At 40.2% G+C, this 43,074-nt stretch carries 37 protein-coding genes; 26 read left to right on the top strand and 11 right to left on the bottom strand.

Annotated features, from left to right (window positions below):
* Positions 1 to 107: 107 nt before the first annotated feature.
* Positions 108 to 347 carry a sulfurtransferase TusA gene (gene tusA, locus H5158_RS16455; protein ID WP_182718508.1) on the top strand — a complete coding sequence of 80 codons (240 nt, stop codon included), beginning with the start codon at positions 108 to 110 and terminating at the stop codon, positions 345 to 347.
* 30 nt (positions 348 to 377) lie between these two features.
* Here tusA and H5158_RS16450 read toward each other — a convergent pair whose 3' ends face one another.
* The 9 genes from H5158_RS16450 to dnaA all read right to left on the bottom strand — a co-directional run bounded on the left by H5158_RS16450 (position 378) and on the right by dnaA (position 12,574).
* Positions 378 to 2,189: a DUF4105 domain-containing protein gene (locus H5158_RS16450; RefSeq protein WP_182718509.1), complete on the bottom strand. Its 1,812-nt coding sequence runs from the start codon at positions 2,187 to 2,189 to the stop codon at positions 378 to 380.
* Positions 2,190 to 2,226: 37 nt separating this feature from the next.
* Positions 2,227 to 2,694 (bottom strand): DUF3015 family protein, encoded by a 468-nt coding sequence (locus tag H5158_RS16445; protein ID WP_149983174.1) that lies wholly within the window; start codon positions 2,692 to 2,694, stop codon positions 2,227 to 2,229.
* A 202-nt stretch (positions 2,695 to 2,896) separates the two neighbouring features.
* Positions 2,897 to 3,346: a hypothetical protein gene (locus tag H5158_RS16440; protein ID WP_182740443.1), complete on the bottom strand. Its 450-nt coding sequence runs from the start codon at positions 3,344 to 3,346 to the stop codon at positions 2,897 to 2,899.
* Positions 3,347 to 3,407: 61 nt separating this feature from the next.
* Complete coding sequence (glyS, locus tag H5158_RS16435; protein WP_182740442.1) at positions 3,408 to 5,477, bottom strand: glycine--tRNA ligase subunit beta; 2,070 nt, start codon at positions 5,475 to 5,477, stop codon at positions 3,408 to 3,410.
* Positions 5,478 to 5,479: 2 nt separating this feature from the next.
* The gene (gene glyQ / locus H5158_RS16430; RefSeq protein ID WP_182718512.1) at positions 5,480 to 6,382 is read right to left on the bottom strand and encodes a glycine--tRNA ligase subunit alpha; all 903 of its coding nucleotides are present in this window, start codon (positions 6,380 to 6,382) and stop codon (positions 5,480 to 5,482) included.
* A gap of 143 nt (positions 6,383 to 6,525) precedes the next feature.
* Entirely contained in the window at positions 6,526 to 8,952 is a 2,427-nt protein-coding gene (gene gyrB / locus H5158_RS16425) for a DNA topoisomerase (ATP-hydrolyzing) subunit B (protein ID WP_149983171.1), read from the bottom strand.
* A gap of 12 nt (positions 8,953 to 8,964) precedes the next feature.
* Positions 8,965 to 10,059, bottom strand: coding sequence for a DNA replication/repair protein RecF (recF, locus tag H5158_RS16420; protein WP_145241717.1), 1,095 nt, complete (start codon positions 10,057 to 10,059; stop codon positions 8,965 to 8,967).
* 6 nt (positions 10,060 to 10,065) lie between these two features.
* Positions 10,066 to 11,169 carry a DNA polymerase III subunit beta gene (gene dnaN / locus H5158_RS16415; protein ID WP_149983170.1) on the bottom strand — a complete coding sequence of 368 codons (1,104 nt, stop codon included), beginning with the start codon at positions 11,167 to 11,169 and terminating at the stop codon, positions 10,066 to 10,068.
* A 13-nt stretch (positions 11,170 to 11,182) separates the two neighbouring features.
* A complete protein-coding gene (gene dnaA, locus H5158_RS16410; protein WP_145241713.1) occupies positions 11,183 to 12,574 on the bottom strand; it encodes a chromosomal replication initiator protein DnaA in 1,392 nt (463 codons plus the stop codon).
* 507 nt (positions 12,575 to 13,081) lie between these two features.
* On the opposite strand from dnaA, the gene rpmH reads away from it, so the two are divergent.
* The 21 genes from rpmH to glmU all read left to right on the top strand — a co-directional run bounded on the left by rpmH (position 13,082) and on the right by glmU (position 32,916).
* Entirely contained in the window at positions 13,082 to 13,216 is a 135-nt protein-coding gene (rpmH, locus tag H5158_RS16405; RefSeq protein ID WP_004335215.1) for a 50S ribosomal protein L34, read from the top strand.
* Positions 13,217 to 13,223: 7 nt separating this feature from the next.
* Positions 13,224 to 13,649, top strand: a complete 426-nt coding sequence (gene rnpA, locus H5158_RS16400) for a ribonuclease P protein component (protein ID WP_145241711.1) — start codon at positions 13,224 to 13,226, stop codon at positions 13,647 to 13,649.
* Positions 13,650 to 13,775: 126 nt separating this feature from the next.
* Entirely contained in the window at positions 13,776 to 14,051 is a 276-nt protein-coding gene (gene yidD, locus H5158_RS16395; protein WP_064668255.1) for a membrane protein insertion efficiency factor YidD, read from the top strand.
* Positions 14,052 to 14,059: 8 nt separating this feature from the next.
* Positions 14,060 to 15,694, top strand: a complete 1,635-nt coding sequence (gene yidC / locus H5158_RS16390) for a membrane protein insertase YidC (protein WP_182740441.1) — start codon at positions 14,060 to 14,062, stop codon at positions 15,692 to 15,694.
* 126 nt (positions 15,695 to 15,820) lie between these two features.
* The gene (gene mnmE / locus H5158_RS16385) at positions 15,821 to 17,185 is read left to right on the top strand and encodes a tRNA uridine-5-carboxymethylaminomethyl(34) synthesis GTPase MnmE (protein WP_145241707.1); all 1,365 of its coding nucleotides are present in this window, start codon (positions 15,821 to 15,823) and stop codon (positions 17,183 to 17,185) included.
* A 403-nt stretch (positions 17,186 to 17,588) separates the two neighbouring features.
* On the top strand, positions 17,589 to 18,377 hold the full coding sequence (locus H5158_RS16380; protein ID WP_182740440.1) for an isocitrate lyase/phosphoenolpyruvate mutase family protein: 789 nt from the start codon (positions 17,589 to 17,591) through the stop codon (positions 18,375 to 18,377).
* A 637-nt stretch (positions 18,378 to 19,014) separates the two neighbouring features.
* On the top strand, positions 19,015 to 19,464 hold the full coding sequence (locus H5158_RS16375) for a flavodoxin domain-containing protein (protein WP_145241703.1): 450 nt from the start codon (positions 19,015 to 19,017) through the stop codon (positions 19,462 to 19,464).
* A gap of 428 nt (positions 19,465 to 19,892) precedes the next feature.
* Positions 19,893 to 21,782 carry a tRNA uridine-5-carboxymethylaminomethyl(34) synthesis enzyme MnmG gene (mnmG, locus tag H5158_RS16370; RefSeq protein WP_182740439.1) on the top strand — a complete coding sequence of 630 codons (1,890 nt, stop codon included), beginning with the start codon at positions 19,893 to 19,895 and terminating at the stop codon, positions 21,780 to 21,782.
* Between the two features lie 15 nt (positions 21,783 to 21,797).
* Positions 21,798 to 22,418: a 16S rRNA (guanine(527)-N(7))-methyltransferase RsmG gene (gene rsmG, locus H5158_RS16365; protein WP_149983167.1), complete on the top strand. Its 621-nt coding sequence runs from the start codon at positions 21,798 to 21,800 to the stop codon at positions 22,416 to 22,418.
* Positions 22,419 to 22,432: 14 nt separating this feature from the next.
* Positions 22,433 to 23,218, top strand: coding sequence for a ParA family protein (locus tag H5158_RS16360; RefSeq protein ID WP_145241697.1), 786 nt, complete (start codon positions 22,433 to 22,435; stop codon positions 23,216 to 23,218).
* A 17-nt stretch (positions 23,219 to 23,235) separates the two neighbouring features.
* The gene (locus H5158_RS16355) at positions 23,236 to 24,153 is read left to right on the top strand and encodes a ParB/RepB/Spo0J family partition protein (RefSeq protein ID WP_145241695.1); all 918 of its coding nucleotides are present in this window, start codon (positions 23,236 to 23,238) and stop codon (positions 24,151 to 24,153) included.
* Positions 24,154 to 24,295: 142 nt separating this feature from the next.
* Entirely contained in the window at positions 24,296 to 24,676 is a 381-nt protein-coding gene (locus H5158_RS16350; RefSeq protein WP_145241693.1) for an ATP synthase subunit I, read from the top strand.
* A gap of 15 nt (positions 24,677 to 24,691) precedes the next feature.
* Positions 24,692 to 25,534: a F0F1 ATP synthase subunit A gene (gene atpB, locus H5158_RS16345; RefSeq protein ID WP_145241691.1), complete on the top strand. Its 843-nt coding sequence runs from the start codon at positions 24,692 to 24,694 to the stop codon at positions 25,532 to 25,534.
* Between the two features lie 68 nt (positions 25,535 to 25,602).
* Positions 25,603 to 25,836 carry a F0F1 ATP synthase subunit C gene (atpE, locus tag H5158_RS16340; protein ID WP_009838908.1) on the top strand — a complete coding sequence of 78 codons (234 nt, stop codon included), beginning with the start codon at positions 25,603 to 25,605 and terminating at the stop codon, positions 25,834 to 25,836.
* Between the two features lie 52 nt (positions 25,837 to 25,888).
* A complete protein-coding gene (atpF, locus tag H5158_RS16335) occupies positions 25,889 to 26,359 on the top strand; it encodes a F0F1 ATP synthase subunit B (RefSeq protein WP_145241689.1) in 471 nt (156 codons plus the stop codon).
* Between the two features lie 15 nt (positions 26,360 to 26,374).
* Entirely contained in the window at positions 26,375 to 26,908 is a 534-nt protein-coding gene (atpH, locus tag H5158_RS16330) for a F0F1 ATP synthase subunit delta (RefSeq protein WP_145241687.1), read from the top strand.
* Between the two features lie 14 nt (positions 26,909 to 26,922).
* Positions 26,923 to 28,464: a F0F1 ATP synthase subunit alpha gene (atpA, locus tag H5158_RS16325; protein ID WP_145241685.1), complete on the top strand. Its 1,542-nt coding sequence runs from the start codon at positions 26,923 to 26,925 to the stop codon at positions 28,462 to 28,464.
* Between the two features lie 60 nt (positions 28,465 to 28,524).
* Positions 28,525 to 29,385 carry a F0F1 ATP synthase subunit gamma gene (gene atpG, locus H5158_RS16320; protein WP_145241683.1) on the top strand — a complete coding sequence of 287 codons (861 nt, stop codon included), beginning with the start codon at positions 28,525 to 28,527 and terminating at the stop codon, positions 29,383 to 29,385.
* Between the two features lie 33 nt (positions 29,386 to 29,418).
* Complete coding sequence (gene atpD, locus H5158_RS16315) at positions 29,419 to 30,804, top strand: F0F1 ATP synthase subunit beta (RefSeq protein ID WP_145241681.1); 1,386 nt, start codon at positions 29,419 to 29,421, stop codon at positions 30,802 to 30,804.
* A 13-nt stretch (positions 30,805 to 30,817) separates the two neighbouring features.
* Positions 30,818 to 31,240: a F0F1 ATP synthase subunit epsilon gene (locus H5158_RS16310; protein ID WP_145241679.1), complete on the top strand. Its 423-nt coding sequence runs from the start codon at positions 30,818 to 30,820 to the stop codon at positions 31,238 to 31,240.
* A 317-nt stretch (positions 31,241 to 31,557) separates the two neighbouring features.
* Entirely contained in the window at positions 31,558 to 32,916 is a 1,359-nt protein-coding gene (gene glmU / locus H5158_RS16305) for a bifunctional UDP-N-acetylglucosamine diphosphorylase/glucosamine-1-phosphate N-acetyltransferase GlmU (RefSeq protein WP_182740438.1), read from the top strand.
* A 59-nt stretch (positions 32,917 to 32,975) separates the two neighbouring features.
* On the opposite strand, the gene H5158_RS16300 is transcribed toward glmU, so the two are convergent.
* Both H5158_RS16300 and H5158_RS16295 read right to left on the bottom strand, forming a co-directional pair.
* Complete coding sequence (locus tag H5158_RS16300; RefSeq protein ID WP_182740437.1) at positions 32,976 to 33,719, bottom strand: siderophore ferric iron reductase; 744 nt, start codon at positions 33,717 to 33,719, stop codon at positions 32,976 to 32,978.
* Positions 33,720 to 33,734: 15 nt separating this feature from the next.
* Positions 33,735 to 35,822 (bottom strand): TonB-dependent siderophore receptor, encoded by a 2,088-nt coding sequence (locus tag H5158_RS16295; RefSeq protein WP_182740445.1) that lies wholly within the window; start codon positions 35,820 to 35,822, stop codon positions 33,735 to 33,737.
* Positions 35,823 to 35,951: 129 nt separating this feature from the next.
* On the opposite strand from H5158_RS16295, the gene H5158_RS16290 reads away from it, so the two are divergent.
* The 4 genes from H5158_RS16290 to H5158_RS16275 are packed head-to-tail and all read left to right on the top strand — an operon-like array spanning position 35,952 to position 42,445.
* Complete coding sequence (locus tag H5158_RS16290) at positions 35,952 to 37,538, top strand: aspartate aminotransferase family protein (protein ID WP_259398814.1); 1,587 nt, start codon at positions 35,952 to 35,954, stop codon at positions 37,536 to 37,538.
* A complete protein-coding gene (locus tag H5158_RS16285) occupies positions 37,531 to 38,847 on the top strand; it encodes a lysine N(6)-hydroxylase/L-ornithine N(5)-oxygenase family protein (protein ID WP_145241673.1) in 1,317 nt (438 codons plus the stop codon). The genes H5158_RS16290 and H5158_RS16285 overlap by 8 nt, the downstream gene beginning before the upstream one ends.
* A complete protein-coding gene (locus tag H5158_RS16280; protein WP_182740436.1) occupies positions 38,844 to 40,043 on the top strand; it encodes an MFS transporter in 1,200 nt (399 codons plus the stop codon). Before H5158_RS16285 ends, H5158_RS16280 begins: the two co-directional genes overlap by 4 nt.
* Entirely contained in the window at positions 40,043 to 42,445 is a 2,403-nt protein-coding gene (locus tag H5158_RS16275) for a GNAT family N-acetyltransferase (RefSeq protein ID WP_182740435.1), read from the top strand. The genes H5158_RS16280 and H5158_RS16275 overlap by 1 nt, the downstream gene beginning before the upstream one ends.
* The last annotated feature ends 629 nt before the right edge of the window (positions 42,446 to 43,074 follow it).

Genomic DNA, 43,074 nt, shown 5'->3' with positions numbered 1-43,074 from the left:
TCGCTTTATAAGCACAAGTGAAGTGACTTTATTTATCAGGCTGAGGTCGTTAAACTAGCAGCCTTAAACTAATCGTTAAGCGCTAAATAAACAGTAAAGGTTATGCAATGAGTTTTGAGAATCCCGATCACCAATTAGATGCCATTGGCCTACGCTGTCCGGAGCCTGTAATGATGATCAGAAGCGCGGTACGTAAAATGGAAAATGGCGAAACTTTATTAATTATTGCCGACGACCCATCCACCACCCGTGATATCCCCAGTTTCTGCCGCTTTATGGATCACACATTGTTAGAAAAGGAAGTGGATGCAGTACCGTATCGATATTTAGTGAAAAAAGGGCTATAAATCAATAATTAACCATAATTAAAACATTCATTAATCCCAGTAAAAGTTTATTTTCAGCTGCCACTGAAACTCTGTTGCATGTTTATAACCAAATCGTATATCGAAATCTTGATTGATAGGCACTGATAGCTCGATGTTAGTTGCAATACCGCTTAACTGTTGGTGATAAAACTTCTCAATTGATGTTCTTAGTTTTAAATTAGAAGTTACAGTCGTTAAAAATCCTAGCTCTATTGAAGTATCCAGCCATTGTTGGGTGCTTTGTAATTCACCAGCATAACCATTAATCATACCGTACACTAGCGACTGATTAGCATTTAATAACCATGACTTTCCAACTCCTGCCATGGCAAATGTACTTGAGCAACTAAAGCACTGGCTGCGATTTCTTTCATAACCTACATTTATCTGCCATGCCCAACCGCCTTCATTTGGCCACTGGCTATAGGCTGGGTTAAATGATTCTAGATCTAAAAGATGTAATTTTTCTAGATATAACTGCGAATCAAATAAAGCAACTTCAACATCCAACATCTCTAAATTAGAGTAAGGAACTCTGGCAATATCAGAAGCTAATGAATCAAAATAACTTAATCTGAAACCTAAATTTAGACTTTGTTCATTTTTATACACAGTCGAAGAAATAGATATATTTGAGGGTTTCTGAGCTGAATGCGGTGCATGTTTATCATAATTAATAAAAGAGGTTTCTTTACCTGGAGGTAGGACTAAACGAGCTTTAATAAGAGCTTTTTTTAACTTTTCAATGTGTTCAACATCATATTTTTTTATTTGTTGCAACTGAACAAACTCAAAAAGAGTTTCAATAATTCGTTTTTTAGTTACCACATCTAGATTTGTAAATGTCGGCTCAAAAAGTATATTTTGCGAATGATAAATAGCTAAAGCCAGCTTGGAGTCTTTCGCTGAAAGATTGTTTTCATATTGATGAAAAACACTACTTCTTGAAGGAGTAAACTCAATCTGTTTTACTAGCTTTTCGTTATTATATTGAGCACTATTTAAGCGAGAAAAAATAGTCGCAGGAATAACCCAAGGCGAAAGCTCATTCGTTAACTGCTCCCCTATAATTAATTCAACAACCCTTGCGATATGAAATGCACAGTTTTCATCCGCAAAATAGTAAGAATACTTAGCCCCCATAATTTCCCATAAATGATTAGTTAAAAAGAGGACGTCTTCTTGGCTAAAGTTAAGCTTATATTCCCATATATCTCTCAGCTCTATTTCACCATAGTTATGTTGATGACGGTAAAATAGTTGATCAGAAAAACCGGCCTCGTAACCGCCAAATAGCCCTTTCGTAATATAGACCAAACCGTTTTCATTATCAGGAACTAGTGCGCCATAATTTAAGCTATAATCTAGTAACTTATTGTGCTCTGGCGTTGATCTATTTAGCTTTAAAAGCATATGACCATAAAGCGAAGCCGGATTACTCATATACCCTGAAGCAAAGACTAAACTTACAGAGTGAATCGGTTGTTTATCTCTCCACTCTATAAGTTCGATGCATTCAACCTTTGGCTCTGAGAATTCAAGCCCTTGTGATAGTAACCACTGATATCTAGCAGGATATTTGCATTGCATTTGTGCGTCTTTATTAAATGCATCAATCGTTGCTTTTAACTCGGATGAAGGGTTATTTTTGCCATTTTTTGAGATAAAAAATGAATCACTCTCAATATAACTTTGAGGAGCTGATGCGTTTTTATAATGCCCTAATTTCAACCAGGTTGGATGCTCGGAAAGTGAGCTAGATGAATAAGATGAAAACGTAGCAAACAGTGCTAGTGCTGGTAAGTATTTGATTGTAGTCATAAGTATGAGTAGGTGCTGACACCTACTCTATTAACAGTTAAATAACTGGGCAAGTAGCTGCAAACTGTGTTGTCACTTTGCTTTCAACAATTGCATATAATGCTTGAGGGTCTTGAGCAGGTTTAGTCGCAAAATCGCTACGGATAGCATTTACAATTTGACCATGAGAACTAGCGTCACAACCACGCACATTTAACATTGCAGTAACATACTCACCTTCACCTTCAGCAATTTCTTGCTCAAGTACAGGGAATGTTTGTTGAATAAATAGAGCTGTTTTTGCACCTGCGCCTTCACAGCTACCTACAGATGATATATTTGAAGATACTGCTGTAGTACCTAAATCCCAAATAATATTTGAAATTGCTGCTGCGGTTCCATTCTCTGGGAATATCATTGCGCCGATACCACAATCCTGCCAAGGGTTAACGCCCTCTTTAGCCTGTAATGGAGCAGCTATAAAAGCCCCCGCTAAAACAACTGCTGTTACTGTAGTTTTTAACATCTGTAATCCTATTTTAATTTTTTTTATTCATATAAACGAGCAGAGTATAGTGATATCGAGCTCTTTATAGATTTAAAAGAAGTTTTGATATAATACTCAAAAATGATTGACTACGATTAACGCAAAAAATCAATAACAATATTAACAGGATGTAATTACTTTTGTAAATATAATCAGTGTACTCAAACCTAAATCTCTACTCTCACTTCTTTGTTATTGTTACTTTTGGCTGATCGTTATTATGATAATCGATACTAACGATGTAGCTGCCTTTAATTGCTGGTGTGAAGCTAAAGTAATTATAGGTAGTATTGCAATCTGCTTTGACGCTTTGCCCTAACGTCAGTGATTGACCGGTTGGATCTTGTTCACTGAATCCGCAATTATAACCTGCGCTCCAATCCATATCGGCAATTTTAAATTCATACACTTTACCCGGTGTTGAAAACTTTACTTGTGCTTGATAAAGCGCAGGCGCGACTTGAGTAAATTCATATTGCGTTTCTGCATCCCATAAATTGAAGTCACCGCGGAGGTACATTGTACGGTCAAGTTCTTGGCCTGGCAGTACATCGCTAAGATCTGGCATTTGTATTTGGCTCGAACAAGCACTCAATAAAGTAACTAGAGCCACTGTTAATATACGTTTCATAGGTATTCCCTCTAATACTAAAAAGCCAGCATAGCTGCTGGCTTTTTAAGCGAAGCTGAATTTATTTCTGTAATACAGAAATATCAGCAATATCTAAAAATAGACCACTCAGTTGACTTAGTAATGCTAAACGGTTTTGCTTAACGGCTTCATCGTCTGCCATTACCATCACGTTGTCGAAGAAGTTATCAACACTTTCACGAATACCAGCAAGCTGGGCAAGCGCTTCTTGATAGTCGCCAGCGGCGTATAACGGCGCTAATTCAGTGGCAAACTTAGCAACTTGTGCCGCTAATGCCTTTTCGGCATCATCGTTTAATAAGCTCTCGTCAACAGTGCCTTGCGTTGTAATATCATTTTTAGCCAGAATATTACTTACCCGTTTATTAGCTGCTGCAAGCGCTTCTGCGGCGTCTAATGTACGGAAGTGACTAACCGCTTTAACACGACGGTCAAAATCAACAGGCTTAGTTGGGCGACGCACTAGTACTGCTTGAATAACGTCTACTTCAATGCCTTCGTCTTGATACCAAGCGCGGAAACGCCCTAGCATAAATTCAAATACATCGGCTGATACATTTAAGTTAGTTAGCTTATCGCCAAACAGGGTTTGTGATTTTGCGACTAGATCTAAAATATCAAGTGGTAGTTCTTTTTCTACCATGATACGCAGCGCACCAATGGCAGCACGACGAAGCGCAAATGGATCTTTATCACCCTTTGGTGCTTGGCCAATACCAAAAATACCTACCAGTGTATCGAACTTATCGGCAATCGCTACTGCGCAGCTAATTAAGTTTGTAGGTAAATTATCACCGGCAAAACGCGGCATGTATTGCTCGTTTTGGGCAATGGCAACATCTTCGGCTTCACCGTCATGGCGTGCATAGTGCATCCCCATCACACCTTGTACGTCAGTAAACTCCATCACCATTTCGGTCATTAGATCGGTTTTACTTAATAAACCAGCACGCTTAGCAAGTGTTTTATCGGCACCTAATTGCTCAGCAATGTAACCAGCAAGTTCACTAATACGCTCTGACTTATCTTTAAGCGTACCTAATTGCTGTTGGAACAATACGCTATTAAGTGACTCTAACCGGCTTTCAAGAGTTTTCTTTTTATCTGTTTCAAAGAAGAACTGCGCGTCAGCTAAACGCGGGCGCACTACTTTCTCGTTACCAGCAATAACTACGCTTGGGTTTTTACTTTCGATGTTTGAAACAAACAAAAACTTATTAAGTAGCTTGCCGTCTTGATCAAGTAATGGGAAGTATTTTTGATCGTCTTTCATAGTGTAGATCAGCGCTTCGGCTGGTACATCTAAAAACGCTTCTTCAAATGTTGCAGTAAGAGTTACTGGCCATTCAACCAATGAAGTTACTTCTTCAAGTAAATCTTCATCCATAGCTACTACTGCATTAACGGCTGTTGCTGCAGCTTCGATTTGGCTACGAATTTGTGCTTTACGCTGCTGGTAATCAGCAACAACATGTGCTGACTTAAGCACCTCAAAAACATCATCAGCGTGTTTGATTGTGATTTTTTCTGGATGATGAAAACGATGGCCTTGCAGTTGGTTACCCACTGCTTTACCAAGGACTTCGCCTTCAATTAGCTGATTGCCAAACAAAATAGTTGCGGTATGAACAGGACGAATAAATTGTGTTTTATTCGCCCCCCAACGCATTGGTTTAGGAATAGGAAGTTTAGCTAACGCTTTATTTACCGCATCAGCCATCAAGGCTGTGGTTTCTTTGCCTGCTACTTTAGCAATGTGTAACAACCATGCACCTTTATCGGTCTCGAGTGTTTGCGCTTCACTTACTTCAATACCACAACCACGAGCCCAACCCATTGCAGCTTTGGTCGGCTTGCCATCGGCATCAAATGCAGCCTTCGTTGCTGGACCACGTTTTTCTACTTCTTTGTCTTGTTGCTGAGCTTCAAGTGCTGTTACTTGTAAACCTAAGCGACGAGGAGATGCATACCAGCTTACGCCTTGGTGATTAAGCTCTAGGCTCTCAAGCTCTGCTGTCAGATTTGCAGCAAATGCTTCGGCAAGTTTACGCAATGATTTTGGTGGCAACTCTTCGGTGCCAATTTCTACTAATAAATTTTGTGCTGACATGCTTACTTATCCTTACACAACGGGAAACCAAGCGCTTCGCGTTTGTCATAATAACTTTGTGCACACGCTTTAGATAATGCACGAACGCGCAAGATATAACGTTGGCGCTCTGTCACCGAAATAGCGTGACGTGCATCCAATAAGTTAAATGCGTGTGATGCTTTCATTACTTGCTCATAAGCAGGTAATGGTAAGCTTGCTTCAATTAGCTTTTGGCTCTCAGCTTCGCATTTATCAAACTGGGCAAATAAATCTTCAACATTTGCATGCTCAAAGTTATAAGTTGATTGCTCAACTTCGTTCTGATGGAATACATCACCGTAAGTAACACGGCCCATTGGGCCATCAGCCCATACTAGATCGTAGATGCTATCTACGCCTTGAATGTACATAGCTAAACGCTCAAGACCATAAGTGATCTCACCAGTAACAGGAGAGCACTCTAAGCCCCCTACTTGTTGGAAGTAGGTAAACTGGGTTACTTCCATACCGTTTAACCAGATCTCCCAACCAAGACCCCATGCGCCTAGCGTAGGTGATTCCCAGTTGTCTTCAACGAAGCGTACTTCGTCAGTAAGGGTATCAATGCCAACAGCCGCTAATGAGCCTAAATATAGCTCCTGGATGTTATCTGGTGATGGTTTTAATACGACTTGGAACTGGTAGTAATGTTGCAGGCGATTTGGATTCTCACCATAACGGCCATCGGTAGGACGACGACACGGTTGCACATACGCGCTCGACATTGGCTCAGGACCAATAGACTTTAAAAATGTTTGCGGATGAAATGTGCCTGCACCAACTTCCATATCAAGTGGCTGAATAATGACACAGCCTTGCTGTGCCCAGTAATCCTGTAAAGCCAGGATCAAACCTTGAAAGGTTTTAACGTCATATTTTTGCATATTTGGCTTTTAGTATCTGCTGTGATGTAGCGTGAAAATTACCTTCAGTATACCTTGTGCGTAGTCATGTTTTAAGCAGTTTGTGCAATTGAGAAAATAAAAAAGGAGCCTAAGGCTCCTTTTTTGTAATTACTATAATTTAATTATACGTCTAAGTTAACTACACGTAGTGCATTCGTTTCTATGAACTCACGACGCGGCTCAACTTGGTCACCCATCAAGGTTGCGAATAATTGGTCTGCACCAACAGCATCTTCAATGGTTACTTGTAACATGCGACGCGCTGAAGGATCCATGGTAGTTTCCCACAGCTGACTTGGATTCATCTCACCTAGCCCTTTATAGCGCTGGATATATAGCCCACGCTTAGATTCTGCGATCAACCATTCCAATGCATCCACAAAGTTATCAACAGCTAGTGTCTTCTCACCACGTTGAATATAAGCACCTTCACTTAAGATATTGGCAATGTTAGTACCAGTTACTGCGATGCGTTTATAATCACGTGAAGAGATAAAATCATGGCTCAGTACGTGTGCCTTATCAACACCGTGTTGGCGAATATTGATAACTGGGTAATATAAGTTACGCTCAGTATCATGCTCTGTTGCAGCAGCGAAGATAGTTGCATCTTCATCACGTGCGACTAAGTCATCGACTAACGTTTTGGTCCACTCGATTACTTTAGCTTCATCGGCTAAATCAGTTTCGTTTAGCTCTGTTTGATAGATCAAACGTTCCATCACCGTATTCGGGTATTTACGTTTTAAGCGTTCAATAACTTTAACGGTGTTTTGATAATCATGAACGATAGCCTCTAAAGCTTCACCTTCAAGTGCAGATGCATCAGCACCGGTATAAAGTGCGGCACCATTTAATGCTAATGAAGTTAGGTATTCGACAAGTGCTGGATCATCTTTAATATAGCGCTCTTGTTTACCTTTTTTCACTTTATAAAGTGGTGGTTGAGCAATATAGATATAACCACGTTCAACTATTTCTGGCATTTGACGGTAGAAAAAGGTCAATAGTAACGTACGAATGTGCGAACCATCGACGTCAGCATCGGTCATGATAATGATGCGGTGATAGCGTAATTTTTCAGGGTTATACTCATCGCGACCAATACCACAACCAAGGGCTGTAATTAACGTGGCAACTTCTTGTGAAGATAACATCTTATCAAAACGCGCTTTCTCTACGTTTAGTATTTTACCTTTAAGCGGAAGAATCGCTTGATTCTTACGGTTACGACCCTGCTTAGCTGATCCGCCAGCAGAGTCCCCTTCCACTATATATAGTTCAGACAGGGCTGGATCTTTTTCTTGGCAATCCGCTAACTTACCAGGTAAACCTGCTAAGTCCATTGCGCCTTTACGACGAGTCATTTCACGGGCTTTACGCGCCGCTTCACGAGCACGAGAAGCATCAATGATTTTACCAACAACTATTTTTGCGTCTACTGGATTTTCTAATAAGAATTCAGTGAATTTCTCAGCCATTGCCTGTTCTACAGCTGATTTAACTTCGCTTGAAACTAGCTTATCTTTGGTTTGTGATGAGAACTTAGGATCAGGAACTTTAACACTAACAACTGCAGTTAAGCCTTCACGGGCATCATCGCCTGTTGCATTACTGGTTGTTTTAGCTTTTTTGTTAAAGCCTTCTTTTTCCATATAGTTGTTAAGTGTACGAGTTAGCGCAGATCTAAAACCGGCTAAGTGAGTACCACCATCACGTTGTGGAATGTTGTTTGTAAAACAGTAAATGTTTTCTTGGTAAGCATCATTCCACTGCATTGATACTTCAACGCTAATACCATCTTCTTCACGTTCATGAGTAAAGTGGAATACACCTTTATGAATAGGTGTTTTATTACGGTTTAAATACTCAACGAAGGCACGAATACCCCCTTCATATTTAAAGTGGTCAGTTTTATTTTCTTCGCGTTCATCATTTAAAATAATACTCACACCTGAATTCAGGAATGATAACTCGCGTAAGCGCTTAGCTAAAATATCGTAATGGAAATCTAAGTTTGTGAAAGTCTCACCACTTGGCCAAAAACGAAGTTCAGTACCTGTGGTTTCTGATTCGCCAATTACAGCTAGTGGCGCATCAGGAACACCCATAGTGTAAAATTGCTCATGTAGCTTGCCTTCACGACGAACCGTTAGCTTTAATTTTTCTGAAAGCGCATTTACTACTGAAACACCAACACCGTGTAAGCCGCCTGATACTTTATATGAGTTATCATCAAACTTACCACCAGCATGTAGTACAGTCATAATTACTTCAGCAGCTGACACGCCTTCTTCTTCATGAATTGAAGTTGGAATACCACGGCCGTTATCTCGAACAGAGACAGAACCATCTAAATGAATTGTGACATAGATGTCATCACAGTGACCTGCTAAGGCTTCATCGATAGAGTTATCAACGACCTCAAACACCATATGGTGTAAGCCTGTGCCATCATCGGTGTCCCCTATATACATTCCAGGACGCTTTCTTACTGCGTCTAATCCTTTTAGTACTTTAATACTCGACGAATCGTAATTCTCAGACATGGTTAATCCCACTTATCTTGTTATTAGGTTGCCATGTTTCACGTGGAACATTTGTAGTTCTCGTTGCATGGGTTCCACCACAGCAGAAATACTTTCAGATTGAATTGTAGAGATAAATATTTGAGAGCTACAGTGCGACAATAACTGTCCTACTTTCTCTTTCGTATCTTCCCCTAACTCTGAAGGTAGATCATCTATTAGCAATATTGATTGCTTTTCTGTCTCTGACTCAATCAAACTATTTTGCGTTACTTTTAACGCATAAAGCAATAGCTTCAATTGACCGCGTGAAAAGGTGTTTTCCACACTATTGCCAGCGACACTAAAACTGAAATCAGCTTTATGCGGCCCTTTATTTGTAAAACCTTGGCGACTATCACGCTCAAAGCTTTGTTCGAGAGCGTCGGCTAGAGATTCATTTTCTTTCCAACCAGCATAAAAACTTATTTCTAAATCGCGTATAAGCGTTAATTCTGCACACATTTTATCAAAAAATTGCTGCTTAAACCTACTTATATACGCAATTCGTAAATTATTTATTTGGTCAGCCAGTCTAACAAATTCTTTATCCCAAAACTTGATTTGATCAAAATAATTCTTAGGCTTACTTTTCAATAATGCATTACGTTGCTTTAATACTTTATTGAAAGATTGCCACAAATAAAAAAAGTCTTGTTCCACGTGGAACAATCCTAAATCTAAAAATTTTCGGCGTTCTTTTGGACCTCCAAAAAACAACGAATAGCTTTCAGGGGTGATCACTTGTACTGGCATTAACTGGGCAAGTTCAGACACTCGACGACTAGACTTACCCTGTATTTTTAATTCTGTCTCACCACTTAAAGTCTTACTAATACCGATTGGAATTGATAAGTTATAAAGTGATTTACGACCATGAATGGTGAATTTTTCTTTATGGTGCGTAATGATACTTTTGTGTTTTGGGGTGCGGAAAGACTTGCCATGAGAAAGGTAATAAATAGCCTCAAGAAGGCTGGTTTTGCCACTGCCATTTTCACCATAAATTATGTTAATACCATTCACTGGCTCTACAGTGAGTGCCTCAATATTCCGAAAATTATTGAGGCTCAAATGACTTAAACTCATAGTGCCTTATAAGCGCATTGGCATAACAACGTACATGGCTTCTTCATCGCCAGCACCTTCTATCAATGCACTACTATTTGAATCAGCAAGCGTAAATAAAACGTCTTCTGTTTTTAATGTATTTAATACATCTAAAACATACGATACGTTAAAGCCAATTTCTAAGTCATCACCTTGATAGCTCACTTCAACCACTTCCTCAGCTTGCTCTTGCTCTGGGTTGTTGGCGGTAATTTTTAATAGTCCGTTCGATAAGTTTAACCGTACACCTCTAAACTTCTCGTTCGATAAAATAGATACCCGTTGAAACGCACTGCGTAACCATTCACGATTTGCGGTAATCACTTTATCACCACCACGTGGCAATACTCGGCGGTAATCAGGAAAACGTCCATCAACTAATTTACTCGTAAAAGTAAACTCTGTATCTAAAATACGAATATGATTTGCACCAAATTGAATTGTAACCAACTCATCATCAGCAACCATTAGACGCATAATTTCTTGTACGCCTTTACGCGGAATTATTAGCTGACGTTGAGTATTTAACGATTGCGTTAATTGTTTTTGCGCAATTGCTAAACGGTGACCATCAGTAGCCACTGTTTTTATATCAGTATTATCTACTTCAAACGACATACCATTTAAGTAATAGCGTACGTCTTGATTGGCCATCGAAAAGTGGGTGCTTTCAAGTAACTTTCGCAGTTCTAAGCGCGTTAGTTGAAATTCAACTTCACCATCCCACTGCTCAAGATTAGGAAAGTCTTCCGCAGCGAGTGTAGTTAATGAAAAGCGGCTTTTTCCACTGGTCAGTAATAGTTGGTGATCTTGACTGCTCAACGTTAAATCTGAACCGTCTGGCAGACTTTTACAAATATCGAGTAATTTTTTAGCTGGCAAAGTCAATTTTGCATCAGCGGTATCATCGCCAACAAAAACCTTTGCGACAAGTTCAATTTCAAGGTCTGTGCCTGTCATTGAAAGTTCGCCATTTTCAACCTCTAACAAAACGTTAGATAAGATAGGCAAGGTATGCTTGCGCTCAATTGCGCCAGATACTTGCACCAAAGGTTTTAAAAATTGTTCTCTTGATATAGTTATTTGCATAATAAAGTCAGCCCTAAGATGACAATGTTCTTATTAGGTTTTGATAATCTTCTTTCACTTCGTGGCTTTCATCACGTAGTGATTTAATCTTTCTGCACGCATGCAATACTGTAGTGTGGTCGCGGCCACCAAAGGCATCACCAATTTCAGGTAAGCTGTGATTGGTAAGTTCTTTAGACAATGCCATAGCAACTTGACGAGGTCTTGCGATAGAGCGGCTGCGGCGCTTAGATAGCAGGTCTGAGACGCGAATACGATAATATTCAGCAACCGTACGTTGAATATTGTCTATCGTGACCAGTTTGTCCTGCAAAGCGAGTAAGTCACGTAATGCTTCTTTTACAAAGTCGATCGAAATTGGTCGACCAGTAAAGTTTGCATTAGCAATCACACGATTAAGCGCGCCCTCTAACTCACGCACATTTGAACGTAATTTTTTAGCGATAAAAAAGGCCACTTCGTGAGGTAAATTAATTTTACTCTGCTGGGCTTTTTTCATCAAAATAGCCACTCGCGTTTCAAGCTCTGGCGGCTCAATCGCGATGGTTAAACCCCAACCAAAACGTGATTTAAGGCGATCTTCAACCCCTTCAATCTCTTTTGGATAACGATCTGAGGTTAAAATAATTTGTTGGTTACCTTCAAGTAATGCATTGAAAGTATGAAAGAATTCTTCTTGAGAGCGTTCTTTGTTAGCAAAAAACTGAATATCATCGATCATTAAAGCATCAACACTGCGGTAATAACGCTTAAATTCTTCAATAGCATTATTTTGCAGGGCTTTAACCATATCTTGCACAAAGCGTTCGGAGTGCATATAAACAATTTTTGCATCTGGCTTATTTGCCATAATACCATTGCCAACCGCATGTAATAAATGCGTTTTACCTAAACCCGTTCCACCATATATAAATACCGGGTTAAAGGCTGCACCAGGATTATCCGCAACTTGCGTCGCAGCAGCTTTTGCTAACTGGTTAGATTTACCTTCAACAAAACTATCAAAGGTGTAGTTTTCTTTAATGTTTGATTTGTAACCAGACTTAGGAGCAGGCTCAACCACAGCTTTAGCTGCTTTTGGTTGCTGCTTTGCCGCCGGCTGATTCATCGGGGTCGCAGAGCCAGTTGTTGCAGGCGCGATCACTTGCGCATTGTGGATTGGCTTACTACCTACATCAAAGCGTAACTCTGGCGCTTCATCCTTACAAATCTCAACAAGTAATTCATTAATTCGGTTTAAGTACTTTTCTCTTACCCAATCAAGCACAAAGCGATTAGGTGCATAAATCGTCAGGGTATCTTCGGTACTTTCTGCTTGTAGTGGTCTTACCCACATACTGAACTGCTGCGAAGGCAGTTCATCTTGCAATACATATAAACAACTTTGCCAAACCGACAGATACACAGTTAAACTCCCAAAGACTTAGTATTTATTCCCGGTCATCTTTAGTGGCCGGAAATCATACATTTATTACTATTATTTAGGCAATTTATTAACCCAAGACCGAGTATTATGAATGCACTTTATCCACAAGTACAAGATTGATTTTTTTGAAAAATATGATCTGGCTAAAAAAAACAAGCAAGACGTTGATTTTTAATAGCAATTATTTTTAACTTCAAAGTATGATCATAGCAAAAAAGGGCTTGGATCGCGATCAAATTATGTGATCTATTTTACTTACCCCAAGCTTTTATGCACTTTTTATACAGAGCCTGTGGAAAACTTCTTTAATATAAGGATCCTAGCAGATCCTGCCAACAGATCTATTATCACCCCTCTATTATAAATGCGATTATGGTTGACTTTAAGGCACTTCATCGATAATATCTCGCGCTCGCAATGGCACCTGTGCCAGGATCGCGACCTGCATAGGATGTTTTAACCTTTAACCGATCGGATGGAATTGTTATGAAAAGAACTTTTCAACCTAGCGTTTTAAAACGCAAACGTGCACACGGTTTCCGTGCTCGCATGGCAACTGTAAATGGCCGTAAAGTATTAGCTCGTCGCCGCGCTAAAGGCCGCAAAGTTCTTTCTGCTTAATATATAAGTGGAAGACTTTAACTTTGGCAGGGAGTTACGTCTGTTAACTCCCTCGCATTACTCTCGCATCTTTAATGAACCCGCTCGGGCCGCAACTCCTTTCTTTACCTTATTAGCAAAACCCAATGACCAAGCAAAACCTCGCTTAGGACTCACTGTCGCTAAAAAACGGGTTAAAAAAGCTTGCCAACGAAACCGTATTAAACGTCTTGCTCGCGAAAGTTTTCGTTTAAACCAACACACTATTGATAATGTCGATATTGTGCTGATGGTTAAAAGTGGTATTGATGAACAGTCAAATGAAGAGCTAACTAAACAACTCACTAAATTATGGCGCAAGATTAACGAACGCTGTAAACCTGGTGCACCAAAACCACCGCCGTTTAAAAAACGCCCCAACAAATCGGCTAAATCCAATAAACAGAGCCAATAGCAATAGAATTACATGGTTAATTAAGGTATCTTTAGCTCACCTTTTAATCATGCATTTAAAATTCCATTTTGGGCGTTTAAATTCATGGTATCCATTCACTAAATATTACGCAGAGGCTTGAACATCATGAGGTTACTAAAACCACTTGTTGCTTTTCCTAAGCGCTGTTTAGTGTTATTAATTCGTGGTTATCAAAAGTGGATTAGTCCGCTGTTAGGTCCGCATTGTCGCTTTAATCCAACCTGCTCTAGTTATGCTATTCAAGCAATTAATTTGCATGGATCTGTAAAAGGGAGTTGGTTAGCGGTTAAACGCATATTAAAATGTCATCCTTTACATTCAGGTGGGGATGATCCCGTACCTGAAAAATTAACCCATATTAACCACCAACACGAGAAATAAGAGCTGTTATGGAATCGCAACGCACGTTTTTATTCATCGGCCTGATGCTTGTATCGTTTTTATTGTTCCAAGAGTGGAATAAAGACTACAACGCACCAAAAGTCGATCCTAGTGCCAACACACAAACACTACAAACTAATTCCCCTGACTCTGATGATTATGTTCCATCATCAACCGATGGTGAATTACCTACTGCAGCAACAACCGCGAAACGTTCAGTTATTGAAATTACGACTGACGTATTCAAAGTTAAAATTGACACCCGTGGTGGTGATATTGTTGAAGCTGACTTACTGCAATACGAAGAAACAAAAGGTAGCGAAACGCCTTATATGTTACTTGGTGAGTTTGATGGTAAACAATACTTCTCTCAGAGTGGTTTAATAGGCTTAAATGGCCCAGATGCATCTGCAGAAGGTCGCCCGGTTTATCACACGGAGCAAAAAACATTTGCTTTAACAGGTGACGAACTTCGCGTACCACTTACATTTACTGATAGCAAAGGTGTTAGTTTTACTAAAACGTATGTATTCAAAAAAGGTCAATACGATGTTGCTTTAGAATACTCAGTAAATAACACCACCGCAGAGCCAATTCAAGTACAGCTGTATACGCAAGTAAAACGCACAGTACAAGATAAAGGCAGCTTAGTTGACCAAAACTACTTAGGTGCTGCCTATGGTTCAGCTGAGGAAAAGTACGAGAAATATAGCTTTTCTGATATGGCCGACAAAAACCTTAGCATAAATACCCAAGGTGGTTATATTGCTTTTATTCAGCACTACTTTGTAAGTGCGTGGGTTCCTTCGCAAGAACAGCAAAATACCCTTTACAGCTTAATTGCTAAAGGCAACGCAGCAATTATTGGTGCTAAAGGTGAGCCGATAAATGTACAAGCAAACCAACAAGCAACTCTTGGTGCAACTTACTATATGGGCCCGAAAGAGTCGGATATACTTGAAGCTATTCATCCGAACTTAGATTTAACTGTCGATTACGGTTGGTTATGGTTTATCTCACAGCCGTTATTTATACTATTAAAATGGCTACATAGCATACTAGGTAACTGGGGTGTGGCAATTATCGCCATTACTGTGATTGTTAAATCAGCAATGTACCCACTTACCAAAGCGCAATATACGTCAATGGCTAAGATGCGTGCCCTACAGCCTAAAATGGCTGCATTAAAAGAAAAGTTTGGTGATGACCGTCAAAAATTCGGCCAAGCAACCATGGAAATGTACCGCAAAGAGAAAGTAAACCCTATGGGTGGCTGTTTCCCTATTTTGCTGCAAATGCCAATTTTCTTAGCGCTATTTTATGTATTCTTAGAATCAACAGAACTGCGTCATGCTGAGTTTATTTTTTGGTTAACTGACTTATCTGCGAAAGACCCATACTACGTACTACCAATCTTATTTGGTGCCAGTATGTTTATTACTCAGAAGCTACAACCAATGACGGTAACTGATCCGATGCAACAAAAGATGATGACCTTTATGCCGGTTATCTTCTCAGTGTTCTTCCTTTGGTTCCCATCTGGTCTAGTACTTTACTGGTTAGTATCAAACCTTATCTCTATCGCACAGATGCTGATCATCTATCGCGGTATGGAAAAGCAAGGAATAAAAGTCAGGGGCTAATTTGCTCAGTTACTTAAATTAAGGCGACCATTGGTCGCCTTTTTTATTGCCCGCTATTCGCCAGTCATAACTGCATAGGTTACAATACGCCCATACCATTACTCTTTAAGTTGGCAAACTATTAGCATGATCAATCAAGACACAATTGCAGCACAAGCAACCGCACCTGGTCGTGGTGGCGTTGGTATTATTCGCGTTTCTGGCAGTTTAGTAAAAACCGTCGCCGAACAGATTATTGGTCGTTGCCCTAAGGTGCGTTACGCCGATTACGTGCCATTTAACAGTCTTGCTGGCGAGCAACTTGATCAAGGTATTGCTATTTATTTTGCCGGGCCAAACTCTTTCACTGGCGAAGATGTACTTGAACTACAAGGCCATGGCGGTCCTGTAGTACTGGATATGCTACTTAAAGAAATTAGCCAAATTGAAGGTGTACGATTAGCAAAGCCAGGCGAGTTTTCTGAGCGCGCCTTTATGAACGACAAAATGGACTTAACCCAAGCAGAAGCAATTGCTGACTTAATTAATGCCACTTCAGAACAAGCAGCCAAAAGCGCCTTACAATCACTCCAGGGCGAGTTCTCTAAGCACATTGATACCTTAGTTGAAAAAGTCATTCACTTGCGTATGTACGTTGAAGCGGCCATTGATTTTCCCGATGAGGAAATAGACTTTTTATCTGACGGTAAAGTCTCTGGTGATCTAAATGCCATTATCACCCAGCTAAGCAATGTGACCAATCAAGCAAAACAAGGCAGCATTATGCGTGAAGGTATGCGCGTGGTGATTGCTGGGCGCCCTAACGCAGGCAAATCTAGTTTACTAAATGCACTTGCAGGGCGTGAAGCCGCTATTGTTACTGAAATTGCCGGCACCACCCGTGACGTACTACGAGAACACATTCACATTGATGGCATGCCGCTACATATTATAGATACTGCAGGCCTGCGCGAAAGCCCAGACCGCGTTGAGCAAATAGGCATTGAACGCGCATGGGATGAAATAAAACAAGCCGACCGCGTGTTGTTTATGCTTGATGGCACTGATACCAAAGACACTGACCCACATGCTATTTGGCCAGAGTTTATGGCCAAACTACCTGCCGGTATGGGCGTAACCGTGATCCGAAATAAAGCCGATTTATCGGGTGACGAAGTCGGTATGAGCGAAAACCAGCAATATCCAGTGATCAGCTTAAGTGCTAAAAATGCTGATGGTATAGAGTTAGTTCGTACTCACTTAAAGGCATGTATAGGTTTTCAGGGAGCTACCGAAGGCGGCTTTATGGCCCGTCGTCGTCACTTGGATGCACTCGATAGCGCAGCTCATCATTTACAAACTGGCAAAGACCAATTAGAGATGCATATTGCCGGTGAGATCCTAGCTGAAGAACTACGTTTAACACAAAACTACTTAAACGAGATCACCGGTGAATTTACCTCTGACGATCTACTTGGCAAAATTTTCAGCTCATTTTGTATCGGTAAATAATTAAAAACTAAGGGTGCTTATATAAGCACTCTTAATCCCCTTCAAAAACCAGTATATTATTATACCAATCGACTTAAATATTTAACCATTCTAGCGAGCTACATAAAGCGCTAACTGCGTTATAATTTTTTCAATTAGAACAACTACATGTCAAAATTTACGCCTTGTTATCACTGTATTTATCTGTCGCTATAAATGGTCAGTAACTTTACACGATTGGTATTAGCTGTATTCAATAAAAAATACAAGTCGTTATTTAACCAACCGCTCTAAATTATCCGTCGCTATCACTGCCTTTTAGGTTTTTACAACGAGCTTAAAATTTACGTTCAGTGCCGAACTTGGCCAGCGTAGTCACCGTAATCTTTTTATAGTCATAATGAAATTCACTTTTGAGATCATTATGAATAAATACCAAACCTTTCATCAATTACATAAACAAGAGCAATTATTTTTATTACCAAATGCGTGGGATCCATTAAGCGCTCGTATATTAGCTGATGCTGGTTTTGCTGCTATCGCCACAACAAGTTGGGGGATGGCCCAATCTAGAGGTCAAGAAGATGGCGAACAATGCTCATTTGAGGAGTTTATAAGTCAGCTAAAACCAATAATCGATGCTGTTAATATTGCTGTTTCCGTGGATATTGAATCAGGTTACAGTAATGACGTAAACACTATTTGTCAGCATGTTTTGGCCGTAGCCAAATTAGGTGCTGTCGGTATTAATATTGAGGATTCAGATAAAAAAACAGCTCAGTTACGCTCCCTAGAACACCAAGTAGAGATCCTTAAAGCGATTAAAAACACTCTTAAAAAGTATGGTTTTTCACAGCTATTTATCAATGCTAGAACTGATTGCTACAGCCAAAATATGGCTTCTCTTGAACATGTAATAACTCGATCTTTGGCTTATCAAGACGCTGGCGTTGATGGTATTTTTATCCCTGGATTATCCGATTTAACAGCAATAAAGCAAATAACAACGACACTTAAGGTGCCACTTAACGTGATGGCACAGCCATTAAAAAGTGATTTTCTTTGCGATAATAGTAGTAATAGCAGCTCATTATTTGCACATGGCGTACAAAGATATACGCTTGGCAATGCACTATTTGATGCCACAAAAGCCTATATTTTTACCGCTAGCAGTACTTTAAATAGCACAAAAAGTAGCGATCATTTATTCTAATCGGAGTTTTAAAAGCTATTTATACAAAATTAAAATCATAATTAGTGATAAAAATAGCAACTAATTTAGAAATTGATCAGCACAAGCTCAAATTGTTATCCACAATTTGGGCTTTTTTGATCATTTTTAACTTAGAGGCATATAAAAAGTACTCAATTTATTAGCTCAAACAGTATAAATCGAGCAATAAACCCACTAAATCAACTTTAATTGCCATTAATTACTTATTTAGCACCCTACTTGAAATATTTTTTGGCATTTCATAAATTAATTTATAGCCAAAACGATCGTTATCAACAGGCGATCTATCCACATTCTGATCACTCGTTTTAAAACTCTTAATGAAACGAAAATTCACCACTCATAAAACATAAAATCAATAGCTTAGTAAAATAAAAATAAGATCTTATGTTTTTACTACCCAGCTTTCCCACTTTTTATCAACAGCTTGATCAGAAGATTACATATTGGAATAATTTATTTTATTTATACATATCAAATGATTACGAATTTAAAATAAAAAACATCAAAAATTGTACCTTAAATACTTATACAAACTTCCATTCAAGGCTTTACTGCTGAGTAAACTCAGTTATCATAAGCCTATAAGTAAGCCGTTGTGTGATCAAATAGAATTATGAACTCCGTTAATATCATTATAGGCAGCCAAATGGGATCTGCTGAGTATGTAGGTGAGCAACTAGCAGAGCAGTTAGTTACTCAAGGGATCACTACAGAAGTTCATGATCAACCTAACTTTTCACAGATAAACCAAGAAAATACTATCTGGTTATTGTGTACTTCTACTTATGGTGCTGGTGATTATCCTGAGAACCTTTTATCCTTTGTTGAAGATATTAATCAAGTTAATGATTTAAAAGGATTAAAGTTTAGTGTTATTGGTTTAGGTGACACCAGTTATGATACCTATAACCTCGCTGGCCGTAATCTAGAACAACTTTTAGTAAGTAAAGGCGCGCACTGTATAGCAGAGCGCTTAGAGTTGAATATTCTTGATGAAGAACTACCAGAAGACACCGCATTAGCTTGGTTACCAAGCTGGATCGAGCAAATAAACCGTATTTAATTAAGATCACAGTTTAGATCCAAATTTAAAGTTACCCACAATTTACTGAGTATTTAGATCAGATTGTGGATAAGCTATGATCTAACTGCGTTTTAAGACTATGTTATCCATTGGATAAGATCTGATCCAATACCCCCTGTGCATAAAGAGCCTTTTTGATCAGAGCTTATAATCAGTTAGATCCGATCATATTAACACCTTTAGATCCGATCTAACTTTATGTTTTAATAAGTAAACTAAACCTTATCAACAGAAATCATGCTCAGTAGTAGTAACAGTAATAAAAGATCTCTTTAAAAGATCCTTTATATTATTAGAGATCATTTACTTAGATCTTGGCCACAGTTTAATCATTTATCTTCTGTAAATTTATAGGTAGAATACGCTCCCCCTTGAAAGTTTGCTGGTTGATTAAGTAGGATCCCGAAATGATTTTTCACGAAAATTTTGATGTTATTGTTGTTGGTGGTGGACATGCAGGTACAGAAGCTGCGTTAGCTGCTGCACGTATGGGTATGAATACCCTACTGCTGACTCATAATATGGATACCCTTGGTCAGATGTCATGTAATCCAGCAATTGGTGGTATTGGCAAAGGTCATTTGGTTAAAGAAATTGATGCACTAGGTGGTGCAATGGCCCAAGCAATTGATAAAGGCGGTATCCAATTCCGTACTTTAAATTCTTCAAAGGGACCTGCAGTAAGAGCTACTCGTGCACAAGCAGATCGCGCTTTATATAAAGCTGCTATTCAAGATATTTTACAACACCAAGATAACCTGAAGATCTTTCAGCAATCATGTGATGATCTGATTGTTGAAAATAATAAAGTAACAGGTGTTGTTACTCAAATGGGACTGCGTTTTAGCGCACCTTCTGTGGTATTAACCGTAGGCACTTTCCTTGGTGGCCAAATTCACATAGGCTTAGAAAACTTCAAAGGTGGTCGCGCTGGTGATCCACCTTCAATTGCATTAGCAAATCGTTTACGTGAATTACCATTTCGTGTTGATCGCTTAAAAACTGGAACGCCACCACGTATTGATGCCCGTACAGTTGATTTTAGTAAAATGGAACAACAACCTGGTGATGCTATAACACCGGTGTTTTCATTTATGGGTAAGCAATTAGATCATCCACAACAAATTTCTTGCTTCATCACATACACCAATGAAAAAACTCATGATGTGATCCGCAATAATTTACATCGTTCACCTATGTACTCAGGTGTTATTGAAGGGATTGGTCCACGTTACTGTCCTTCTATTGAAGATAAAATTGTTCGTTTTGCAGATAAAGACAAACATCAAATTTTTGTTGAGCCTGAAGGCCTAACATCTTATGAGCTTTATCCAAATGGTATTTCAACTAGTTTGCCATTTGATGTGCAATTAGAGATTGTGCAATCAATCACTGGCTTTGAAAATGCACATATTTGCCGTCCAGGCTATGCTATCGAGTACGACTTTTTTGATCCACGCGATTTAAAGAAATCATTAGAGACCAAATTTATTGATGGTTTGTTCTTTGCTGGACAGATCAATGGCACTACAGGCTATGAAGAAGCCGGTGCACAAGGCTTAATTGCCGGTATGAATGCAGCATTGCAAGTACAAGGTAAAGAGCCTTGGACACCGCGCCGTGATGAAGCTTATGTCGGTGTATTAATCGACGATTTAACTACACTAGGTACCAAAGAACCGTACCGTATGTTTACTAGTCGTGCTGAATACCGTTTGTTACTACGTGAAGACAACGCTGATATTCGTTTAACAGCAAAAGGTCGTGAACTTGGTTTAGTTAACGATGAACGCTGGCAAGCATTTAATGAAAAAATGGATATCATTGCAAAAGAATCTCAACGGATCAAAGAAACTTGGATCCATAAAGATCACGCTGTAATTGATCAAGTTAATGGCTTACTTAAAACACCATTAACCCGAGAAGCAAGTTTAGAAGAATTATTACGTCGCCCTGAGATCCGTTATAACGATCTAATGGCGATCGAAGGGTTAGGATCTGAGTTTGATCATGCAACAGCGTTAGAGCAAGTTGAGATCCACACTAAGTACGCAGGTTATATTGCTCGTCAGCAAGAAGAGATCAATAAGCAACTTCGTCATGAGTTAACTATTTTGCCTAAAGATTATGATTACTCGATCGTATCGGGTCTATCAAATGAAGTGGTTGCTAAATTAACTGAGGCGCGTCCTGATACAATCGGTCAAGCATCACGTATTTCAGGTATCACGCCTGCTGCTATTTCGCTATTATTAGTTTATCTGAAGAAGCAAGGCTTACTACGTAAAATTTCGTAGTCATTAAGGAATACTGTGTTACAGCAACAATTAACTACTTTGTTAGCGCAAACTGATATTGCGCTAACTGAAAAACAGCAGCAACAATTGGTTCAATATGTTGAGTTACTCAACAAATGGAACAAAGCTTATAATTTAACCTCAGTGCGTTTACCTGAGGATATGATGATTAAGCATATTATGGATAGCTTAGTTGTTGCACCTCACCTACCCGGTCATCATTATATTGATGTTGGTACGGGTCCTGGCCTTCCGGGTATCGTATTAGCTATTGCATTACCTGAGACACAATTTATTTTATTAGATAGTTTAGGTAAACGCGTGCGTTTTTTAATGCAGGTAAAACATGAGCTAGGTCTGAAAAATGTAACCCCGGTGCAGTCTAGAGTTGAAGATTATCAACCAAGTGTTAAATTAGATGGTGTATTGAGTCGTGCTTTTGCATCTTTACAAGATATGGTTGACTGGTGTTCGCACTTGATTGATCATTCAGGTAAGTTTATTGCCTTAAAAGGCGTATTTCCAAGTGAAGAGCTAGAATCTTTACCAGCAGGTGTTAAGTTCGAGCAAAAAATCACCTTGGAAGTACCAAAATTAGATGCGCAAAGACATTTAATTATTCTTTCTAAAGACTAGGGATCAGAGATACTGTGGCAAAAGTCATCGCAATAGCAAACCAAAAAGGTGGTGTGGGTAAAACCACCACAGCAGTTAATCTCGCGGCATCAATGGCTGCAACTAAACGTAAAGTGTTGCTTATTGATCTCGATCCGCAAGGCAATGCAACCATGGGTAGCGGCGTAGACAAATACGGCGATGTGGCAACAATTTATGATTTATTAATCGAAGATAAACCAATTGAAGAAGTTGTTACTAAAGAAACCTCTGGTGAATATCATTTAATTGCTGCCAATGGTGATGTTACCGCCGCCGAAGTTAAACTGATGGAGCTTTATGCTCGAGAAGTACGACTACGCAATGCGCTTGAAAAAATATCTGATCAATATGAATTTATTTTTATCGACTGCCCACCATCACTGAACATGCTTACGGTGAATGCAATGGCGGCCGCGGATTCAATTTTAGTGCCTATGCAATGTGAATATTATGCGCTTGAAGGTTTAACCGCATTAATGGACACAATTACGCAATTAGCCAAGTTAGTTAATCCAAAACTACAGATTGAAGGGATTTTACGTACTATGTACGATCCGCGTAATCGTTTGGCCAATGATGTATCTGAGCAGCTTAAACAACATTTTGGCGATAAAGTATACCGCACCGTGATCCCACGTAATGTACGTTTAGCTGAAGCGCCGAGTTTTGGTGCACCCGCAATGTATTATGATCGGGCATCAAGTGGTGCTAAAGCGTATTTAGCACTTGCCGGTGAAATGTTACGCAGAAAAGAAAAAATATCCCCAATCGTCGCCTAACTTGAGGTAAAAAGAACATGTCTGCTAAAAAACGCGGTTTAGGCCGAGGACTCGATGCTTTATTAAGCTCGTCAAAACCAGCACCGAGTGCCCGCACTGAACAACCCAACGTGAGTGAGCAGGATGTAATTGTTCAGCCAACCAGTAGTGAACTGCAAAAGCTACCGATTGAGTTTTTACACTCAGGTAAATATCAGCCACGTAAAGACATGTCCGAAGAAGCGCTTGAAGAGCTAGCAAGCTCAATTCGATCGCAAGGGATTATTCAGCCAATTGTAGTTCGTCCAGTAGCAGAAAACAGTTATGAGATAATTGCTGGTGAACGTCGCTGGCGTGCTGCACAAATAGCTAAGCTAGACGTAGTACCATGTATCATTAAAGATGTGCCTGATGAAGCTGCGGTGGCCATCGCATTGATTGAAAATATTCAACGCGAAGATCTAAATGCCATGGAAGAAGCGGTTGCATTGCACCGTTTGTTAACTGAGTTTGAATTAACTCACCAACAAGTGGCAGATGCCGTAGGCAAATCACGCACGACAGTAACTAATTTATTACGACTGAATAACCTTAATGATGATGTTAAAATATTGTTGGAACATGGCGATATTGAAATGGGTCATGCGCGTTGTTTATTAGCCCTTGAAGGTGAAGCACAATCTGATGCTGCTCGACTGGCTGTAGCAAAGGCTTTAACTGTACGCGAAACAGAAAAATTAGTTCGTTCAATTATTGAACCTGCCCCTAAAAAAGAAACTTTCGAAAAAGATCCAGATGTCAAACAGTTAGAACAACAATTAGCCGAAAACTTGGGTGCTAAAGTTGAAATTAACTACAACAAAAAAGGCAAAGGAAACTTAGTTATTTCGTATACTAACTTAGAAGAGTTAGATGGAATTTTAAGCCGTATAAATGCAGAGAATTCCGAGCATTAATAAATATCATGTCCAAAAAGAGACATTCGTCGCAAATTTGCACCACAATACACCGACTCAAGTTGCAAAACTGGTAGGAATCAGTATAATTTCGCCAGTTTTCATGCCCTGACAATTAGATTGCCACTAAGGTTAACTAAACGTGACAAATAAGTTAGCGAGGCCATATCGGCTTGCCGCATTAAAATTAATATGTCTTCAGGGTGTTGTAGCATTAGTTGCTGCTGTAATCATTTTTGTTGGTTGGGGAGTAGATGCCGGCCTTTCAGCTATCGCTGGAGGCACTGTAGCGGTGCTCCCTAATTTTGTATTTGTTATCTATGCATTCCGTTATATGGGTGCTAGTAAAGCAAAACAAGTGTTTGCCTCGTTTAAACGCGGCAACGGATTAAAATTTTTGCTAACAATCTTTTTGTTTGCGCTGATATTTAAACTGTATCCGGTAATCTTTTTGCCATTTTTTTGTAGTTTTATATTAGTGATGTTCGTTGGATTGTTCGCGCCAGTTTTTTTTAATCATTAACTTTTGGGATATAACATGGCTGCAGGTGAAGAGCTAACTCTAACGGGTTACATCAAGCACCACCTAACCAACGGTCAGGTGCGTCTATCCGACGACCCTAACAATTGGTGGATGGTACTTAATGTCGATACCCTCGCATGGTCTATCGGTTTAGGATTGATCTTTCTATGGATCTTCAAGCGCGCTGCGAATAAAGCAACGCTTGGTGTTCCTGGTAAATTTCAGTGCTTTATCGAGATGGTCGTAGAATTCGTTGACTCTAACGTGAAAGATACCTTTCACGGTAAAAGTAAACTAATTGCCCCTCTTGCTCTGACAATTTTTGTCTGGGTATTCTTGATGAACTTAATGGATTTAATACCTGTTGACTTCCTACCAACTGCTGCGGCATTGATTAGTGGTGAGTCTTGGGATGTTATTTCAAGCGGTCAATCGCATACTTATATGAAAGTGGTACCTACAACCGATCTTAACTTAACGTTAGCAATGGGTTTAGGTGTATTCGCACTTATCATCTTTTATTCGATTCGCGTTAAAGGCGTTATGGGTTTTGTTAAAGAACTTACATTACAACCGTTTAACGTTAAGAACCCAGTGGTTCAAGCACTATTTATTCCAGTAAACTTGTTACTAGAGCTAGTAACCTTGTTTGCTAAGCCAATCTCATTGGCACTACGTTTATTTGGTAACTTATACGCAGGTGAATTGATCTTCATTCTGATTGCAGCGATTGGCTTATTCCAATTACCACTGCATTTCGTATGGGCTGTGTTCCACATTCTCGTAATCGTATTGCAAGCATTCATTTTCATGATGCTAACAATTGTATACCTGAGCATGGCGTCAACTGATCATTAATCAGACGTCAGTTCAATAAAGATTTTTTTACTTAAACTTTAAACTTTGAAAATTAATCGGAGAAAACAATGGAAATCGTACTAGGTCTTAAATATATCGCTGTAGCGTTACTTATCGGTTTTGGTGCTTTAGGTACTGCTATCGGTTTTGGTAACTTAGGTGGTAAATTCCTTGAGTCTGCTGCTCGTCAACCTGAGCTTGCACCACAACTACAAGTTAAAATGTTCATCGTAGCGGGTCTTATCGATGCTATCGCGATGATCGGTGTAGGTATTGGTCTATACATGTTGTTCGCACTTTAATATTGAAAAAATACTTTATCCGCGATCAACTATTGACTAAGGAGGAGTGGTTGTGAGTTTAAACCTTACTCTACTCGGCGAATTAATAGCATTTATCGTTTTTGTTTGGTTCTGCATGAAGTTTGTGTGGCCACCACTTAACGGTGCTATTGAAGCTCGCCAGAAAAAAATTGAAGATGGTTTAGCGGCCTCTGATAAAGCTGAAAAAGATCTTGAACTTGCTCGTAAAAAAGCAACTGCAGAACTTAAAGAAGCTAAATCACAAGCTGCTGAAATCATCGAGCAAGCTAAGAAGCGTGCAACGCAAATCGTAGACGAAGAGACATCTCGTGGTCACGACGAGCGCGAAAACATCATTGCTCAAGGTCATTCTGAAATTGAAGCCGAGCGTAACCGTGTTAAAGAAGAACTGCGTAAGCAAGTTGCTACTTTAGCGGTTATCGGCGCACAGAAGATTCTAGAGCGCGAAATCAATGAAGCCGCGCACAGCGACATTGTTGAAAAACTTGTAGCTGAGCTTTAATAGGAGGGTCTGAGCATGTCTGAATTGACTACAATCGCTCGCCCATACGCTAAAGCGGCCTTTGAATTTGCCGTTGAAAAAGGCGTAGTTGAGAGTTGGAATGATATGTTGTTTTTTGCTTCAGAAGTGGCGAAAAATGAACAAGTCGCTCAATTCCTAACTGGAAGCGCCTCTGCTGATAAGCAATCAGAAATTGTTATTTCTGTTTGTGCAGAGCAACTCAACGAATACGGTCAAAACCTTGTAAAGGTTATGGCTGAAAATGGACGTTTGACCGCCCTACCAGCTGTTGCACAATTGTTCTCTGCTTTTAAAGCAGATTACGATAAAGAGATTGATGTTGACATCACCTCTGCAACAACCCTTGCTGCAACGCAGCAAGAAACACTGGTAGCGGCACTTGAAAAACGTTTCGCACGCAAAGTTAAGCTGAATTGTAGTGTTGACGAATCACTTGTTGGTGGCCTTATGATTAAGGCTGGAGACACAGTAATCGACGGCACTGTTCGCGGTAAATTAAACCGTTTAGCCACTACACTACAATCGTAATTGGGAAGAAGAGCATGCAACTTAATTCCACTGAAATTTCTGATCTGATCAAACAACGTATTGAGAAGTTCGAAGTTGTAAGTGAAGCTCGTAACGAAGGTACAATTGTATCTGTTACTGACGGTATCATTCGCATCCACGGTCTTGCTGACTGTATGCAAGGTGAAATGATTGAGCTTCCAGGCAACCGTTATGCTATCGCACTAAACCTTGAGCGTGACTCAATTGGTGCAGTAGTAATGGGTCCATACGCTGACCTTACAGAAGGCGTAAAAGTATACACAACTGGTCGTATCTTAGAAGTTCCTGTTGGTGCTGGTTTACTTGGTCGTGTTGTAAACACACTAGGTGCACCTATCGACGGTAAAGGCGCTTTAGATAACGACGGTTTTGAACCTGTAGAAAAAATTGCACCGGGTGTAATCGAACGTAAATCAGTAGATGAGCCAGTACAAACTGGTTATAAATCTATCGATGCGATGATCCCAGTGGGTCGTGGTCAACGTGAACTTGTGATCGGTGACCGCCAAACAGGTAAAACTGCACTAGCAATCGATGCAATCATCAATCAAAAAGACACAGGCGTTAAGTGTGTGTACGTAGCGATTGGTCAAAAAGCATCTACTATTGCTAACGTAGTACGTAAATTAGAAGAGCACGGTGCACTTGCAAATACTATCGTAGTTGTTGCATCTGCTTCTGAGTCTGCGGCACTTCAGTACTTAGCACCGTTCGCGGGCTGTACTATGGGTGAATACTTCCGTGACCGTGGTGAAAACGCATTAATCGTATATGATGATTTATCTAAGCAAGCAGTTGCTTACCGTCAAATCTCATTGCTACTTAAGCGTCCACCAGGTCGTGAAGCATACCCAGGTGACGTATTCTATCTTCACTCTCGTCTTCTTGAGCGTGCATCGCGTGTAAACGCTGAGTACGTTGAAAAGTTCACCAATGGTGAAGTGAAAGGTAAAACAGGTTCATTGACGGCATTGCCAATCATTGAAACTCAAGGCGGCGACGTTTCTGCGTTCGTACCGACTAACGTTATCTCTATCACCGATGGTCAGATCTTCTTAGAAACTGACTTATTCAACTCAGGTATCCGTCCGGCAGTAAATGCTGGTATCTCGGTATCGCGTGTTGGTGGTGCTGCACAAACTAAAATCGTTAAGAAACTAGGTGGCGGTATTCGTCTAGCCCTAGCTCAGTATCGTGAATTAGCTGCGTTCTCGCAGTTCGCGTCTGACCTTGATGATGCAACTCGTGCTCAACTTGAGCATGGTGAGCGTGTAACAGAGCTAATGAAGCAGAAACAGTACGCGCCAATGTCTGTTGCTGAAATGTCTTTGTCGTTATTTGCAGCAGAGAAAGGTTACCTTCAAGATATCGAAATCGTTAAAATCATGGATTTCGAAGCTGGGTTACTTTCTTATGCAAACAGCACATACGCAGAGCTTATGGCTCAAATCAATGAAACTGGTAACTACAATGCCGAGATCGAAGCGCAGCTTAAAGAACTTCTAGAGAAGTTTAAATCTACGCAAACTTGGTAATTTAGTTATAAATGGTGCGCTTTAGTTCGCTAAAGCACACCTTGATTCGGAGAAAGAGTCATGGCCAGCGGAAAAGAGATTAAAAGCAAGATCGGTAGTATTAAAAATACTCAAAAGATCACTAGCGCTATGGAAATGGTTGCTGCGTCTAAAATGAAAAAGGCACAGGAACGAGTGGCTTCAAGCCGTCCGTACGCTGAAAATTTACGCAAAGTGATCGGTCATGTTGCTAATGCTAACCTTGAATATCGCCATCCATATATGGAAGAGCGTGAGGTCAAGCGCGTTGGTTATATCGTCATTTCTACCGACCGTGGTTTATGTGGTGGCTTGAACTCTAATGAGTTTAAGAAAGTATCTTTAGATATCAAAGCGTGGAAAGAAAAAGGTGTTTCTGCAGATTTCGCAGTTATGGGCTCAAAAGCCGGCACTTTCTTTAACCGTTTTGGTGGAACAGTACTTGCCAAAAAATCAGGGTTAGGCGATGCGCCTTCTATTACCGACGTAATTGGTCCGGTAAAAGTAATGCTAGAAGCATTCAATGAAGGCAAATTAGACCGCTTGTATGTGGTTTACAACAAGTTTGTAAATACCATGAAGCAAGAGCCAACAATCGATCAGTTGTTGCCTTTGCCAAAAGACGAAAGCAAAGAACTTGCACACCGTTGGGATTACATTTACGAACCAGATCCAAAAGCAATTTTGGATACATTAATGGTTCGTTTTGTGGAATCTCAAGTATACCAAGGTGTAGTTGAAAATGCTGCCTCTGAACAGGCCGCCCGTATGGTTGCAATGAAAGCTGCAACTGATAACGCTGGCGACCTTATGGATGAGTTACAGCTTGTTTATAACAAGGCTCGCCAAGCGGCAATCACACAAGAAATTAGTGAGATTTGTTCTGGTTCAGCAGCAGTTTAATGCTTCGGGCAAAGATTAACGAGAGGAATAGACATGAGTTTAGGTAAGGTCGTCCAAATTATCGGCGCCGTTGTGGATATTGAATTTTCACAAGACAGCGTGCCAGCCGTATATGACGCGTTAAAAATAACAGATGGCGATTTAGCTGGTTTGACTCTAGAAGTTCAACAACAGCTAGGTGGCGGTGTGGTACGTACTATCGCACTAGGTACTACTGACGGTTTACGCCGTGGTGCATTAGTATCAAACACAGGTGAAGCGATTCAAGTTCCAGTTGGTAAAGCAACGCTTGGTCGTATCATGAACGTACTTGGTGAGCCAATCGATGAAGCTGGTCCAATCGGCGAAGAAGACCGTATGTCTATTCACCGTGCAGCGCCTTCATACGAAGAGCAATCAAGTTCAGTAGAACTTTTAGAAACTGGTATCAAGGTAATCGACCTTGTATGTCCATTCGCTAAAGGTGGTAAAGTTGGTTTATTCGGTGGTGCCGGTGTTGGTAAAACCGTAAACATGATGGAACTTATTCGTAACATCGCAATCGAGCACAGCGGCTACTCAGTATTCGCCGGTGTTGGTGAGCGTACTCGTGAGGGTAACGATTTCTACCATGAAATGAACGATTCAAACGTACTTGATAAAGTATCGCTTGTATACGGTCAGATGAATGAGCCTCCAGGTAACCGTTTACGCGTAGCGTTAACAGGTCTTACTATGGCTGAAAAGTTCCGTGACGAAGGTCGCGACGTACTTTTCTTCGTAGATAACATCTACCGTTACACACTTGCTGGTACTGAAGTATCTGCACTTCTTGGTCGTATGCCATCAGCGGTAGGTTACCAGCCTACACTTGCTGAAGAAATGGGTGTACTGCAAGAGCGTATCGCATCTACTAAGACGGGTTCAATCACTTCAATCCAAGCGGTATACGTACCTGCGGATGATTTAACGGATCCATCTCCAGCAACAACGTTTGCTCACTTAGATGCAACAGTAGTACTTTCGCGTGATATCGCGTCACTTGGTATCTACCCAGCGGTAGACCCACTTGATTCATCATCACGTCAACTTGATCCATTAGTAATTGGTCAAGAGCACTACGATACAGCACGTGGCGTTCAGACAGTTCTTCAGCGTTATAAAGAACTTAAAGACATCATTGCAATCCTAGGTATGGACGAGCTTTCTGACGAAGATAAGCAACTTGTATCTCGTGCACGTAAAATCCAACGTTTCCTATCTCAGCCATTCTTCGTGGCAGAGGTTTTCACAGGATCACCGGGTAAATACGTGTCACTTAAAGACACAATTGCTGGCTTCAAAGGCATCTTAAACGGTGAATTTGATGATATGCCAGAGCAAGCGTTCTACATGGTTGGCTCTATCGAAGAAGCTCAAGAAAAAGCCAAAAACATGTAATTAGGAGGGTAGTATGGCAGCTATGACTGTACATCTTGACGTAGTAAGCGCAGAGCGGAAGTTATTCTCTGGTCTGGTTGAATCGATTCAAGTAAGCGGTAGTGAAGGTGAACTAGGTGTAAACCCAGGACATGCGCCACTATTGACTGCCCTTAAACCTGGTATGGTACGTTTAGTAAAGCAATTTGGTCACGAAGAAGTAATGTATGTTGCTGGTGGTACTCTAGAAGTGCAACCGAACATAGTGACTATTTTGGCTGATGTAGCGGTTCGTGGTGAAGACCTTGACGAACAAGCAACAGAAGCAGCTAAACGTGAAGCTGAAGCGCAAATGGCGAATTCTTCAGCCGCTGAATTAGATTATCAACAAGCAGCAGTACAACTTGCAGAAGCAATTGCACAGCTACGCGTTATTCAGCAATTACGTAAAAAGTAAGCCTATCTGGTTTTCAAAAAGCCCACTTTATGTGGGCTTTTTTGTGCTTGAAATATACTGCATTGTTATTTTATTAGAACGCTATCATTTTTCTAAACTCTACTTTTACAGCTCTTTATCATTATTTTTACTTATATCCTTCATCGATCCCCGTTACAATATAACTAATACAAAGCAAGTTGTGATTTCAGCTTAGATTCAGTGGCTACTGCTAGATTGCCATTGAGTAAGTGCACATGATGTGACTTACGTAATCTTTTTGAATTTACACGCGCTTATTCATTTCAATAAAACAAAGAAAGAAGGAAATTGTTTTAATGTCACTTACTACTGTAATTCTTGCTGCGGGTAAAGGTACTCGTATGCGTTCTGCTCTACCTAAGGTGCTGCACAAAGTTGCCGGTAAACCTATGGTGCAACACGTTATCGATAATGCTAAAGCACTCGGTGCGACATCTACTAACTTAGTTTTTGGTCATGGCGGTGAATTATTACAACAACAACTTGCTGACAACGATGTAAACTGGGTACTTCAAGCTGAGCAGCTTGGTACTGGCCATGCGGTGGCACAAGCAAACCCACATATTAATGATGAAGACACTGTATTGGTTTTATACGGTGACGTACCATTAACAAAGCAATCAACCCTTGAGCGTTTACTCGCTGCCACACCTGAAAACGGCTTAGCCGTGCTTACTGTAAATTTAGCTAACCCTAATGGTTATGGCCGCATGTTACGTGTTGATGGCAAGCTAGTAGGGATTGTTGAACAAAAAGATGCAAGCGCAGAGCAATTACTTATTAACGAAGTAAACACTGGCATCATGGCTGTAAATGGTAAATTACTCAAAAGCTGGTTAGGCAACTTATCTAACGAAAACGCGCAAGGTGAATACTACCTCACAGATATAGTCGCCATGGCGCACAGTGAAGGTGTAGAGATAAGCTCAGCACAACCAGATCATCCAATGGAAGTTGAAGGTGCAAATAACCGCGTACAACTTGCAGGTCTTGAGCGTGCTTATCAAGCATGGCAAGCCGAACAGTTAATGCTTAATGGTGCAACGCTTGCCGATCCTGCTCGCATTGATGTACGCGGCGAAGTGACAACGGGTGAAGATGTACTAATTGATGTAAACGTTATTTTTGAAGGTAAAGTTACTCTTGGTAATAACGTTGAAATTGGCCCTAACTGCGTACTTAAAAATTGTACGATTGGCGATAACGTGATTATTAAAGCTAATACCTTAATTGATGATGCAAGCGTAGCCGACAAGTGTACTTTAGGTCCTTATGCTCGCCTGCGGCCAGGTGCCATTATGGAAGAAGACTCGCATATTGGTAACTTTGTTGAGATGAAAAAAACCCGTTTAGGCAAAGGCTCTAAAGCAAACCATCTTTCTTACTTAGGCGATGCTGAAATTGGCGAAAAAGTAAATATTGGTGCCGGTACTATTACCTGTAACTACGATGGCGTAAATAAAGCCAAAACCATTATTGGTGATAATGCCTTTATTGGCTCTAACTCATCGCTTGTTGCACCGGTAAACATTGGCGCAACAGCAACAGTTGGTGCAGGTTCTGTGATCACCAGCACGGTTGAAAATGAACAGCTAGCAATCGCGCGTTCAAAACAGCGCAACTTAACCGGTTGGAAACGCCCAGTTAAAAAGTAAGTGCAGTAGTGTTTACCTTAGCTAGAAAAGCGAGTTTATACTCGCTTTTTGCTTTTTATTTAGCTGTAACATACTGCTATTAACTCCTGTTGCATCCGTTGAACTTTAATTTGCTGAGGTTGTTTTGGGCAATTAGCGCACTTTGCAACATTACCTATTTGGTAATGCAAACAACATGTTTTTCGCGTTAATGCTAATGAGTCTGAGCAAGCTGTAAGCATAATAAACTCCCCTGCCTCTGAGATATCGAGAGCATGCAACCAGTGCGCTGCCATTACTTGAATATTAAACTGCGGCTTTCGCTTTGCATGAAGTAGTAGTATTGCTAATAGCGTGTCAGCTAATAAGGACATCGCCAAACGCTCATTAAGCCTTGCAACGAGGTTTAAATCTGTGAGTAACTTAACAACATAGCGTTTCAAATGGGCAGCCATATCCGTTACTGCCTGTTGCTGGTTTTGATGGTACTGCGCTTTTATAGTGGATAGTTGCAGCCCTGCAATAACACCTTGCTGATAGTGTTGCTTAAAGTTTTGCAAAGAAAAACTCATATTAAGTTCATGAACGCTGATAAGCGCTAAATAGACAGGTTGCCAATACAGCATTCCCCAGCTTTTGATTGCCCAATAACTGCGCCCAGCAGCGGGGTATTGCTGCTGCCAATACTGGTGTAACCTTGCAACCAGCAATGAACTGGATTGTATATCGAGCCAATCTGTTGATTTTTCTGGTACATTTAAAGCTCTGTGGTAGCCCTTAGCAAGCTTTAACAGCTTACTAAGGGCGAGTTGTTCAGCGTTCATAACGAGTTTAAATACTTAAAATGAGGCGTTTAAACTAAGCTCAACACTGCGCTCAGCGCCCATCCAACAGCCATTTATATCAAAACAAGCACCCACATAACGTTTGTCTGTTAAGTTACTCACGGCTAAACCGATTTTATAGCTGTCGTTAAAACGATAGCTAGCGGCAGCATCAAGCAAGGTATAACCCGGTACTGTATCGGAATTTAAGGCATCTAACTGACTTTCACCGACATAACGTACACCGCCATTAAATTCCAGTGCATCGTTAAAGAAGTAATTTAACCACATTGAGGCTTGTTGCTCTGCTACCCAAATTGGTGTTTTACCTTCCAATGCCGGGTTTTGTGGATTATCTATTACCTCAACATCCATATCTGTTAGATTTACAGTAACATCAAGAGTGTCAGTGAGTTGCTGATAAACACTGATCTCAAAACCCTTCGATTGTACTTCACCATTTTGTGTGTATTTCATAAAGTCTGGAGTGTTAACCACCACATCTTGTTTGCGCAAATCAAAAAAGGCCGCGGTTACTTTAGTTGTTGCATCATTGTTGTGATATTTCATCCCGACTTCAATTTGCTCTGCGGTCGTTGGTTTAAATGCTTTGCCAGTTAAGGTATCTACCCCCGAAGTGGGCTCGAATGATTCTGAGTAACTGGCATAAGGAGCAATGTTATTATCAAAGGTATAAATTGCTGCAATACGAAAAGTGGTATCGCTTTGATCGATTTCTTGACTACTAGATATACCGCTTTTCGTATCATCTGTAACACTGTAGTAATTATCATAACGAAGGCCAGCAATCACTGTCAGCGCATCGAGCTTTATCTCATCTTGAAGATAAAAACCGCGTTGAGATTGCTCTAAACGGCTAAATTGACGATAGCTATCTAAAGCGGCTGTAGTAGCTGCATTAAACTGGCTGTGATCTGGATTTGATAAATCAAGTGTTGGCGTATTTGCACCAAAAGTGTCGGCATAGTCAAATGTAGAATCAAGGGTTTGATATTCAAAGCCAAATAATAGCTGATGATTAGTATTCGCTAAACCAAATTGCACAGCGAGTTGGTTATCAATCACGAAGCCTTCAGCGTCTTCAATGGTTTTATAGGCAGTACGAGTTAAAATTTTATCTGCATCCGCTAAGCCGAAGTCATAGCTATTTTGTTGCGTGGCATCGGCATTGGTATAACGAAAGTTTTGTAAAAACGAAATTGAATCTGAAAATTCATGATTTAATTTATACCCGATCATAGTGACTTCACGAGCAAACTCAGCCCAGTTTTCATCGCCAGCATACGCATCAGCATCTAACTTACCGTAACTGGCTTCGTAAAGTGTGCCTTTCGCGGGTAATGGCGTTGATGGCACCATTTTAGGATCGTCTTGATAATATAAGTTAAGGTTTAAGCTTGTTTGCTCACTTATCTCAAAAGTTACTGAGGGCGCAATGGTGATTCTTTCTTCTTCGGTTGTTTGCTGTTGGCCGTCGCGGCTACGGGCAATTGCAATAAAGCGATAATTAACGCCGTCGGTAATAGCGCCTGTGCTATCTAAAGCTAATTCAGCCAAGCTATTGCTACCAATTCGGGCTCTAATATTGTGCTCAGAGGATGCTTGTGGCGTTTTTGCTGTTTGGTTAACCATGCCACCTGGAGGTGCCGATCCGTATAAAACCGATGCTGGGCCTTTTAAAATTTCGACACTTTGTGTTGCATACGCATCTACTTGTGGAGCTAAGTTATAAGCTAGGTTGTATTGCAGCGGTAAACCATCGTAAAAATTACGGTAACTTTCAAAACCACGAATCGTATATTGGTCAAAAATCGTTACTGTACTGCGATTTTCAGGTGTGATCCCAGAAACATAGCGCAATGCTTCATTAACGGTATCTACTTGGCGTAACTCTAGTAATTTATTGTCGTAAACCTCAAAACTCATAGGCGATTCAATCGGCGTCAAACTCGATTTGGTCCCTGTTGAACGATAACTTTTTCCATATACTTCAATACTTTCTATGTCGTCTGCGGCTGGCTTTTCTGCAGCAAACCCATAGTTACTCATTAAACATAATGATATTGCAGATAGTCCAAACATTGATTTTTTTAACACAATCACTCCTTAAATTTTACTAGAATTAAACCATTGACACTTTATTGGAAACGCGATTAGTATACATTCTCATTTAGATTTATCAATTGTTTTCAATTAAAGGTGATCGTGCTCATGGTTCAGTTAAATGTGTTACTGGCGGATTCACAGCAGCAAGCTTCAACTAATGAAGCAAGTTCAATGCTTAATTCAATGTTTAATAAGGAAAATATAGATAATTTTAAAATAGGTCTTGAGCAGGTTATGCAATTGTTGGAGCAAACAATCGCAACACAACAAAAACCATTTAGCGGTATATTACCGCAGGAGCTAGCTAAAAAATTTATTGGTATTGACCTTAATCAACCGCTGTTTGATATACCGGACGCACTAGAAGAAGTTGCTCAGCTTTATCTTAAAGATGCTGTTTATTTTAATAATCCACGCTATCTCGCGCATTTAAATTGTCCGATTGTTTATCAAAGTATCCTTGCTGAATTGCTCGCTACTTCGATTAATACTGCTGTAGAGACCTGGGATCAAAGTGGTGGTGCCACTTTTATTGAACAAAGTATCGTAGATTGGACACTCTCAAAACTAGCGCTTGGTGAGCTAGCTGATGGCGTATTTACCAGTGGTGGTACGCAATCTAATTTGATGGCGATGTTGTTAGCTCGTGATTTTCAGTGCCAGTTATATGCAGGGCATACTAATAAACAGCAAGGTTTACCACACGACTTTAAACGACTAAAAATTTTCACCTCAAAAGTTAGCCATTTTAGTATTCAAAAAGCCGCCGCAATTTTAGGACTTGGTTACGATGCTGTTGTAAGCGTTCCGTGTGATGAATATTTTAGAATGGATATGACCGCTTTAAATCAGGCAATCGAAGACTGTCAGCAACAAGGCGATATCGTTATGGCCATCGTTGCAACAGCTGGAACAACTGATTTTGGTAGTATCGATCCATTAACGCAGATAGCTGAAATAGCTAAGCGCTGTGGTGCGTGGCTTCATGTTGATGCTGCTTATGGCGGGGGCTTATTAATAACGCCCAATAATAAACACAAGTTAGCGGGTATTGAATGCGCAGATTCGGTCACTATTGATTACCATAAGTCATTTTTTCAGCCTGTTAGCTGCAGTGCTTTTTTTGTAAAAGATAAGCAACATCTATCAGTTGTTACTTATCATGCCGAATATTTAAACCCATTAAGTCAGCAACAAGCGGGAACGCCAGATCTATGCAATAAGAGCATTCAAACCACACGACGTTTTGATGCGTTAAAGTTGTGGTTTTCACTGCGTACGGTAGGAGCTCAAAACTTAGGTGTAGCATTTGAACAAGTGATGCATTTAGCACGACAAGGTTATTTGTTATTAGCCTCTGAAGCAGATATTGAAATTATTCATCAGCCGCAGTTAAGTACACTGGTATTTCGTTTTGTTGGCGATAGCGGTGCTACAGATAGTGAATTGGACGCCGTAAATAAATATATTCGTAAACAGTTATCTCGCCAAGGTGAGGCGTTGATCGCGGCAACTAAGGTAGCAGATAAACAATATTTAAAGTTCACCTTACTGAACTGTGCCACCACTATCAATGATATCCAGCAAGTTGTAAGGCTTATAAAGCAATATGGTTATCAATACTTAGCAAGTGATTTAGCGAACGAACATGCTCCTTTAAGTCTTGCACTGGAGGAAGTTAGCTATGGATAAGTCCATTTATGATGTTATTGGTATTGGTTTAGGGCCATTTAATTTAAGTCTGGCATGTTTAACTGCGCCACTTGAAGGAGTCAGCAGCCTCTTTTTAGATAAAAAAGCTGAGTTTAATTGGCATCCAGGCATGATGCTTCCTGAGGTAAGTTTACAAACCCCCTTTATGTCTGACTTGGTAACGCTTGCTGACCCTACTAGCCCTTATAGCTTTTTAAACTATATAAAGCAGCAAGGTCGACTGTATTCTTTTTATATTAGAGAAAACTTTTTCTTACTTCGCCAAGAATATAATCAGTATTGCCAGTGGGCAACAAAGCAGCTGCCTAATATACGTTTTAATTCAGAGGTTCAGCATGTTGAGTACAGCCAAGACGAAGATATTTATATAGTACAAACAGCAGAACAAGTGTATCTAGCTAAACATTTAGTGTTAGGCACCGGGCCGGTGCCACGTCATCCTCAATGTGCTCAAGCATTTAAGTTGCAAGAGGGGGTTATTCATTCTAGCAACTACTTAGCCAATAAAAGTCAATTACAGCAAAAACAGTCGATCAGCATTATTGGTAGCGGGCAAAGTGCCGCTGAGATTTTTTATGATTTATTACAAGAGATTGATCAGCATGATTATCAACTAAATTGGCTTACTCGTTCTTCACGGTTTTATCCGCTCGAATACACTAAATTAACGTTAGAAATGACCTCACCAGAATACGTTGATTATTTTTATCAATTACCAGAACAAAAACGCCAGCAGTTAAATCGTCGTCAGCATAATCTCTATAAAGGTATTAATAGCGAATTGATCAACAATATTTTTGATTTGCTTTATAGCAAACGGCTAACAGCTAAATTGCCAGTAAGCTTGCACACAAACTCGGCATTGATTGATATGACCTACCTGAGCCACCAGCAGGGTTTTGAACTTAGCTTAGAGCAAACTGAACAGCAGCAAGGTTATTCACTAAACACCCAAAGCGTTATTTTTGCAACGGGTTATCAGTCTTACCAACCGAGCTTTTTAGCTGGGATCAGTCATTGCATTGATAGTGACGACGCGGGGCTTTATCAAGTTGCTCGTAATTACTCAATAGACAAGCAGCATCAACGTATTTTTGTACAAAATACAGAGCAACACACCCATGGTTTTGTGACTCCTGATTTAGGCATGGCATGTTATCGCAACTCTTGTATTATTCGTGCGATCACCGGACATGAATATTATCCAATAGAACGTAAAATAGCTTTTCAGGAGTTTGCTGCGCCCAATTATGAGTTAAGCGACGAAGTAGAGCAGTTTCGCGCATGAGTAAGCAGTTTAAAGTTTTGTTGATCGCGGTAACGGTATTTGCAGTGCTCAGTGATTCAATGTTATTGCCGTTTTATCCTACTTTCTTTAGTGCGGTATTTAATATAAGTGACCCTGCCTATGTTGGCACTTACATTGCTGCCAGCTGCTTTGTTGTCATGGTATGTTTTCCTATTTGGGCCTTCATTAGTAAATACATTAATGTGCTACCTTTATTGGTTTATAGCCAAATTGCTGCGGGTGTATTTAGTGTCAGTAGCTTTTTTGCTAGCGACTTAAATTGGTTTTGGTTTTCCTCCATGGCTATGTTTGCTTTTAAAGCCAGCTATTTACTGGTTTATCCATACTTAATGAGCTTGGAAGCGAAAAAAAATCACGTTGCGACGATTGCAATGCTTAGTGTTGTGGTGCACTTTGGCGCCATACTTGGCGCACTTGCTGGTGGCTTTGTGTTATCGGCTCTTCCTGGCAAAGCCGCATTTTTAATAATGGCTCTAAGCGATTTTACTCAGGTTTTTGTGTGCGCCTATCTCATAAGATTAGCAGCGCCTAGTAAAAATCAGTCGCCTCCAGTAGCAAAAACATCAATCACTTCATCAAGTCGTTGGCCTGTATATCAACTTGGCATTGTTATGTTGTGCTTTTACTTTAGTGCTTTTTTGATCCGGCCTTTTTTTGCGGCATATTGGCAAAGTATTAGCGACACCTCCAGTATCGTCCTAGCGAGTGTTGTGTTTTCTATCCCTGCTTTTATGGCATTGCTTGCGCTGTGCTTTAATCATTGGCGGCAGCACACAAATCGCAACCCCATCAACTTATTAGTTGTCTTTATGTTGATCATTACAGGCGTTGCATTACAAGCCAGCCCTCTTTACTTAGTAGTGATCGCAGGACGCTGCCTGTTCGGTCTATCGCTATTCATTATTATTGTGCGTCTTGATCTGCTGCTTTACCAAGTGAGTACGCCAGACAAGTACGCTGAAGATTTTAGTAAAGTCAGTTTTTGCCAAAGCTTAGGTGTACTTTTAGCTTCTTACTGCGCGGGTTTGCTGGTTAAAAGCTCTGGTTTAGTAATACCTTTTTGGGTCGCCGCTGGTGGGCTCGCTATATCTGCTTGTTGTTTATGGCTACTGAGCAAGCAAAGTCGACGCCATACTCCTTGCGCCAATCTGGCATCGACCACGAGGGCTCAATAATGTCCATTACAGCAGCTGTTTTTTGTCAGCAGTTTACTAATATCGCAGAGCTTAGCTTAAGGCCATTTAGCCTTGCACAAGATCTCGCGTTAATTCACCAGTGGGTTACTCAGCCTCATGCGCAGTTTTGGGGCATGCAGGAATTTACCATTGAGCAGTTACAGCAAGAATATCTAAGCCTGTTAGCACATAGTGATATTTATATCGGCTACGCAAACAATAGCGCGTGTTTTTTAGTTGAGTTATATGACCCTCTATTAGATGAAATAGGTAATCATTACCCCGTCAAAGCAGGTGATATTGGCATGCACATTCTGATTGCCCAAAGCAATAACAAGGTGCATGGCTTTACTTGGTCGGTGTTTCAACTGGTGATGAATTTCATTTTTGCTAATGACAAAAATCAGCGCGTTATTGTTGAACCCGATATTCGCAATAACAAAATTCATTGTTTGAATACTAAAGCCGGCTTTCGTTATCAATCTGCGGTTAGGTTAACTCATAAAACCGCACATCTCGCATTTTGCACGCGTGATAACTTTTATCACGCATTAAATAAGGATAATACTATGAAGCACATTCCCCTGAGCCCAGAGCAAGCCGTCAGTCATTTAACGCCACAGCTATGGCGGCATGTAAATAGGTTACATGTTCGCAAAGCTTTGAGTGAGTTTGCTCATGAGCGGCTGATAAAACCGCAATTGACCAATGAAGATGCAGATTGGCAATATTTTGAGCTCAGTACAGACAAAGAAAGCATTGTTTATCGCTTTAAAGCCAAGCTGGGGTATTTGAATCACTGGCATATAGCAGCAGACTCAATTGAAAAACAAATAGATAACCAAGTAGCCGAGCTCGATTCAATCGCCTTTATTTGTGAGTTACAACATAGTTTAGGTATCAGCCAAGCTATGCTGCCTACTTATTTAGAAGAAATAGCCAGTACTTTATATGGCAGTGCTTATAAGCATCAGCTGTCAGCATTGACTGCCGAGCAACTCACCACTGCGGATTTTCAACAGGTAGAGAGTGCGATGACGGAAGGTCATCCTTGCTTTATAGCAAACAATGGTCGAATAGGGTTTGATACCAATGATTATCGCCAATACGCACCAGAGACTGGCGCGCACTTACAGTTGGTTTGGCTAGGTGCGCATAAAGATAGAGTGGTGTTTTCGACCACCGATGATTTAGATTATCAAACACTCATAACGCAAGAGCTATCGACGCACACCATAGAGTCATTTAAGCAAAAGCTATTAGCGCGTGGAGTAAATAGTGACGATTACTTTTTTTTCCCCGTTCATCCTTGGCAGTGGTTTAATAAACTCGCGTCGTTATTCTCTAACGATATTGCTGATCAGCATTTGGTTTGCTTAGGATACAGTGAAGATGAATATCAGCCGCAGCAGTCTATTCGTACTTTTTTCAATAAAACACATCCGCATAAACGCTATGTAAAGACCGCACTGTCAATTTTGAATATGGGATTCATGCGTGGTTTATCGCCTTATTATATGAGTGCAACTCCCGTAATTAACGATTGGGTAGCACAAGTAGTATCACAGGATCCGTACTTAGCTGGATCCGGTTTTACAATTCTGCGTGAGGTTGCAGCAATTGGTTATTATAATCACGCTCTAGAAGCCGCAACCGATCAATACAGTCCATATCGAAAAATGCTTTCTGCACTTTGGCGTGAAAGCCCAATGCCAAAGATAAAGAGTAATCAGCGCTTAATGACCATGGCGTCGCTGCTGCATATAGATAATCAAGGACAAGCGTTATTACCTGCTTTGATAAAATCAGCCAAGATAGGTACTCATATATGGATTGCTAAATATCTAAAAGCATACTTAGATCCACTCCTTCATTGTTTCTACTCCCATGACTTAGTCTTTATGCCTCATGGTGAAAACTTGATCCTGTTACTTGAGAACAACATTCCAGCCAAAGCAATAATGAAAGATATTGCCGAGGAGATAGCTATTCTTAATAAAGATTTAGTACTGGCGGATAATATTCAACGCTTAACTGTGGATGTGCCCGATGAATTAAAAGTGTTGTCAATTTTTACAGATGTGTTTGATTGTTTCTTTAGGTTCGTGGCTGATATCCTTGATCAGCAAAACGACTATTCAGAACGAGACTTTTGGCAACAAGTTGCAGAGTGTGTAATTAGCTATCAACAATCACACCCAGAACTAAAAGATAAGTTTATCAAGTATGATCTATTTAGTGCTGATTTTACCTTGTCGTGTTTAAACCGATTACAGTTAAGTAATAATCAGCAAATGATAGATTTGGCAGATCCGGCAAAAAATCTTAAATTTGAAGGAAAATTAATCAATCCGATAGCCGCATTTAATCCAATTAAAAAAGATAACAGTGCAACAGTTTAATAATTGCTATTTAGCTATGAGATGGATCAGGTCTGTATGCGCAGCTTGGTTGCTCTCATAGCTGAAAATTTAAGCGAAAATAACGCTGCAACGCCTTGTTTGTATGCCTTTTGAGCAAATAGTTAATTAATTTAATAAAACTGAAATAAAGCGTTGACGGCCTCAAGAATATCCCTATAATGCGCATCCACTGACCCGGCAGGCAGCAATGAAAAGCGCTGAACAAACGGTAAGTAAGTCGAGTAAAACTTAGCTTTGAAATCTTTTAAAAGAAACTAAAAATTAAGTGTTGACAAAAAAATAGGAAAGCGTAATATGCGCAGCCCTAGCGAGATAAAGTTTAACTTTAACCGCAACGTTCTTTAACAATATAAAGCAATCATCTGTGTGGGCACTCGTACAGATTGAGTTCTAACAGCCGAGCTTAGTTCGCTAAGCAAAGCAAAAAATTTAGAGTCTCAATTGAAACTGAGTGACCAACAGAAGTAACTTATTTATAAGTTGCTTCGGCACAGTCAATTCAATATCGAAAGATATTAAATAAATTCAGAATTCATTGAGCATGTCCTTCGGGACAGAAAAAACTTTTAATTGAAGAGTTTGATCATGGCTCAGATTGAACGCTGGCG

The sequence above is a fragment of the Pseudoalteromonas sp. SR45-6 genome, from assembly GCF_014163545.1.
Taxonomy (GTDB): Bacteria; Pseudomonadota; Gammaproteobacteria; order Enterobacterales; family Alteromonadaceae; genus Pseudoalteromonas; species Pseudoalteromonas rhizosphaerae.
Note: the sequence above shows the minus strand (reverse complement) of the source record. Positions and strands in the feature narration are given on the sequence as shown.

What these genes read in the sequence shown, in the direction of transcription:
- atpB (WP_145241691.1), top strand. Translation starts at nt 24,692, where the DNA reads ATGGCTGCAGGTGAAGAGCTAACTCTAACGGGTTACATCAAGCACCAC.
- atpD (WP_145241681.1), top strand. Translation starts at nt 29,419, where the DNA reads ATGAGTTTAGGTAAGGTCGTCCAAATTATCGGCGCCGTTGTGGATATT.
- H5158_RS16380 (WP_182740440.1), top strand. Translation starts at nt 17,589, where the DNA reads ATGAATAAATACCAAACCTTTCATCAATTACATAAACAAGAGCAATTA.
- rpmH (WP_004335215.1), top strand. Translation starts at nt 13,082, where the DNA reads ATGAAAAGAACTTTTCAACCTAGCGTTTTAAAACGCAAACGTGCACAC.
- atpA (WP_145241685.1), top strand. Translation starts at nt 26,923, where the DNA reads ATGCAACTTAATTCCACTGAAATTTCTGATCTGATCAAACAACGTATT.
- yidD (WP_064668255.1), top strand. Translation starts at nt 13,776, where the DNA reads ATGAGGTTACTAAAACCACTTGTTGCTTTTCCTAAGCGCTGTTTAGTG.
- H5158_RS16310 (WP_145241679.1), top strand. Translation starts at nt 30,818, where the DNA reads ATGGCAGCTATGACTGTACATCTTGACGTAGTAAGCGCAGAGCGGAAG.
- H5158_RS16285 (WP_145241673.1), top strand. Translation starts at nt 37,531, where the DNA reads ATGGATAAGTCCATTTATGATGTTATTGGTATTGGTTTAGGGCCATTT.
- glyQ (WP_182718512.1), bottom strand. Translation starts at nt 6,382, where the DNA reads ATGCAAAAATATGACGTTAAAACCTTTCAAGGTTTGATCCTGGCTTTA.
- mnmG (WP_182740439.1), top strand. Translation starts at nt 19,893, where the DNA reads ATGATTTTTCACGAAAATTTTGATGTTATTGTTGTTGGTGGTGGACAT.
- H5158_RS16450 (WP_182718509.1), bottom strand. Translation starts at nt 2,189, where the DNA reads ATGACTACAATCAAATACTTACCAGCACTAGCACTGTTTGCTACGTTT.
- H5158_RS16300 (WP_182740437.1), bottom strand. Translation starts at nt 33,719, where the DNA reads ATGAACGCTGAACAACTCGCCCTTAGTAAGCTGTTAAAGCTTGCTAAG.
- tusA (WP_182718508.1), top strand. Translation starts at nt 108, where the DNA reads ATGAGTTTTGAGAATCCCGATCACCAATTAGATGCCATTGGCCTACGC.
- H5158_RS16280 (WP_182740436.1), top strand. Translation starts at nt 38,844, where the DNA reads ATGAGTAAGCAGTTTAAAGTTTTGTTGATCGCGGTAACGGTATTTGCA.
- yidC (WP_182740441.1), top strand. Translation starts at nt 14,060, where the DNA reads ATGGAATCGCAACGCACGTTTTTATTCATCGGCCTGATGCTTGTATCG.
- H5158_RS16290 (WP_259398814.1), top strand. Translation starts at nt 35,952, where the DNA reads ATGGTTCAGTTAAATGTGTTACTGGCGGATTCACAGCAGCAAGCTTCA.
- H5158_RS16445 (WP_149983174.1), bottom strand. Translation starts at nt 2,694, where the DNA reads ATGTTAAAAACTACAGTAACAGCAGTTGTTTTAGCGGGGGCTTTTATA.
- mnmE (WP_145241707.1), top strand. Translation starts at nt 15,821, where the DNA reads ATGATCAATCAAGACACAATTGCAGCACAAGCAACCGCACCTGGTCGT.
- atpH (WP_145241687.1), top strand. Translation starts at nt 26,375, where the DNA reads ATGTCTGAATTGACTACAATCGCTCGCCCATACGCTAAAGCGGCCTTT.
- atpG (WP_145241683.1), top strand. Translation starts at nt 28,525, where the DNA reads ATGGCCAGCGGAAAAGAGATTAAAAGCAAGATCGGTAGTATTAAAAAT.
- recF (WP_145241717.1), bottom strand. Translation starts at nt 10,059, where the DNA reads ATGAGTTTAAGTCATTTGAGCCTCAATAATTTTCGGAATATTGAGGCA.
- H5158_RS16295 (WP_182740445.1), bottom strand. Translation starts at nt 35,822, where the DNA reads ATGTTTGGACTATCTGCAATATCATTATGTTTAATGAGTAACTATGGG.
- H5158_RS16375 (WP_145241703.1), top strand. Translation starts at nt 19,015, where the DNA reads ATGAACTCCGTTAATATCATTATAGGCAGCCAAATGGGATCTGCTGAG.
- atpE (WP_009838908.1), top strand. Translation starts at nt 25,603, where the DNA reads ATGGAAATCGTACTAGGTCTTAAATATATCGCTGTAGCGTTACTTATC.
- glyS (WP_182740442.1), bottom strand. Translation starts at nt 5,477, where the DNA reads ATGTCAGCACAAAATTTATTAGTAGAAATTGGCACCGAAGAGTTGCCA.
- H5158_RS16275 (WP_182740435.1), top strand. Translation starts at nt 40,043, where the DNA reads ATGTCCATTACAGCAGCTGTTTTTTGTCAGCAGTTTACTAATATCGCA.
- glmU (WP_182740438.1), top strand. Translation starts at nt 31,558, where the DNA reads ATGTCACTTACTACTGTAATTCTTGCTGCGGGTAAAGGTACTCGTATG.
- H5158_RS16440 (WP_182740443.1), bottom strand. Translation starts at nt 3,346, where the DNA reads ATGAAACGTATATTAACAGTGGCTCTAGTTACTTTATTGAGTGCTTGT.
- gyrB (WP_149983171.1), bottom strand. Translation starts at nt 8,952, where the DNA reads ATGTCTGAGAATTACGATTCGTCGAGTATTAAAGTACTAAAAGGATTA.
- dnaN (WP_149983170.1), bottom strand. Translation starts at nt 11,169, where the DNA reads ATGCAAATAACTATATCAAGAGAACAATTTTTAAAACCTTTGGTGCAA.
- H5158_RS16355 (WP_145241695.1), top strand. Translation starts at nt 23,236, where the DNA reads ATGTCTGCTAAAAAACGCGGTTTAGGCCGAGGACTCGATGCTTTATTA.